The sequence below is a fragment of the Hymenobacter rigui genome, from assembly GCF_003944715.1.
Taxonomy (GTDB): domain Bacteria; phylum Bacteroidota; class Bacteroidia; order Cytophagales; family Hymenobacteraceae; genus Hymenobacter; species Hymenobacter rigui.
In genome coordinates, this window is sequence record NZ_RWIT01000022.1 from 1 (window position 1) to 57,671 (window position 57,671).

The 57,671-nt window shown below is 63.2% G+C and carries 40 protein-coding genes (1 of these 40 running past the window's edge); 21 read left to right on the forward strand and 19 right to left on the reverse strand.

Annotated features, from left to right (window positions below; translation table 11 throughout):
* Window positions 1-392: 392 nt before the first annotated feature.
* From EI291_RS21285 to EI291_RS21295, 3 genes are all read left to right on the forward strand, one after another.
* On the forward strand, window positions 393-1,481 hold the full coding sequence (locus tag EI291_RS21285) for an acyltransferase family protein (RefSeq protein ID WP_125424306.1): 1,089 nt from the start codon (window positions 393-395) through the stop codon (window positions 1,479-1,481).
* 586 nt (window positions 1,482-2,067) lie between these two features.
* Entirely contained in the window at window positions 2,068-4,407 is a 2,340-nt protein-coding gene (locus EI291_RS21290) for a glycosyl hydrolase family 28 protein (RefSeq protein ID WP_125424307.1), read from the forward strand.
* A 184-nt stretch (window positions 4,408-4,591) separates the two neighbouring features.
* A complete protein-coding gene (locus EI291_RS21295) occupies window positions 4,592-6,520 on the forward strand; it encodes a glycoside hydrolase family 88 protein (RefSeq protein ID WP_125424308.1) in 1,929 nt (642 codons plus the stop codon).
* 172 nt (window positions 6,521-6,692) lie between these two features.
* On the opposite strand, the gene EI291_RS21300 is transcribed toward EI291_RS21295, so the two are convergent.
* The gene (locus tag EI291_RS21300; RefSeq protein ID WP_125424309.1) at window positions 6,693-7,721 is read right to left on the reverse strand and encodes a LacI family DNA-binding transcriptional regulator; all 1,029 of its coding nucleotides are present in this window, start codon (window positions 7,719-7,721) and stop codon (window positions 6,693-6,695) included.
* Between the two features lie 433 nt (window positions 7,722-8,154).
* On the opposite strand from EI291_RS21300, the gene EI291_RS21305 reads away from it, so the two are divergent.
* From EI291_RS21305 to EI291_RS21370, 13 genes are all read left to right on the forward strand, one after another.
* Complete coding sequence (locus tag EI291_RS21305) at window positions 8,155-11,406, forward strand: SusC/RagA family TonB-linked outer membrane protein (protein WP_125424310.1); 3,252 nt, start codon at window positions 8,155-8,157, stop codon at window positions 11,404-11,406.
* Between the two features lie 18 nt (window positions 11,407-11,424).
* Entirely contained in the window at window positions 11,425-13,269 is a 1,845-nt protein-coding gene (locus EI291_RS21310; RefSeq protein WP_125424311.1) for a RagB/SusD family nutrient uptake outer membrane protein, read from the forward strand.
* 150 nt (window positions 13,270-13,419) lie between these two features.
* Entirely contained in the window at window positions 13,420-13,728 is a 309-nt protein-coding gene (locus EI291_RS21315; protein WP_240635629.1) for a cupin domain-containing protein, read from the forward strand.
* A gap of 25 nt (window positions 13,729-13,753) precedes the next feature.
* Complete coding sequence (gene pelA / locus EI291_RS23265; protein WP_240635630.1) at window positions 13,754-15,931, forward strand: pectate lyase; 2,178 nt, start codon at window positions 13,754-13,756, stop codon at window positions 15,929-15,931.
* Window positions 15,932-15,942: 11 nt separating this feature from the next.
* Window positions 15,943-17,466: a tagaturonate reductase gene (locus EI291_RS21330; RefSeq protein ID WP_125424313.1), complete on the forward strand. Its 1,524-nt coding sequence runs from the start codon at window positions 15,943-15,945 to the stop codon at window positions 17,464-17,466.
* A 184-nt stretch (window positions 17,467-17,650) separates the two neighbouring features.
* Window positions 17,651-19,306 (forward strand): UxaA family hydrolase, encoded by a 1,656-nt coding sequence (locus tag EI291_RS21335; protein ID WP_125424314.1) that lies wholly within the window; start codon window positions 17,651-17,653, stop codon window positions 19,304-19,306.
* Between the two features lie 130 nt (window positions 19,307-19,436).
* Window positions 19,437-20,873, forward strand: a complete 1,437-nt coding sequence (gene uxaC / locus EI291_RS21340) for a glucuronate isomerase (RefSeq protein ID WP_125424315.1) — start codon at window positions 19,437-19,439, stop codon at window positions 20,871-20,873.
* A 135-nt stretch (window positions 20,874-21,008) separates the two neighbouring features.
* A complete protein-coding gene (locus EI291_RS21345) occupies window positions 21,009-22,019 on the forward strand; it encodes a sugar kinase (protein ID WP_125424316.1) in 1,011 nt (336 codons plus the stop codon).
* 186 nt (window positions 22,020-22,205) lie between these two features.
* Window positions 22,206-22,865, forward strand: a complete 660-nt coding sequence (locus EI291_RS21350) for a beta/alpha barrel domain-containing protein (RefSeq protein ID WP_125424317.1) — start codon at window positions 22,206-22,208, stop codon at window positions 22,863-22,865.
* A gap of 163 nt (window positions 22,866-23,028) precedes the next feature.
* Window positions 23,029-24,399 (forward strand): MFS transporter, encoded by a 1,371-nt coding sequence (locus EI291_RS21355; RefSeq protein WP_125424318.1) that lies wholly within the window; start codon window positions 23,029-23,031, stop codon window positions 24,397-24,399.
* Between the two features lie 29 nt (window positions 24,400-24,428).
* A complete protein-coding gene (locus EI291_RS21360) occupies window positions 24,429-24,905 on the forward strand; it encodes a nuclear transport factor 2 family protein (protein WP_125424319.1) in 477 nt (158 codons plus the stop codon).
* Window positions 24,906-25,046: 141 nt separating this feature from the next.
* A complete protein-coding gene (fbp, locus tag EI291_RS21365) occupies window positions 25,047-26,066 on the forward strand; it encodes a class 1 fructose-bisphosphatase (RefSeq protein ID WP_125424320.1) in 1,020 nt (339 codons plus the stop codon).
* 123 nt (window positions 26,067-26,189) lie between these two features.
* Complete coding sequence (locus EI291_RS21370; protein ID WP_125424321.1) at window positions 26,190-27,731, forward strand: aldehyde dehydrogenase family protein; 1,542 nt, start codon at window positions 26,190-26,192, stop codon at window positions 27,729-27,731.
* Window positions 27,732-27,845: 114 nt separating this feature from the next.
* Here the strand turns inward: EI291_RS21370 and EI291_RS21375 are convergent, their stop codons facing one another.
* From EI291_RS21375 to EI291_RS21390, 4 genes are all read right to left on the reverse strand, one after another.
* Entirely contained in the window at window positions 27,846-29,699 is a 1,854-nt protein-coding gene (locus EI291_RS21375) for a prolipoprotein diacylglyceryl transferase family protein (RefSeq protein ID WP_125424322.1), read from the reverse strand.
* 360 nt (window positions 29,700-30,059) lie between these two features.
* Window positions 30,060-31,568 carry an SDR family oxidoreductase gene (locus EI291_RS21380; RefSeq protein WP_125424323.1) on the reverse strand — a complete coding sequence of 503 codons (1,509 nt, stop codon included), beginning with the start codon at window positions 31,566-31,568 and terminating at the stop codon, window positions 30,060-30,062.
* A 106-nt stretch (window positions 31,569-31,674) separates the two neighbouring features.
* Window positions 31,675-33,729 (reverse strand): T9SS type B sorting domain-containing protein, encoded by a 2,055-nt coding sequence (locus EI291_RS21385; RefSeq protein ID WP_148103436.1) that lies wholly within the window; start codon window positions 33,727-33,729, stop codon window positions 31,675-31,677.
* 177 nt (window positions 33,730-33,906) lie between these two features.
* A complete protein-coding gene (locus EI291_RS21390) occupies window positions 33,907-34,512 on the reverse strand; it encodes a sce7726 family protein (protein WP_125424325.1) in 606 nt (201 codons plus the stop codon).
* A 100-nt stretch (window positions 34,513-34,612) separates the two neighbouring features.
* Here EI291_RS21390 and EI291_RS21395 point away from each other — a divergent pair, with 100 nt between their 5' ends.
* From EI291_RS21395 to EI291_RS21415, 5 genes are all read left to right on the forward strand, one after another.
* The gene (locus EI291_RS21395) at window positions 34,613-36,265 is read left to right on the forward strand and encodes an ArnT family glycosyltransferase (protein ID WP_125424326.1); all 1,653 of its coding nucleotides are present in this window, start codon (window positions 34,613-34,615) and stop codon (window positions 36,263-36,265) included.
* Between the two features lie 112 nt (window positions 36,266-36,377).
* On the forward strand, window positions 36,378-38,225 hold the full coding sequence (locus EI291_RS21400; protein WP_125424327.1) for a 7TM-DISM domain-containing protein: 1,848 nt from the start codon (window positions 36,378-36,380) through the stop codon (window positions 38,223-38,225).
* A 728-nt stretch (window positions 38,226-38,953) separates the two neighbouring features.
* Window positions 38,954-40,717 carry a tail fiber domain-containing protein gene (locus EI291_RS21405; protein WP_125424328.1) on the forward strand — a complete coding sequence of 588 codons (1,764 nt, stop codon included), beginning with the start codon at window positions 38,954-38,956 and terminating at the stop codon, window positions 40,715-40,717.
* Between the two features lie 228 nt (window positions 40,718-40,945).
* Complete coding sequence (locus EI291_RS21410; protein WP_125424329.1) at window positions 40,946-42,610, forward strand: tail fiber domain-containing protein; 1,665 nt, start codon at window positions 40,946-40,948, stop codon at window positions 42,608-42,610.
* A gap of 46 nt (window positions 42,611-42,656) precedes the next feature.
* Window positions 42,657-44,099 carry a T9SS type A sorting domain-containing protein gene (locus EI291_RS21415; protein ID WP_125424330.1) on the forward strand — a complete coding sequence of 481 codons (1,443 nt, stop codon included), beginning with the start codon at window positions 42,657-42,659 and terminating at the stop codon, window positions 44,097-44,099.
* A gap of 349 nt (window positions 44,100-44,448) precedes the next feature.
* Here EI291_RS21415 and lysA read toward each other — a convergent pair whose 3' ends face one another.
* The 14 genes from lysA to EI291_RS21480 all read right to left on the reverse strand — a co-directional run.
* Entirely contained in the window at window positions 44,449-45,591 is a 1,143-nt protein-coding gene (gene lysA, locus EI291_RS21420; protein WP_125424331.1) for a diaminopimelate decarboxylase, read from the reverse strand.
* Window positions 45,592-45,795: 204 nt separating this feature from the next.
* A complete protein-coding gene (locus EI291_RS21425; RefSeq protein ID WP_125424332.1) occupies window positions 45,796-47,121 on the reverse strand; it encodes an aspartate kinase in 1,326 nt (441 codons plus the stop codon).
* 148 nt (window positions 47,122-47,269) lie between these two features.
* On the reverse strand, window positions 47,270-47,422 hold the full coding sequence (locus EI291_RS22960; protein WP_170172755.1) for a hypothetical protein: 153 nt from the start codon (window positions 47,420-47,422) through the stop codon (window positions 47,270-47,272).
* Window positions 47,423-47,511: 89 nt separating this feature from the next.
* The gene (locus EI291_RS21430) at window positions 47,512-48,177 is read right to left on the reverse strand and encodes a hypothetical protein (RefSeq protein ID WP_125424333.1); all 666 of its coding nucleotides are present in this window, start codon (window positions 48,175-48,177) and stop codon (window positions 47,512-47,514) included.
* A gap of 10 nt (window positions 48,178-48,187) precedes the next feature.
* The gene (locus EI291_RS21435) at window positions 48,188-48,697 is read right to left on the reverse strand and encodes a hypothetical protein (protein WP_125424334.1); all 510 of its coding nucleotides are present in this window, start codon (window positions 48,695-48,697) and stop codon (window positions 48,188-48,190) included.
* Window positions 48,698-48,961: 264 nt separating this feature from the next.
* Entirely contained in the window at window positions 48,962-49,729 is a 768-nt protein-coding gene (locus EI291_RS21440) for a slipin family protein (RefSeq protein ID WP_125424349.1), read from the reverse strand.
* A 169-nt stretch (window positions 49,730-49,898) separates the two neighbouring features.
* The gene (locus tag EI291_RS21445; protein ID WP_125424335.1) at window positions 49,899-50,315 is read right to left on the reverse strand and encodes a DUF5958 family protein; all 417 of its coding nucleotides are present in this window, start codon (window positions 50,313-50,315) and stop codon (window positions 49,899-49,901) included.
* 12 nt (window positions 50,316-50,327) lie between these two features.
* The gene (locus EI291_RS21450; protein WP_148103437.1) at window positions 50,328-50,756 is read right to left on the reverse strand and encodes a hypothetical protein; all 429 of its coding nucleotides are present in this window, start codon (window positions 50,754-50,756) and stop codon (window positions 50,328-50,330) included.
* Between the two features lie 465 nt (window positions 50,757-51,221).
* On the reverse strand, window positions 51,222-52,580 hold the full coding sequence (locus EI291_RS21455) for a M28 family metallopeptidase (protein WP_125424337.1): 1,359 nt from the start codon (window positions 52,578-52,580) through the stop codon (window positions 51,222-51,224).
* Window positions 52,581-52,792: 212 nt separating this feature from the next.
* On the reverse strand, window positions 52,793-54,058 hold the full coding sequence (locus EI291_RS21460; protein ID WP_125424338.1) for a beta-ketoacyl synthase N-terminal-like domain-containing protein: 1,266 nt from the start codon (window positions 54,056-54,058) through the stop codon (window positions 52,793-52,795).
* Window positions 54,051-55,382, reverse strand: coding sequence for an adenosylmethionine--8-amino-7-oxononanoate transaminase (bioA, locus tag EI291_RS21465; RefSeq protein ID WP_125424339.1), 1,332 nt, complete (start codon window positions 55,380-55,382; stop codon window positions 54,051-54,053). The genes EI291_RS21460 and bioA overlap by 8 nt, the downstream gene beginning before the upstream one ends.
* 342 nt (window positions 55,383-55,724) lie before the next feature.
* Window positions 55,725-56,345, reverse strand: coding sequence for a dethiobiotin synthase (gene bioD, locus EI291_RS21470; protein ID WP_125424340.1), 621 nt, complete (start codon window positions 56,343-56,345; stop codon window positions 55,725-55,727).
* 115 nt (window positions 56,346-56,460) lie between these two features.
* Complete coding sequence (locus EI291_RS21475; RefSeq protein WP_125424341.1) at window positions 56,461-57,093, reverse strand: class I SAM-dependent methyltransferase; 633 nt, start codon at window positions 57,091-57,093, stop codon at window positions 56,461-56,463.
* A gap of 46 nt (window positions 57,094-57,139) precedes the next feature.
* On the reverse strand, window positions 57,140-57,671 hold the 3' portion of the coding sequence (locus EI291_RS21480) for a class I SAM-dependent methyltransferase (protein WP_125424342.1). It continues 269 nt past the right edge of the window; 532 of the gene's 801 nt are visible here — the last part of the coding sequence; its start codon lies beyond the right edge, outside the window; its stop codon occupies window positions 57,140-57,142.

Consider the following 57,671-nt stretch of genomic DNA (forward strand, 5'->3'; position numbering starts at 1 on the left):
GGAAGCGGCTCTGCACGAGGCCATCGGTTGGATTACTAGCCAAGATGCGCGCAACTGGTTTGACCACTGTGGGTATCACACTCAACCAGCTAAATGAACGGACGAACCGTTCACGAATCCGCTATAGTTCGTCTGTGGCCATTAACTGGGTGTATAGCTGCTGCAAATAATTTGCGCACGCTGGCCGCTGGGCAGCGCATAGCATAATGAGCGTTAAATCTGCTGACTGCGTACAGAGCCAGTCAGGTGATTATTTTACGGATTGGTTTGATTGTAAATGGATTAGGCAGGATAGCGTATTTGGGAAGTGGGCCACTGCCTGGCCGGTGCCGGGACAACCCTGCCAAGCAGTGGTAAATTGCGCGGCCGCTACTCACTTCACCCCCGCCCGCATGACCTCACCTGACCGGCCGGCTTCCGCCACAAACTCCCCCACAGCCCATTTTGCCGTGCTGGATGGCCTGCGCGGCATTGCCGCCCTGGCCGTGGTGGTGTACCACTTCATGGAGATTGTGGTGCCCGACTACGACCAGCTGTTCATTGCCCACGCCTACCTGGCGGTGGACTTCTTCTTCTGCCTTTCGGGCTTCGTGATGGCCTGCGCCTACGATACGCGGCTGGCCAGCCTCGGCATCCTGACGTTTCTGCGGCGCCGGCTGATTCGGCTGCACCCGCTGGTGGTGGTGGGGTCGGTACTGGGGCTGCTCACGTTCTGGCTCGACCCATTCAGCGCGGTGTTTACCACGTACGCGTCGCGGGCGTGGCAGCTGTTTCTGGCGTCCTGCCTGCTGATTCCGTTGCCGGTGATGCCCGAGCGCACGTTCAACCTGTTCCCGCTCAACGCGCCTACCTGGTCGTTGTTCTGGGAGTACCTCGCCAACGTGGCCTATGCCGTGCTGCTGGTGCGGCTGCGGCTTGGCGTGTTGCGCCTACTCACGCTGGGAGCGGCCGGCTGGCTTGTGTATCAGGCCACCCACAACCCCAACCTGAGCATCGGCTGGGATGCCAACACGTTCTGGGGCGGGGCGGCCCGCGTGAGCTTCTCGTTTCTGATGGGCATGGTGCTGTACCGCTCCCGCTGGATCATTCCCAACCGCCTCGGGTTCGTGGGCGTGGGGCTGCTGCTGGCGGCGGGGCTGCTGTTTCCTTACCGCAAAGAGGTGGCCGGGCTGACGGATATGGTGCTGGTGCTTGGGTATTTCCCGCTGCTGGTGGCGCTGGGGGCCGGTACGCAGGTAGCCCCGCGCTTGGCCTCAACGTGTCGGTGGTTCGGGGAGCTTTCCTACCCGCTGTACATGGTGCACTACCCCTTTGTGTGGGTATTCCTGAGCTACATGGCCGCCGAGAAGCCCCCGATGAGCACGCTGGCTTGGCTGGTGCCCAGCGCCACGCTGGCACTGGTGGGGCTGGCGTACGTGGTGCTGGTAACGGTGGATATCCCAGTGCGGCGCTACCTAAGCCGCCGCAACTCGGCCGCCTGATGCTTGGGTGGCAGTAAGAGCCGTTGACGCTTTTGGCTATGCGCGGGGCAGATTGAACGGTGTAGAGACGCAATACTTTGCGTCTCCTCGTTGAACGTCGGCACCTGAACAATTAAGCTGTTTAGGAAGTCGAAAATAATGTCATGCAGAGCCAAAGGCGAAGCATCTCGCGTGCTGACGTTGCAACGCTATCCAGACGTCAGCACGCGAGATGCTACGCTCTGCATGACGTTCTGAGTAATCTGATAACTTCCTAAACAGCTTCATTGTCAGCAACGATTAAACGCAAAGTATTGCGTCTCTACAGCTGTCCGATAACCTCTGAATGCAACTAGCCCCGATGGGCTACGTCGGGCTACGCCGGGGCTGTAGCTTCCTGAAAGCAGAATAGGGCAGAGGCATTACGCCGGACCGGCAACGTGCCCGATAACGTTTGCGCAAAAAATAGCCGGCCGGGGTGCGGTGGGGGCCAACTATTCCGCTAACCTTAACGACTATTCAGGCCAGCGCTGCCCGTCCGGTTTCCCGGAAAACTGCAGTTCCGGGGCTGAATCCCGTTCCACGCGCCTTCCCACTCCCGCCCGAAATGAAGCAACTCTGTGTTCTGCTGCTGGCCGTGCTGCTGCTGGCTTTCCGCCCGCCCGCCGACGACCGTAAGCCCACCATCTTCCTCGTGGGGGATTCTACCATGTCGGATAAGCCGCTGGACAAGGCCGAGCGGGGCTGGGGCATGTACTTCCGCCAGTATTTCGACGGCGGTGTGGCAGTGCAGAATCATGCCATGAACGGCCGCAGCACTCGCAATTTCCGCCACGAAGGCCGCTGGGCCAAGGTGCTGGAGCAGCTCAAGCCCGGCGACTGGGTGTTCATCCAGTTCGGCCACAACGACAGCAAGCAGGAAGACACCGCCCGCTACGCCGCCCCCCAAACCGCCTACCGCCAGAACCTGACCCGCTACGTGCAGGAAGCCCGCGCCAAGGGTGCCAACCCGGTGCTGCTCACGCCCGTGGGCCGGCGCTATTTCGACGAGGCCGGCAAGCGCAAGGACGACCACGGCGAATACCCCGGCGTGGTGCGCGAAGTAGCCAAAGCTCAGAAAGTACCGCTGATTGACTTGCACGAGCTGAGCTGGACGCTGTACTCCCAACTAGGTGACGCGGGCACCAGGCCGTTGTTCTGGAGCTACCAGAACGGAGCCGACGCCCCCAAGCTCGACAACACCCATTTCTCGGCCTACGGCGCCGAGCGGGTGGCCCAGCTGGTGGCCCAGGAGGTGAAAAAGCAGAACCTCGGTATTGCTGTCCACCTGCGGCCGCTGGCCTTCGCCGGCAAGTACGCCTACGAGCTGCCCGTGGTGCTGCAGCCGTATTTCCGCAAGGATACCTTCAACATCACCCGGTACGGGGCGGTGGCCGACGGGCAGCAGCTCAATACCGAGGCATTCCGCAAGGCCATTGATGCCTGCAGCCAGCGGGGCGGGGTGGTGCTGGTGCCGCGCGGCCTCTGGCTAACTGGCCCCATTCAGCTGAAAAGCAACGTGAACCTGCACCTGGCCCAGGGCGCGCTGGTGCAGTTCAGCAACCGGCTTTTTGATTATCAGCTCATCAAAACCAACTGGGAAGGCGAGGACGCCGTGCGTAACCAGTCGCCTATTTCCGGCTACGACCTCGAAAACATTGCCATTACCGGCCCGGGCACCTTCGACGGAGCCGGCGACGCCTGGCGCATGGTGAAGAAGGAAAAGCTCAACCCCGGCCAGTGGCAGCGCCTTGTGAAATCGGGCGGGGTGGTAGACGAGAAGGGCACCACCTGGTACCCTTCGGTCGGCTCGCTCAAAGGCTCCACGCTCAACAAACCCTGGACGCTGATCGCCGGCCAGGAGCCCGACTTCAGCAAGTTTCAGGAGTTCAAGGATTTCCTGCGGCCCAACATGCTCAGCCTGCAGCGCTGCAAGCAGATTCTGCTGGAAGACTTCACCATCCAGAACTCCCCGGCCTGGACCATTCACCCACTGCTCTGCGACAACCTCACCCTGCGCAACGTAACGGCCCGCAACCCCTGGTACGGCCAGAACACTGACGCCCTGGACCTGGAATCCTGCCGCAACGGCCTAGTGGAAGGCTGCACGTTTGACGTAGGCGACGACGGCATATGCATCAAGAGTGGCCGTGACGCGGAAGGCCGCCGGCGCGGCGTGCCGACCGAGAACTTCATCATTCGCGACACGAAAGTGTACCACGCCCACGGCGGCTTCGTGATTGGCTCGGAAATGTCGGGCGGGGCGCGCAACCTGTACGTGAGCAACTGCACCTTCATGGGCACCGACGTGGGCCTGCGCTTCAAAACGGCCCGCGGCCGGGGCGGCGTGGTGGAAAACATCTTCGTGGACGGCGTGGACATGACCGACATTGCCGGCGAGGCCATCCTGTTCGATATGTATTATGCCGCCAAAGACCCCGTGCAAACCAACGGCGAGGCCCAGGGCATCCCCGAAATCAAGGCCGAGCCGCTGAACGAGGGCACCCCGCAGTTCCGCAACTTCCGCATCACCAACGTGACTTGTAAGGGAGCCAACACCGGCATCCTGGTGCGCGGCCTACCTGAAATGGCGGTGCAGAACGTGGAAATAGACAACACGGTGCTGGAGTGCAACAAAGGCCTTGTGTGCCAGGAAGCCGACGGCATCCGCCTGCGCAACGTGACCCTGCTTTCCCAGGAAACCCGGCCCGTGCTGGGAGTGCAGAACAGCCGCAACATCAGCTTCGACAACCTGCGCTACACGCCCGGCGCCGAGCTGCTGCTGCGCGTAACTGGTGCCCGCAGCAAAGCCGTCACCCTGCGCAACACCGACACCAAACCCGCTAAAAAAGGCGTGGAAATAGGGGAGAAGGTGGCCAAGAAAACGGTGACGGTAAGCAAGCTGTAATGAACAAAGCTCCCCTCCTTGGAAAGGAGGGGACGCGGCGGCGCAGCCGACGCTGGGGTGGTTGACCCGCGTGCTGATGTTGTTTACCTGAACGACTTAACTCCCAATTGTTCAACGAATCAACCACCCCTAGCCCCTCCTTTCCAAGGAGGGGAACTGGTTTTCTAGCTCTAGCTTCCCATCCATGTCCTTCCGTCCTTTCCTGCTTTCCGGCTTACTCTCGGCCTCGCTTTCCACCCAGGCCCAGAATACACCCGCGGCGCGGCCAATGTCGCAGCGCATGGCCGATGCGTTTATCAGCTGGCACCCCGATTCCATCCTTATCGGCAGCCGCAAAACCGCCCGCTGGGACTACGAGCAGGGGCTGATGCTGAAGGCGCTGGAACGGGTGTGGCAGCGCACCGGCGACGCCCGCTACTTCATCTACATCCAGAAAGACCTCGACCAGTTCGTGCGCCCTGACGGCAGCATCCGCACCTACAAGCTGGACGACTACAACCTCGACAACCTGACCACCGGCCACGCCCTGCTCACGCTCAGCCAGCTGTCTGTACCGCAGGCCGAAAAGTACCAGAAGGCGGCCCGGCTGCTGCGCCAGCAGCTGGAAACGCAGCCGCGCACCAAGGCCGGTGGCTTCTGGCACAAGAAAGTGTACCCCAACCAGATGTGGCTGGACGGTCTCTACATGGCCGAGCCCTTCTACGCCGAGTACAGCCAGGCATTCAACCAGCCCGCCGGCTTCGACGATATAGCCAAGCAGTTTGCCCTGATTGAAAAGAACCTCACCGACCCGAAAACCGGCCTGAAATACCACGGCTACGACGAAAGCCGGGAGCAGCAGTGGGCTAACAAAACCACCGGTCAATCGGCCAATTTCTGGGACCGGGGCCTGGGCTGGTACGCCATGGCGCTGGTGGATGTGCTCGATTATTTCCCCCAGAACCACCCGCAGCGCCAGCAGCTTATCCAAAACGTGCAGCGCCTCGCGCCGGTGCTGGTGAAGTACCAGGATGCCACCGCCGGCACCTGGGCGCTGGTGATGGACCAGGCCGCCCGCAAGGGCAACTATCAGGAGGCTTCGGGCAGCAGCATGTTCGTGTATTTCCTGCAGAAAGGTGTGCGCATGGGCTACCTCGATAAGAAGTACGCCGCCGCCGCCCGCAAGGGGTATGATGGCCTGCTGAAGCAATTCGTGGCCGAGGAAAACGGCGCGCTGGCCTTCAACGGCACCGTGAGCGTGGGCGGCCTCGGCGGCAAGCCCTACCGCGACGGCAGCTTCGAGTACTACCTAACCGAGCCGCTGCGCAAAAACGACCTGAAAGGCGTGGGCCCGTTCATTCTGGCCAGCGTGGAGATGGAAACCGCCGCCAGCGCCGTGTGCACCGGCAAAACTGTGGCCGTGGACAATTACTTCAACCACGAGCTGCGCAAAAACGCCCTGAGCGGCCAGCCCGAAACCTGGCACTACACCTGGGATGACCGCACCCACGGCGGCTTCTACTTCTGGGGCCAGCAATTCCGCGACCTGGGCGCGCAAACCGCCACCATCCGCACCGCGCCCACAGCCGCCGCGCTCAAAGGCGTGGACGTGTTCATCATCGTGGACCCCGACACCCGCAAGGAAACTCCGCAGCCCAACTTCGTGCAGCCCGCCGACGTGCAGGTGCTCACCAAATGGGTGAAGGACGGCGGTACGCTGGTGCTGATGGCCAACGACACCAGCAACTGCGAAATTCCACGCTTCAACACCCTGACCCGGGCCTTCGGGATAGAGTTTCTACCCCTGAACCTGAACATGGTGAAAGGCAGCGAGTTTGAGCAGGGCCGGGTGAACCTGCCGGCCGGCGGCCCGGTGTTCAAAATCGCCAAATCGGCCTACATCAAAGAGCTGGCCCCGCTGGACGTGAAAGCGCCCGCCACGCCGCTGGTGCAGATGAGCGGGCACACCATCATAGCCACCGCCAAAGTGGGCAAAGGCACGGTGCTGGCCGTGGGCGACCCGTGGCTGTACAACGAGTACGTGGACGGCCGCAAGATTCCCGCCTCGTTCGAGAACTACAACGCCGCCCGCGACCTAGCGACCTGGCTGCTGCAACAGTCCGGCCGCAAATAAAGGACGTGTTTTTGGGCTAGTTGCGTAGGTGAATAAGCAGCTGGCTCGAGTTTCCACGACTGTATCACTGTCATCCTGAGCGCAGCGAAGGACCTTATTACGCCAGAGAAAATCGTTTTGGCGTGATAAGGTCCTTCGCTGCGCTCAGGATGACAGTATTTATTGTTTCAGCTTACTGGTTTACCACCTCCGTACGGGTGGAGCTGCGCACGATGAGCTCGGTGGGGATGCGCACGGTTTCGATGGGCAGGGCGCGATGCTTGCGCTCAATCTGGTCGATGAGGCGCTCGGCGGCCAGCTGGCCGATTTCCTGGGCGGGCTGCACTACGGTGCTCAGGGCCGGGTTCAGCAAATCGGCCACGTTGAGGTTGGTGAAACCTATGAGCGACACGTCTTCCGGAATGTGCAGGTGGCGCTGGCGCAGGGCCTGCAGGCAGCCTACGGCCAGGCGGTCGGAGGCGGTGAAAAATGCGTCGGGCGGCGTATCCAGGCGCATCAGCTCGTCAATCATGGGGCCTACTTCGTCGGGGCCGAAAGTGCCGTAGCGCACCAGGTTTTCGTCGAACTCCACACCGTGCTTTTCCAGGGCGGCGCGGTAGCCGGCCAGGCGCTCCTGCGTGATGCTGAGCCAGGGCTGAATGGTGAGGTGGGCAATGCGGCGGCGGCCTTCCTGCAGCAGGTGCTCGGTGGCGGCAAAGGCCCCGCCGAAGTTATCGGCCACTACTTTCGTCACATTCAGCTCGCTGGAAACCCGGTCGAACAGCACCAGTGGCACGTTCCTGTCCAGCACTTCCTGCAGGTGCTCCACGTCGGCGGTTTCGCTGGAAAGTGACATCAGCAGCCCATCTACTTTCCGCGACATGGCCTGCTGCACGTTGGCTACTTCCCGCTCGTAGCTTTCCTGGCTCTGGAAGATAATCACGTGGTAGCCCCGGTTGTAGGCAATGGCCTCGATGCCGTTGATGGCCTGCGAGAAAAAGTAGTTGGCAATCTGGGGCAGAATAACGCCGATGGCACGGCTGGCGCTGCCTTTCAGGCTGAGGGCAATGGGGTTGGGGCGGTAGTTGAGCCGCTCGGCGCACTCCATTACCCGGCGCTTGGTTTCGGCGTTGATTTCGTAGCTGCCGCGCAGCGCCCTCGACACCGTGGAGGTAGAAATACCCAGTTCCCGGGCAATGTCTTTGATAGTGTAGGTTTCCACGGGAAGAAGCGTTGCTAGGTGATAGAGGCGAAGGTAGGCAGGGGAGTGGGTACTTACTAAAGTACAAGAAGGCGCGGGCGGCCAGAAAGGTGCCGAATGGTCCGAAAAATAGGCATCCTGCCCCAATAACCGGAAACGTGCCCCTGAAAAACAGCCCGGGTGACCGGGTGGTCACGTTCCCGACATCGTTTGCACAAATTAATCAGGTCAATTTCTTCCTTTTCGCGGGGGCTTGCTTTAACCTTAACCAAGCCAAATAGCCGCGGGCAGTTTCCCCAGAGCCGCCTGCTTCTCCGAAAAGTATAGAACGCTCCGGCCGGAGCCGCCTCTGCATCGGACGCGCCTCCCGCACGCACCACGCGCTGAGCCCCGCCCGGGCCGTACTGCCGGGCCCCGCTCGGCTTCCTGTTTCAATTCCCACTCCAACTCCATCATGAAAAGAAAGTTACTGTTGCTGGCCCCCGTGCTGGCCCTGGCCGTGGCCCCCGCCTGGGCCCAGCAGCGCCGCGTGCAGGGGGTGGTTAAGTCGGACAAGGGCGAGGCCCTGCCCGGCGTAACCGTGGTAGTGAAAGGTACCAGCACCGGGGCCACTACCGATGGCGAAGGCCGCTTCAGCCTGGCCGTGCCCGATAATGCCACGCTGCGCTTCAGCTACATTGGCTTTCTGCCCTACGAGGTGGCCGTGGGCAGCAAAACCGACCTCACGGTGGCCCTCAAGGAAGACACCAAAACCCTGGACGACGTGGTGATTATCGGCTACCAGGCCGTGCAGCGCCGCGACGTGACGGGCTCGGTATCGTCGGTGAATTCCCAGCAAATCAAGGACATTCCGGTAAACTCCGCCGCCGAGGCCCTCACGGGGCGGCTGGCCGGGGTGCAGCTCACTTCCTCCGAAGGCACGCCCGGCAACCTGGATGTGCGGGTGCGGGTGCGGGGCGGCGGCTCGGTAACCCAGGACAACTCCCCGCTGTACGTGGTGGACGGCATCCAGATTGAAAACGCGCTGAGCGTGATTGCGCCCCAGGATATTGCCTCGGTGGACGTGCTCAAGGATGCCTCGGCCACGGCCATTTACGGGGCCCGCGGGGCCAACGGCGTGGTCATCATCACCACCAAGAAAGGCATTGAGGGCAAAACCGTTATCAGCTACAACGGCTTTGCTGGCTTCCGCCGTATCAGCAAGAAGCTGGGCGTGCTGGGGCCCGATGACTACCTGAACTACCAGTACGAGCGGGCCCAGCTGGCCGGGGCCACCGGCCAGGGCGGCCTCTCCGCCTACGGCAAGCTGTTCGGCTCGCGTAATTATATGAGCGACACGCTCACACGGGCCCGCCAGGCCCCGTTTGTGGACTGGCAGGATGAGGTGTTCGGGCGCGATGCCTTCCAGCAGACGCATAACCTGTCGGTGTCGGGTGGGGTGAAGGGCACCACGTATTCGCTAAGCCTCACGCGCAACAACGAGGACGGCATCCAGCGCGGCTCCGACTTCACCCGCAACCTGATCAACTTCCGCTTCGACACCAAGCCCATGGACCGCCTGCGGGTGGGCCTGAACATGCGCTTCAACGACCAGACGGTGAACGGGGCGGGCACCTCCACCTCGGGCTCCAACGTAACCTCCCGCCTGCGCAACACCCTGCAGTACATGCCCCTGATGGTGCCCAACTCCTCGGGCCAGGTGCTGGACCCCAACACCTTCGACGACGAGTTCTTCACCAACTCCTCGCTGGTAAACCCGGTGCTCACCATCGACAACGAGTACCGCCGCGACAAGCGCCGCACCTTCAACGTGGGGGCCAACGCGGCCCTCACCCTGGCCAAGGGCCTCACGCTGAGCTCCACGGCGGGTTTCGATATTACGAACTCGGAGCTGGGTACCTTCAACGGGCGGTACTCGCCCACCATCCGGCAGGCGGCCGGCGGCTACCTTAGCCTGCCGTTTGCCACCATCACCACGGCTACCCAGGGCACGCTCAACAACTCCAACACGCTGAGTTACAGCTGGGAGAAGGGCAAGCACCAGGTGGGCGCGCTGATTGGCGAGGAAATCTACCAGCAGCAAACCAAGCAGCAGTACATCCAGACCAACTTTCTGCCCCTGGATATTACCGCCGAGCGGGCCCTGGCTAACATCAACCAGGGCGTGCTGCCCACCGGCGTAACAGCCCAGCCCGTGCTGCCCGGCACCAGCATCCCCACCGATTACCGCCTGCTTTCGGGCTTTGGCCGCCTCACGTATTCGTTCGACGACAAGTACCTGTTCACGGGCACGTTCCGGGGCGACGGGTCTTCGAAGTTCCGGCGGGGCAACCGCTGGGGCTACTTCCCCGGGGCTTCGGTGGCCTGGCGTATTTCCAAGGAGGAATTCTTCAAGGCCGTGCCAGCCGTGTCGGACCTGAAGCTGCGCCTGAGCTACGGCCAGGCCGGCAACAACCGCATCAACGACTTCCTCTACGACCAGCTGTACTCGGCCGGCAGCGCGCCCTACTACCTCAACCACCTGCAGGTGCTGGGGGCCGCCGCTACCACCCTGCCCAACCCCGATCTGAAGTGGGAAGTAACCACCTCGCGCGACCTGGGCGTGGACCTTTCGCTGTGGGATAACCGGGTGCAGTTTACCGGCGACGTGTACTACAACACCACCTCCGATCTGCTCATCAACCAGCCCATTCCGCCGTTTCTGGGCTACACCAGCCAGCTGCGCAACATCGGCAAAACCTCCAACAAGGGCCTGGAGCTGCAGCTGACGGGCACCATCTTTAACAAGCCCAACTTCACCTGGACGGCCACGGCCAACGCCTCGCTCAACCGCGGCAAAATTGAAAGTCTGGGCTCGGGCCTGCAGGAAATTCCGGGTATTGCCTCAGGCTGGGCCGGCACCGCCCTCAACCGCGACTACGTGGCCCGCGTGGGCCAGCCGGTGGGCCAGATGTACGGCTACGTAACGGATGGCTTCCTCACGGCCAACGACTTCGAGAGCTACAACGCCACCACCCAGACCTGGACGCCCAAAGCCGGGCTGGCAAACAACCTGGGCATCATCGGCGAAACGGCCTTCCGCCCCGGCCTCATCAAGCTGAAGGACCTGAACGGCGACGGCGTGATTAACGACCAGGACCAGACGGTTATCGGCAATGCCAACCCCAAAATTGCGGGCGGTCTGAACCAGCAATTCACGTTCAAGAACTTCGACGCCAGCGTGTTCCTGAACTTCGTGCTGGGCAACGACATCTACAACGCCAACAAGATTGAGTTCACCTCCAACACGGCCAACACCGTGTTCAGCAACGTGCTGGACGTGATGAGTGACCGGTACCGGCTGGTGAACTCGGAAGGGGTGCTGGTGACGGATATAAATGCGCTGAACCAGCTCAACCAGAACGCCAGCATCTGGACGCCCACGCGCAACTACTTCCTGCACTCCTGGGCCGTGGAGGACGGCTCGTTCCTGCGCGTGAACAACGTGACCTTTGGCTACACCCTGCCCAAGGCCCTCACTACCCGCGCCCACGTGCAGCAGCTGCGTTTCTACGTGACGCTCAACAACCTGTACACCTTCACCCGGTACTCGGGCTACGACCCGGAGGTGAACACGCGCCGCGCCACCCCGCTCACGCCGGGCGTCGATTACGCCGCTTACCCGCGCAGCCGCGCCTTCCTGTTCGGCCTGAACCTGTCCCTCTAATTCCCACTCCCAGTTGATATGAAATCCGCATTCACTTTTCGGGCCGCACTGGCTGGGCTGGCCTTGGCGGGCAGCGCCGGAGCACTGGTTTCCTGCAAAGATTACCTCGACGTGGAGCCCGTGGCCCTGAACACCACGGCCTACACCTTCAGCACCGTGGCCGGTGCAACGGCCGCCATCATCGGGGCCTACGACCCGCTCTCGGGCGACCAGAGCTACGGCACCCGCGTGAGCATGTACTTCCCCTACGACTCCGATGAGATGATTGGCTCGGTGGGGGCGGCCGACGGGGCCCGGCGCAGCATTGCCCGCTACAAGTCGCTGCCCACCAACACGGAAATCACCAACCCCTGGAACACGCTGTACCAGGGCGTGGAGCGCAGCAACATCTGCATTCAGCAGATTCCGCAAATGGAGCTGTATAACAGCGGCGCCGCCGCCGATACGGCGGCCCTGCACCGCCTGCACGGCGAGGCCCTCACGCTGCGGGCCCAGTACTACTTTGAGCTGATTCGAAACTGGGGGGATGTGCCGGCGCAGTTCACGCCCTCGGTATCGGGTCAGGATTTCAACCTGCCCAACGCCGACCGTAATGCCACGCTCACCAAGCTGATTGCCGATTTGCTGCAGGCCGAGAAGCTGGTGCCCTGGCGCACCAAAGCCGGGGCCGCCAGTGAGCGAATCACGAAGGGCGCGGTGAAGGCGTTACGCGCCCGTCTGGCCTTGTACCGCGGCGGCTACTCGCTGCAGGGCAACCAGATGACGCGCCCTGCCGACTACCTCGATTACTACCGCATTGCCCGCGACGAGTGCGCCTCGCTGCTGACCAACCGCGCGGAGCACACCCTGAATACCAGCTTCCTGGAAGTGTTCAAGAGCATCAACGAGCAGCGCGCCGAATCGGCCAACGAAATTATGTTTCAGGTGGGCATGGGCGGCTCCACGGCCGTGTCGGACAGCAAGCTGGGCTACTATAACGGGCCCCGGTTGAACGCCTCGCCCATCTATGGCTCTACCCAGGGCGCGGTAACGGTGGTGCCCACGTACTTCTACGCCTTCGACTCGCTGGATGCCCGCCGCGACGTGACCATCACCACGTACAGCATTCCGAACACCAACTTTCAGACCGGCGTGGCCCTGGGCGCTATTACCGACGGCAAGTTCCGCCGCGACTGGCACACGCCCGCCATTCCGGGCACCGGCAACTACCTGGGCTACAACTGGCCGCTCATCCGCTTCGCTGATGTGCTGCTGATGTTTGCCGAAGCCGAAAACGAGCTGAACGGTCCCACCACGGCCGCCCAGAATGCTTTGCTGGAAGTGCGCACCCGCGGCTTCGGCGGCAACCGCACCCGCGCCCTGGTAGGCCTCGACCTGACCTCAAAAGCCAGCTTCTTCAACGCCCTGGTAAACGAGCGGTACCTGGAGTTTGGTGGCGAAGGCATCCGCAAGTATGATTTGCTGCGCTGGAACCTGTTTGAGGCCAAGCTGACCGAGGCCAAAGCCAACCTGCTGAAGCTGGCCCTGAACCAGGCCCCGTACCAGACGGTGCCCCAGTACATGTACTTCAAAACGCCCACGGCCATCGGTGCCATTCAGTGGGCCCGGTCGTTCTACCGGCCTTCACCGGCCGCCACGCCCGCTGGCACTACCCGCGTAAACTGGCGCCAGGCCATTGATGCCGCCTACATTGCCAACACCCGGCCCACCGGTACGTCGGCCACCGTGGGTACCACCACGGCCGCCAGCACCGGCACCGGCCTGGCCGCCGAGTACGTGCCCGGCATGGGCAAGGAGCTGCTGCCCTTCCCACAAAGCACCCTGGCCGCCGACCCGGCCCTGAAGCAGAATTTCGGGTACTAAAAGTTAGCTGTTAGCTATCAGCCCGTCATGCTGAGCTTGTCGAAGCATCTCTACCGCTTCGTTGCAGTAGAATAATCCAACGAAGCGGTAGAGATGCTTCGGCAGGCTCAGCATGACGTTCTAATGTTCCTCCACCTCATCCCAACTACCATGAACAACGAAACCTGGCTAACCGTGGGCGAGGGTGTGCAGCGGCAGGTGCTCACCTACGGGCCCGACCTGATGCTGGTGAAAGTGCGCTTTGCCACCGGCGGCGTGGGGGTGCGGCACCAGCATGTGCACGCCCAGATTACCTACGTGGAAAGCGGGGTGTTCCGGTGCACGGTGGGGGAGGAGGCAGTGGTGCTGCGCGCCGGCGAAACCTTCTACGCCGCCCCGCTGGTGTGGCACGGGGTGGAGTGCCTGGAGGCCGGCGTGCTGCTCGATTCGTTCAGCCCCATGCGGGAAGATTTTGTGTAAACGCGGCGGCTGACGCCCACTGCTTATGAAACGAGTACTGATTTTACTGTGCCTGCTGGTCGGGGTTGGGGAAATGGGAACCGTATCGGCCCATGACCGGCAGGTGACGGTGGCCGCGGATGGTTCGGGGCAGTTCCGGACCATCCAGGCGGCCATCAACAGCTTGCCCGACGAGGCCGCCCAGCCGCGCACCATCTACATCAAAAACGGCACCTACCACGAGAAGGTGTACCTGGATAACAAGCAGAACCTGACGCTGAAGGGGCAGAGCGAGCAGGGCGTGGTGCTGACCTACAGCCAGGCCCGCGACGCCTGGCGCTGCGACCCGGCCGGCAGCCCCGACGACTGGGGCGCGGCCACGCTGAACATGCGCAACTCCCCAGACATCACCCTGGAAAACCTGACGGTGCTGAACCCCTACGGCTTCGAGGCCGCCGGCGACGTGCTGCTGCCCTGCCCCCAGGAAGCCAGCGGCCAGCGCAAAGTCAGCAAAACCGGCCACCAGTTTGCCCTGCGCACCATGCCCGGCACCACCCGCCTCACCGTGAAGCACTGCACCTTCCGGGCCCTGGGCGGCGACACCGTGAGCCCCTGGGACGTGGACGCCGGCCTGTACTACTTCCAGGACTGCACCATGGAGGGCGGGGTGGATTTCTACTGCCCCCGGGGCTGGGCCTACGCCGAAAACTGCCGCTTCATCTGCCACAACCCCAACGCCGCCATCTGGCACGATGGCACCGGGGAAGTAGACCAGAAAACGGTGCTGAAAAACTGCCGCTTCGAGGGCGACCCGAACTTCAAGCTGGGCCGCTTCCACCGCGAATCCCAATTCTACATCATAGGCTGCCGCTTCGCCAAGGAAATGGCCGACGCGGATATCTACTGGGCGCAGTCGGGGCCCGGGGCGCAGCAGTGGGGACGCCGCGTGTACTACCAGAACTGCCACCGCGACGGGGGCGACTACGCCTGGCATAAGGACAACCTGAGCACGGCCAAAGGCAGCCCTAAACCCAAGCAAATCACTGCCGACTGGACGTTTGGGGGCCGCTGGTACCCGAAGTCGAAGAAGCCCGCCACGGTGGCCCTGAAGCCGTCCAATCTGAATAAAGACCAGTTCACGGCCCTGCCCCGCCAGACGATTGTGTCGGCCGAAACCAGCACGGCGGCTCCGCTGCCGGTGGTGGCCGCCGGGGCCGTGGCCCCCGCCACACCGGTGCGCGACTCGGTGGCCGACCGCATGCTGGTGTACCAGCGCACGGTGGGCGGCTGGCCCAAAATGGTGAACGACGTGAAGGTGAAATACGACCACCCGCTGACGGCCGCTGAGCGCGCCGCTGCCCGGGCTGCTACTCCGAAGTCGGATGCTACCATTGATAACGAGGCTACCACCCGCGAAATCCGCTACCTGGTGGCCACCTTCCGCAGCACTCAGAACCTGGCTTACCGGGCCGCCGCCGAGAAAGGCATCCGCTACCTGCTGCAGATGCAGTACCCCAACGGCGGCTTCCCGCAGTACTACCCCGACCTGAGCAGCTACCGCCACCAGATTACCTACAACGACGACGCTATGGTACGGGCCCTGCTGGTGCTACGCGACGTGGCCCGCGGTGCCAACGGCTTTTCGGTGGTGGATGCCGCGTTGTTGGAACCCGCCAAACAGGCCGTAGCCCGGGGTATCGACTGCATCCTGAAAACCCAGTACGTGCAGAATGGCCAACTCACGGCTTGGTGCGCCCAGCACGACGAGAAAACCCTGCTGCCGGCCAAGGCCCGGGCCTTCGAGCTGGCCTCGCTGAGCGGCATGGAAACCGTGAACATCGTGCGCTTTCTGATGGACACCGAAAACCCCACGCCCGCCATTAAAAAGTCGATTGAAGCCGCCGTGACTTGGTTGCAGGCCGTGCAGCTCACCGGCTACACTATCAAAGATGTGCCCAACCCCAAGCTGCCCAAGGGCTACGACCGGGTGATTGTGCCCGAGGCCGGCTCCACCATCTGGGCCCGCTTCTACGACCTCACCACCAACCAGCCCCTCTACGTGGGGCGCGACTCCCGGCCGTATCCGGCCCTGGCCGACATCGAGTACGAGCGCCGCACCGGCTACGCCTACGCCGGCACCTGGCCCGAAAAGCTGCTCAGCCGCGACTATCCGCGCTGGCAGCAGAAATGGAACCCTGCGGCCCCTGCTGCACCCAAGCAATAACGGTTTTTCTCATGCCGCAACTATCCACCCAGCTACTCTCCCAGGCGCCCACCGGGAACGTGCAACTTCCCCCTGCTCACCTGCTGGCCCTGCCCGAAAAAGTGCTGCAATTTGGCACCGGCGTGCTGCTGCGCGGCCTGCCCGATTTCCTCATCGACAAAGCCAACCGCCAGGGCATCTTCAACGGCCGCATTGTGGTGGTGAAAAGCACCGACGGCGGCGACATCGACGCCTTCCGCCGCCAGGACGGCCTCTACACCCTCGGCATCCGGGGCATTGAGGACGGCCGGGAAATTTCCGAAAACGTGGTGTGCGGAGCCATCAGCCGGGTGCTGTCGGCCAAAAGCCAGTGGGCCGACATCCTGGCCTGCGCCGCTAACCCCGAGCTGATGGTTGTCATTTCCAACACCACCGAAGTCGGCATTCAGCTGGTTTCTGACGACATCACGCAGTGGCCGCCCCAGTCGTTTCCGGGCAAGCTGCTGGCGTTTCTGCTGGCCCGCTACCGCGCGTTTTCGGGTGATAAAACGAAAGGCCTGGTGATTGTGCCCACCGAACTGATTCCGGACAACGGCACCAAGCTGGAAAGCATTCTGCTGGAGCAGGCCCACCGCAACGGCCTCGACGCCGACTTCATTGACTGGCTGGAAACCGCCAATCAGGTGTGCAACTCCCTGGTGGACCGCATCGTGCCCGGCCACCCCGACGCCGCCACGCAGGCCACCTTGGAAGCCGAACTGGGTTACGAGGATGAGCTGCTGACCATGTCGGAAGTGTACACGCTGTGGGCCATTGAGGGCGATGCGCGGGTGAAAAGCGTGCTGAGCTTCGAACAGGCCGACGCCGGCGTGGTGGTGCAGCCCGACATCAACCTGTTCCGGGAGCTGAAGCTGCGCCTGCTCAACGGCACGCACACGCTCAGCTGCGGCCTGGCTTTCCTGGCGGGCTTACCCACCGTGCGCGCGGCCATGGACGACGCCGACGTGGCCGGCTTCATCCACAACCTGATGCTGGGCGACCTGCTGCCGGGCATCCCATACGCAGTAGACGCCAAAACCGGGCAGCGCTTCGGCATGCAGGTCCTCGACCGGTTCCGCAACCCGGCTATTGAGCACCGCTGGCTGTCCATCAGCATGAACTTCACGGCCAAGCTGCAGATGCGCTGCGTGCCCACGCTGCTGCACTACTACCGCCGCCTGCACGCCGTGCCCCACTACATGGCCCTGGGGTTTGCCGCCTACCTGCGCTTCATGCGCGCCGAGCGCGAGGAGCAGGGCGTGTGGTATGGCGAAGTAAACGGTCAGGAGTACCCGATTCAGGACGAAAAGGCCGGGTACTTCGCCGACCTCTGGCAGCGCGTGACGCCCGCCGAGCTGGTGCGCACCGTGCTGCACAACCAGGCCCTGTGGGGCCACGACCTGCTGGCCCTGCCCGGCCTGGCCGACTGCGTAACCCGCTACATGGAGCAGCTGCTGCACCAGGGCGCCGCCGCCACTGTGGCCCAGGCCCTCAACCGCAAAGCAGTGGCAAGTTGAGCCGTTCCGGTCCGACGCCGCAGGCGTCCGACCGGTTGCCGTCCGCGCCGCCTGAGTAAAGCCGCTCAGATAAGGCCGCAGCAACATCAGCATGAGGCCAACCGGTCAGACGCCTCCGGCGTCGGACCGGGCCGCTTCAATTCCCGATTCTTCCCTCTTTCCTCTAGCTTCTCACTTCTCCAAGATGAAGCATCTGGTAGCCAAAATTCACCCCGACGATAACGTGCTGGTGGCCCTGCAGGACCTGCCGGTGGGCACGCCCGTGACGTGGGACGGCACCACCGTAACCACCACCGAGCGGATACCCGCCAAGCACAAGCTGGCTCTGCACGCCCTGGCCCCCGGCGACCCGGTGCACATGTACGGCGTGCTGGTGGGCAAAGCCGCCGCGGCCATTGGGGTGGGCGGCCTGCTCACCACCGCCAACATGCGCCACGCCACCGACAGCTACGACGAGCACCGCCAACGCCGCCCGGAGTGGCCCGCCCCCGAGGTGAGCCAGTGGCAGACGCGCACCTTCCAGGGCTTTCACCGCCCCGATGGCCGCGTGGGCACCGCCAACTACTGGCTGGTGATTCCGCTGGTGTTCTGCGAGAACCGCAACATTCAGGTGCTGGAAGAAGCTCTGGTGAATGACCTGGGTTACGCCCGCCGCCGCAGCTACCAGCCCCAGACCCAGGAGCTGATTGCGCTGCTGCGGGCCGGCAAAACCGTGGAGGAAATCCTGGCCACCGACCTGCAATCGGCCGAGAACGGCCAGCCCCGGCCCCGTCTGTTCCCGAACGTGGACGGGGTGCGGTTTCTGACCCACGAGGGCGGCTGCGGCGGTATCCGGCAGGATGCCCAGACGCTGTGCGGGCTGCTGGCCGGCTACATCACCCACCCCAACGTGGCGGGTGCTACCGTGCTCAGTCTGGGTTGCCAGAACGCGCAGGTAAGCATGCTGCAGGCCGAAATTGACCGGCGCAGCCCCGGCGGGCTGCAGAAGCCGCTCTACATTCTGGAGCAGCAGAAGCTGGGTACCGAGGAGGCGCTCATCAGCACGGCTCTGCGCCAGACGTTTGCCGGCCTCATGCTGGCCAACCAGGCCACCCGCCAGCCGGCCCCGCTCAGCAAGCTGTGCATCGGGCTGGAGTGCGGCGGCTCCGACGGCTTCTCCGGCATATCGGCCAACCCGGCCGTGGGCCACGTCTCCGATTTGCTGGTGGCCCTGGGCGGCTCGGTTATTCTGGCTGAGTTTCCCGAGCTGTGCGGGGTGGAGCAGGAGCTGGTGGACCGCTCGGTGGATGCGGCCACGGCCGAGCGGTTCAGCGCCCTGATGAAAGCCTACGCCGACTCGGCCGTGGCCGTGGGCTCGGGCTTCGACATGAACCCTTCGCCCGGCAACATCCGCGACGGGCTGATTACCGACGCCATGAAATCGGCCGGGGCGGCCCGCAAGGGCGGTTCCTCGCCGGTAATGGCCGTGCTCGACTACCCCGAGCTGGTCACGCAGCCCGGCCTCAACCTGCTTTGCACCCCCGGCAACGACGTGGAATCGACTACGGCGGAGGTGGGCTCGGGGGCCACGGTGGTGCTGTTTACCACCGGCCTGGGCACGCCCACCGGCAACCCCATTGCCCCGGTGGTCAAAATCAGCAGCAACACGGCCCTGGCCCGCCGCATGCCCGATATCATCGACCTGAACACCGGCACCGTCATCGACGGGGAAGAAACTATTGAGCAGGCCGGCGCCCGCATCCTCGACTACGTGGTGCGCGTGGCCAGCGGCGAGGAAGTAGCCGCCGTCCGCCACGACCAAACCGACTTCATTCCCTGGAAGCGCGGGGTGAGCCTGTAACCTGATACCTATCTGTCATCCTGAGCTTGCGAAGGACCTTATCACGACCGGATTGTGCCTGAGTGAATCGTGCATGAGGGATAAGCTCCTTCGCGCTGCTCAGGATGACAAGAGTATAAAATTCCCACCCATGAAGCCTTTTCTCAACGACGACTTCCTGCTGCAAGCCGCCACGGCCCGCACGCTCTACCACGAGTACGCCCGGCCGATGCCCATCATCGACTACCATAACCACCTGCTGCCCGAGCAGATTGCCGAAGACCGGCAGTTTGACACCATCACCCAGGTGTGGCTCTACGGCGACCATTACAAGTGGCGGGCCATGCGCACCAACGGCGTGCCCGAGCGCTACATTACCGGCGACGCCTCCGACTGGGAGAAGTTTGAGAAATGGGCCGAAACTGTGCCCCAGACGGTGCGCAACCCGCTCTACCACTGGACGCACCTGGAGCTGCAGCGCTACTTCGGCATCACGGAGCTGCTGAGCCCGGCCTCGGCCCGCCGCATCTACGACCAGTGCAACGCCCTGCTGCAAACCCCCGAGTACTCGGTGCGCAACCTGCTGCGCCGCATGAACGTGGAGGCCCTCTGCACCACCGACGACCCGGCCGACTCGCTGGAGTACCACCGCGCCCTGCAGACCGGCGGCTTCGAAATTCAGGTGTTGCCCACCTTCCGCCCCGATAAGGCCATGGCCGTGGAAGACGCCGCCACCTACAACGCCTACCTCGACAAGCTGGGCCAGTCGGCGGCCGTGGACATCCAGACCTACCACGACCTGCACACCGCCCTGCGCCTGCGCCACGACTACTTTGCCGCCCTGGGCTGCCGCCTTTCCGACCACGGCCTGGAGCAGCTCTACGCCGCCGACTACACCGAGGCGGAAATCAACGACCTGTTCCTGAAAGTTCGGGCCGGGCAGGAGCTGAGTCCGGCCGAAGTGGTGCAGTTCAAATCGGCCATGCTGGTGCTGCTGGCCGAAATGGACTGGGAAAAAGGCTGGACCCAGCAGTTCCATTTGGGGGCCCTGCGCAACAACAACTCCCGCATGCTGCGTCAGCTCGGCCCCGATACCGGCTGGGACTCCATCGGCGACTTCTCGCAGGCCCGCGCCCTGGCCCGCTTCCTCGACCGCCTCGACTCGCAGGACAAGCTGGCCAAAACCATCCTCTACAACCTCAACCCCGCCGACAACGAGCTGCTGGCCACTATGGTGGGCAACTTCAACGACGGCTCGGTGGCCGGTAAGGTGCAGTTCGGCTCGGGCTGGTGGTTTCTGGACCAGAAGGACGGCATGGAAAAACAACTCAACGCCCTGAGCAACATGGGCCTGCTGAGCCGCTTCGTGGGCATGCTCACCGATTCGCGCAGCTTCCTCTCGTACCCCCGCCACGAGTATTTCCGCCGGGTGCTCTGCAACCTGCTGGGCCAGGACGTGGAAAACGGCGAGCTGCCTGCTGACATGGACCTGCTGGGCGGCATCGTGCAGAATATTTGCTACCACAACGCGAAAGCCTATTTTGGCTTCGTGAATGCGCCGGCAAACGCCTCATCAGTCGCGGTTTAAGTAAAAAAAGAAGCAAAAACACTGGGCTACTACCTAAAGTCCAAGCATCTTTACCAACTCACCACAATCGATTGTGTAAGCAAAGGCTAATTTCGGAGCCCAAAGTGCTGAAGCAGTTGATAGAAGCCACGGAACATGAAGCAAGTTGTCACCTTTGGTGAGATTATGATGCGGTTGTCGCCCCCGCAGTGCCAACGGTTGTCGCAGGCGGCTTCGCTGGATGTGACCTATGGTGGGGGAGATGCCAACGTGGCCGCCGGGCTGGCCTACCTGGGCGTGCCGGCCGCCCACGCCGGCTGCTTCCCCGATAACGCCGTGGGCCGCGCCGCCGCCCAGCACTTCCAGCACCACGGCGTAGATATGCAGCACTGCGTGTTCCGGGGCCATCGGCTGGGGCTGTACTTCCTGGAAGTAGGGGCCTCGCTGCGGGCCAGCCGCATCGTGTACGACCGGTACGACTCGGCCTTTGCCAACCTGCAACCCGAGTGGTTCAACTGGGACGCGGTATTCCAAAATGCCCAGTGGCTGCATTGGACGGGCATCACGCCTGCCATTTCGGCCACGGCCGCGCAGGCCACCCGCGAGGCCATTGCCGCCGCCCGCCGCCGGGGCCTCACCGTATCGGCCGACGTGAACTACCGCCGCAACCTGTGGCAGTACGGCCAGCGCGCCCAGGACGTGATGCCCGAGCTGGTAGCGGGCTGCGACCTGGTGGTGTGCACCGAAGGCGACGCCGAAGACCTGTTCGGCATCCGGCCCGAAGCCGGGGCCGATAACAGCTTCGTGTCGGTGAGCCGGCAGCTGATGGCGCGGTTTCCGCAGATCAAGCAGGTCATTGCCACCCGCCGCAGCACGCAAAGTGCCTCCCATGAGCGAATTCGGGGCTTGGCGTACAGCGGCGGCGAGTACTTCGAAACCGAGGACTTCGACATCAACCCCGTGGTGGACCGCATCGGCGGGGGCGACTCCTTCATCTCCGGCTTCATCTACGGCCAGCTGACCTACCCCACGGTGCCGCAGGCCCTCACGTTTGCCACCGCCGCCTCGGCCCTCAAGCACACCATCCCCGGCGACATCAACCTGGTATCCGCCGCCGAAGTCGAACACATTGTAGCCGGCAACACCACCGGCCGCCTGCTCAGATAGCGGTGGCGGCCAGGAACGTCATGCTGAGCGCAGCCGAAGCATCTCTACTGCTCCGTTGCACTGGACGTGAACAGCTCTATAGCCCAGGATTTAAACCCCGGGCTAATGTACCAGGCGAAGCGGTAGAGATGCTTCGGCTGCGCTCAGCATGACAAAACCATCCAATTACCCAACCACCCATAACATATGCCCCGCTTTTCCCCCGACCAACTCCTCGAAATCGTGCTGCGCTACCCGGTGGTGCCGGTGTTCTTCCACGCTGATGCAGCTTACGCCAAGCAGATTGTGGAGGTGTGCTACGCCGGTGGGCTGCGGGTGTTTGAATTCACCAACCGCGGGGCCAACGCTTTTGAAGTTTTCACGGAGCTGGTAGCCCACGTGCAGGCTCACTTCCCCGGCATGGTGCTGGGCATCGGCACCGTGTACACGGCTGAGGACGCCGAGCGGTTCATTGAGGCCGGGGCCGATTTTGTGGTGCAGCCCTGCCTCACGGAAGAAGTGGCCGATGTGTGCCGCCGCCGTGGCACGCCCTGGCTGCCCGGAGCCATGACGGTTTCGGAGGTGTACCAGGCTACCCGCCTGGGCGCGGCCGTGGTGAAGATTTTCCCCGGCAACGTACTGGGGCCAGGCTTCATCAAAAGTCTGCGCGGGCCCATGCCCACGGTGCCCCTGATGGTAACCGGTGGGGTAGAGTCCACCGAGGACAGCCTACGCGAGTGGTTTGACGCGGGCGTGAACGTGGTGGGCATGGGCTCCCAGCTGTTCAAAAACGCCGACGATGCCGAAGCCCTGCAGCAGCTGATTGCCCGGCTGCTGGCCTTCACGCACGCTGCCCTGTCATCCTGAGCGGAGCGAAGGACCTTACCTCGCTAGACCCAGCTATGCAATAGCATGGCACACGTGATAAGGTCCTTCGCTCCGCTCAGGATGACAAAACGGAATGTCCTGTCAGTGCTGCCTCCGGGTGGCCTTTCCATCTGAGTACTTCCCACCGAATTTCCCGAACTCGATGCTCCAAACTCCCACTGCTCCTGCTCCCGCCATTACCGCTTCGGCCGCTCCGGCGGTGGGTCGGTACCGCTGGACGATTTGCGCGCTGGTGTTCTTCGCCACCACCATCAACTACCTCGACCGGGCCGTTATTTCCCTGCTCAAACCCACCCTGGAAAAGGTGTTCAGCTGGAATGCCGGCGACTACGCCAACATTGAGCTGGCCTTCAAAGTGGCATACGCCGTGGGCATGATGGGCGTGGGCCGCGTGATTGACCGGCTGGGCACCAAAACCGGCTACGCCCTCTCCACGCTGCTGTGGAGCCTGGCGGCCATGGGCCACGCCCTGGTGAGTAGCACGGTGGGTTTCTCGGTGGCGCGGGCGTTTCTGGGCGTTACGGAGGCCGGCAACTTCCCGGCGGCCATCAAAACTACGGCCGAGTGGTTTCCGCAGCGGGAGCGGGCCCTGGCTACCGGTATTTTCAACTCGGGCTCCAACGTGGGGGCTATTCTGGCCCCGCTCACGGTGCCATTTATTGCCGCCGCCAGCGCCAACGGCTGGAAATGGGCGTTTCTGATTACCGGGGGGCTGGGCTTTATCTGGCTGGCGCTGTGGCTGGTGTATTACGAGGTGCCGGCCCGCCACGCCCGCCTCACCAAAGCCGAGTTCGACTACATCCACAGCGACGTGGACGATATGGCCGCCGTGGCCGTGGAAACCCAGCCCAAGATTTCCTGGGGCCAGCTGCTGCGGGTGCGCCAGACCTACGCCTTCATCTTCGGCAAATTCCTGACCGACCCCATCTGGTGGTTTTACCTGTTCTGGCTGCCCGATTTCCTCAACAAGCAATACGGCCTGCAGAATACCGCCGTAGCCCTGCCCGTGGCCCTGGTGTACATCCTGTCCAGCGCGGGCAGCATTGGCGGCGGCTGGATTCCGCTGCGCCTGATGAAGAGTGGCATGCCGGCCTTCCAGGCCCGCAAGATTTCCATGCTCATTATTGCCTTGTGCGTGTTTCCTATTGTGTTTGCTCAGTACCTGGGGCAGTTGAATATGTGGCTGGCCGTGCTGGTAATTGGTATTGCCGCCGCTGCCCACCAGGCCTGGAGCGCCAACATCTTCTCCACCGCCTCCGATATGTTCCCGAAGCGGGCCGTGGCCTCCGTCACCGGGTTGGGTGGTATGGCCGGCGGGCTGGGCGGCATCCTGCTCACGGCCCTGGTACAGAAGCGCATGTTTGTGTACTACGAAAGCATCGGGCAGCTGAATAAGGCCTATTTCATTATGTTCCTGATTTGTGGCGGGGCTTACCTGCTGGCCTGGGTGCTGATGCAGGTGTTTGCCCCCCGCATGCAAATGATTCGCTTCGACGAACCCGCCGCCAAGTAAACAAGGCGGCCACAAGCAGACTCTCCACCATGAAAAATGTACTGATACTGCTGGTCCTGATGGGGCTGGCCGGGCCGCTGCGTGCCGTTGCGCAGGCTTCCAAAAAAGACCAAACCGCCGCCAAAGAAGTGGAAATGCTGGAACGCCAGCGCTTCGAAGCCCAGGTGAAAAAGGACTATGCCGTGCTGGAACGGGTGTTTGCCGATGACCTGGTATACACGCACTCCAACGGCAAGCAGAACAACAAGCAGGAGTACCTCCAGAGCATCCGGGACGGCAAAAGCCAGTACGACCGGATTGAGGTGGAAGCCCTGAACGTGCGCACTTATAACGACGGCCGCACCGCCGTGGTCAACGGCACCATCACCATCACCCTGCCCAACAAGCCCGATGGCAACCCCAACCTAGCCCACCTCAAGTACGTGGTGGTGCAAATCAAAGACCCCAAAAAAGGCTGGCAGGTGGTGCTCTGGCAAAGCCAGAAACAGCCCGATAAAGGCCTGTAGCGCGAAGCAAAGGCTTCGCGCCTGCCCGGCTACTTGAATAGCCAAAGCCTCAAAATTGCCTGACAATGCGCGAAGCAAAGGCTTCGCGCTACAGGCCTGCCGCCGTATGCTCGCCGGGCATTTTCTGTATTCCCTTTCCGCATGAATATCTCCACCGAAAACACCATTGCCCAGCCGGTGGGCACCACCCTGGAGCGCTACATCATGCGCAAGCAGGCCGAGTTTCCGTTTGCCACCGGTGAGCTAAGCCAGCTGCTGCGCGACATTGCGTTGGCGGGCAAAATCGTGAACCGGGAGGTGAACCGCGCCGGCCTCACCAGCATCATCGGGAGTATGGGGCAGCAGAACGTGCAGGGCGAGGCCCAGCAGCGCCTCGATGTGGAAGCCAACATCCGCTTTATCCGGGCCCTGACCAACGGGGGCGAGGCCTGTGCCGTGCTCAGCGAGGAGGAAGACGACATCATCCACACCGGCAACTGCCAGGGCAAGTACGTGGTGGCCATCGACCCGCTCGACGGTTCCAGCAACATCGACGTGAACATCAGCATCGGCACCATATTCAGCATCTACCGCCGCGTAACGCCGGTGGGGCAGGAGGCTGGTCCTGAGGATTTTTTGCAGGGCGGGCGCACCCAGGTGGCGGCGGGCTACATCCTGTACGGCTCCAGCACCATGCTCGTGTACACCACCGGCCACGGCGTGGCGGGCTTCACCTACGAAAACTCCCTGGGCGAATTTTTCCTCTCGCACCCCGATATCCGGATTCCGGCCACCGGCACCGTGTTTAGCTGCAATGAAGGCTACTGGTTCGACTACCCCGAGTACGTACGCCAGTACCTGACGGAGTGCAAGCGCCAGGGCCAGAGCGGGCGCTATGTGGGCTCCCTGGTGGCCGACTACCACCGCAACCTGCTCACGGGCGGCATCTACCTGTATCCGCCCACCCGCAAGAACCCCCAGGGCAAGCTGCGCCTGCTCTACGAAGGCTTCCCACTGGCCTACCTGATTGAGCAGGCCGGCGGCCGGGCCGAAACCGGCACCGGGCCGGTGCTCGACGTGGAGCCCACCGACTTTCACCAGCGTAGTCCATTATTTGTGGGTTCTCCGGTGCTGGTAGCCAGCCTGTTGGCCGGCGCGGCCGAAGCGGAGGTAAACCCGTAGAAACTCCAGATAGTTTATACTTGTGGTTTAGGCGATTTGCTCGAACCGTGTACCTTGACGCGCAACGCGCCGGCCAAGCCTCCCGCCGCCGGAGCGCACTGCAACCCTACACCTTTCCCCCTCATGGCAAAACTGATTTCTCCGCAGGTTGAGTTTAACTTCCTGCTGCAACAGACCAAAAGTGTAACCCCCGAAATCTTCGCCCCCGACGGCCACGGGTTCCTCAACCTGATGGAAGGCCGCTGGCAGGAGCCCGGCAAACCCCGCGAGTTCATTTCGCCCATTGATGGCACCCAGCTCGGCTGGCTGCCCATGCTCGACCACGCCACCGCCCTGCGCGCCGTGACGGCCGCCAAAAAAGAAGCCGCCGACTGGGCCCGCGTGGACCTGGACGAGCGCAAGCGCCGCGTGCAGGACTGCCTGGGCCAGCTGCGCGACAACGTGGAGCTCATTGGCAAGCTGCTGATGTGGGAAATCGGCAAAACCTACAAACTGGGCTTCACCGACATTGACCGCGCTATTGAAGGCGTGCAGTGGTACGTGGATAACATCGAAGGCATGCTGGGCTCGCGCAAGCCGCTGGGTTTGGTGAGCAACATTGCCTCCTGGAACTACCCCATGTCGGTGCTGCTGCACGCGGTGCTGGTGCAGGCGCTGTGCGGCAACTCGGTTATTGCCAAAACGCCCACTGATGGCGGTTTTATCTCTCTGAGCCTCACCTTTGCCATTGCCCGCCGCTGCGGCCTGCCCGTGACGCTGGTGAGCGGCTCGGGCGGCGAGCTGAGCGACGTGCTGGTGAAAAACGAAGCCGTGGATTGCCTCTCGTTCGTGGGCGGGCGCTACAACGGCCGCAACATTGCCGATGCCCTCTCGCAGGAGCACAAGCGCTACATGCTGGAAATGGAAGGCGTGAACACCTACGGCATCTGGAATTTTAGTGACTGGGACGGCCTTTCCGACCAGCTCAAGAAGGGCTACGACTACGGCAAGCAGCGTTGCACGGCCTACGTGCGCTTCGTGGTGGAGCGCCGCCTGTTCCCGCAGTTCGTGGAAACCTACTGGAACACCATCAAAGGGCTGAAAGTGGGCAACCCCACGCTGGTGGACTCGGCCGACGACAAGCTGCCCGATTTGGCCTTCGGTCCCGTCATCAACCGGGCCCAGGCCGAAGACCTGGACCGCCTCTACGCCGACGCGCTGAAAACCGGCGCCACGCCCATCTACGAAGGCAAGCTCGACGACAGCCTATTCCTGCCCGGCCAGGACCGCTCGGCCTACCGCGCCCCGCGGGCCCTGGTAAACCTGCCGCGTCAGAGCGAACTGTACTTCAAAGAGCCCTTCGGCCCCATCGACAGCATTGTGCTGGTGGATCGGGTGGAGGAGCTGGTGGGCGAAATGAACATCAGCAACGGTGCCCTGGTAGGCGCCCTGGCTTCCGACGACGAGAAGTGGGCGGCCCGCACGGCCAAAGAGGTGCGCGCCTTTAAAATGGGCATCAACAAGCTCCGCAGCCGCGGCGACCGGGAGGAAGTATTCGGCGGCCTGGGTGAATCCTGGAAAGGGGCTTTCGTGGGCGGGGCCCTGCTGGTGGAAGCCGTGACCGAAGGCGAAAAGCCAATTCTGGGCAACTTCAACGAATCCACGCTGCTGCCGGAGAAAATCTAGGCGTAGCGTTCCGCAAGTAAAGGCGCTAAACACGAAGTGAGACTTTCGTTCCTGAGGCATGATGCCGGAACGGAAGTCTCACTTCGTGTTTATAGTCTGCGTACCGTCGGCTTATCAGCGGCGGGTGCTTTTGCCAGGCAATCGGTAGCCGAACCGGAGACCGATCTGCTGCTGGTTGGGGTTGCCCAGCGTGAGGAAACTGCTGGCCTGCCATTGCGGTGTAAGGGTGCCTCGGGCTTCCACAAACCCCGACCACCGGCTCTGGCCTTCAGCAATGTTGTAATCTTTGGCCCGGGCCGCGCCGCCTATTACCTGCCAGCGCGTACCGCCAAAGCCAGTGCCTAGGCCCAGCCGGTGTTGGGGATTCGCCGAGCCGTAGCCCAGAAAGTTGTAGTCGGCAATGGCAAACAGTTGAGGACGGGACCCTACCCGCAACGATGCCTGGACATCCAGAACGCTTTGTTTGTCGCCGTAATAAATCCGGTGAAACCCCAGGTTGCCAGCCATCAGGCCTATGCCCACGCCCAGCCATTGGCGGTCCAGCTGCACGTAGGGGTTAATGGCTATGAGTAAGTTGTCTGGCTGGTTGTAAGCTTGATAGAAGGAGCTGTCGGAAGTAGGCTTCAGGTGGTCGGAGCCGGCATGCAGCCGAACGCCCCAGGTGGCCTCGGCCTTGTGGATGCGGCCATCCACATCGGTGCCTGGGAGGCGGGTGTGGGCGTAGTCGAACGTGCCGGTGGCGTAGCGGTGGCGGTATTCCACCAGCGGCGAAGCCCCACCGCAGCCCCCGCCGGTATTCTGCTGCCGCTGAAACGAGCCGGCGCTGAAGCCGCCACTCACGGTATTGTAGGATTCGAGCCCCCGCCGCACCGAATCGGCCGGCACTTGGCTCGTCAGCACGAATACCACGGTAGCCAAACCCAGCGGCAGGGCCACCCGCAAGGGCTGTAGTTGGCCGGCGGCCCCCAGCAGCAGCGCGCCGCCTTCCAGCACCAGCACGCCCAGCAGCAGAGCTTTAACCACCAGTACCTCAGGGAGGGTAAGAGCCTGCTGGCCCAGCCAGGCCGTGAGCAGCAGCAGACCCGCCACGGCCAGCAGATTGCGCACCGGGTTTTGGGTGGGCAGACGCTCGGGGGCTGGGGCTTGCCGCAGCCGCCAGGCCCACAGACCCAGCACGGCCGGTCCCAGCAGCAGTAGCGCCCATTGTACCTGCTTCAGAGCCACACCCAAGTGTACGTGCGTGGTGGCGCCCACCTGCTCGCCGGCCGGGTCGCGCCAGAACTCAATCAGCAGCCGGCCCGTGAGCAGCAGCCCTAGGTGCAACAGCCGCCGGCTGCCGCCGGGCCAGGACTTGTGGCGGGTGAGCACCAGCACCAAAGCCACGCCCGCGCACAGCAGCAAAGAGTACAGCTGCGTAGGATGCACCGGCAACGACTGCGCCGCCCCAACCGGAATAGCGCCCCGCACCACCTGCACCAAATAGGGCAGCGTATCGGGCGGATAGGTGAGGCCCCAGCCGCCGGGCGTAACCTCGCCGAAGCAGCAGCCCGTAAGCACGCAGCCCACGCACTGCACCACCAGGGCCGCGCACATGGGCAGCGTAAAGGCATCGAACACATGCCAGCTGAACCCGAACGGCCGCCGCAGCGCCAGCAGCGTAATCGTGCCGGCCAGCGCCCCGCCCAGTACCGTGCGGGCCTCCGAGCCGGGCCAGCGGCCGGTACCCAGCAGGCTGCGCCATTCCGGGCCGCTGAGGGCCAGTAGCTTGGTGCCCAGGATAAAGGCCAGCGTGGTGCAGGCCAACAGTACCAGCCAGGGGCGCAGGGCATAGCCCCGGCGGTGGCCTTCCCACACCAGCAGCCCCAAGTTCAGGGCAAAGGCCAGCACGTAGAAAATCGAGTAGAAATCATAGCCGGCATCGGCCGGTACGGCCCACGTGTAGGATGCAGTAAGTAACAGAAAACTCATAGGTATGGGAAAAGTAAACCGGTTTTCCAGCCGTGCTGGGGCACTAAAAAGGCCGCCTCCGCTTCCTCAAACCAAGGTAACAGAAGGCGGCCGGGATGCGCCAATAAAAACCAGTCAGCTAAGCGGGGGCGGTGTGACCCGACACGGAGGAATAGGAAGGATGAATAACTGCTGGAAAGGTAGTTTCTATCCATCCGGTCATAGCAACCAATTTATGGTTTTATCAGACTTTGCAAACAGGATTAGTTTGTTATATATGATTGAATTTGAATGGCTTAATTGGCTATAAAAAGGATTTTATATAACCGTGTAGTCTTTGCGAAGCATCTGCGCCCTCCAGTCCGGGGCCAATCGTTTCCGTTACTGCGGTCCGAGAGCTTCGGCGGCAGCGCTGGAACCAGGGGCGGGCAGGGGCACAGTTTCGCCGTACTGCACAATGTTCTCAATCATGCCCTTGAAAATGATAAAGTGAAACGGCACCAGCGAGTACCAGTACAGCCGGCCCAGCAGGCCGTGGGGTCGGAAAGCGGCCAACTGCTCCAGGGTGTGGGATCCATCCTCATTGGGCAGGATGCGGAACTGCAGCCAGGCCTCGCCGGGCAGCTTCATTTCGGCGTAGAGCAGCAGGCGGCGGCCGGCGCGGTCGGCTACCAGCACCCGCCAGAAGTCGAGCGGGTCGCCGGCGCGCAGGTCGGTGGGGGAGCGGCGGCCCCGGCGCAGGCCCACGCCGCCCACCAGCTTGTCCAGCAGCCCCCGAATGCGCCACAGCCAATCTACCTTGTACCAGCCCCGCTCGCCCCCAATGCTCCACACGTTTTGCAGCACCTCCCGGGGCGGGCGGGTGAAGCGCAGCGTCTGGCGGTCCTGCAGTAGGCCGTGCTGCGGAATCTGGATGTGGTCCATGTAGTTACGGGGCATCACGCCGCTGCTCAGCGCGTCGCTCCAACTGCTTACTACTTCGTTCTGCTCAATGCGCTGGAAGGCCAGCTCCACGGCGGCCCGGTAGGGCATGCAGGCGTGCGGCACGGCCTGGGCAATGCTGCGGCGCGGGTCGGCCACGGTATCGTTGCGCAGGCTTTCCACCAGGCTTTGGGCCAGGGAAAATGTGGTGCTGGTAACCAGATACAGCCACCACGACGACAGCCGGGGCGTGAGCACCGGTACCGTGATGATGTACCGTTTGAGCCCGCGTGCGGCGGCCAGCTTCAGCAGCATTTCACGGTAGGTCAGTACATCGGGGCCGCCAATATCAAACGACTGACCCAGGCAGGCGGGGTTGTTGAGCACGTGGGTGAGGTAGTGCATCACGTCGCGGATACCGATGGGCTGGCAGCGCGAGTTCAGCCAGCGCGGCGTCACCATCACCGGCAGCTTCTCTACCAGGTCCCGGATAATCTCAAACGACGCCGAGCCCGACCCGATGATGATGCTGGCCCGCAGCACCGTGAGTTGGGCGTGGGTGGCTTTGCGCAGTACTTTTTCCACGGCTTTACGGGAGCGAAGGTGCACGCTCAGGGCCCGGTCGTTGGCGATGCCCGAGAGGTAGATGACCTGCCGGCAGCCGGAACGGTTAAGGTACTCCGTGAAGTTGCGGGCCGACTCCTGCTCCAGCCGGAAAAAGTCCTTGTCGTGGCCGCTCATGGAGTGCACCAGGTAGTAGGCCGCGTCCACGTCCAGGGGCAAATCAGCCAGCGAATCGGGCTTGAGCAGGTCGCCCTCGGCCACGGTGATGCGGCTGCGCAAGCCCGGCGGTAGCTCGAAGCGGCGGGCGTCGCGCACGAGGCAGGTAACGTGGTGGCCGGCCTCCACCAGCAGCGGCAGTAGGCGCTGGCCAATGTAGCCATTGGCCCCTGTGAGCAGAATGTTCATGGCAGCATCCAGACGGTGTACTTCTGTCTAACTGCTCAGGCAGCAAGGAGGTTGTGCCCAGTGCCCCAAGTTACAGTGCGAGGTTGCTGGCGCTGGCTGCCGTTGCTTACCGAATTACTTCAACCCAGCCCCGTAGCTGTTGATGAGTGGCAGGGTTGCGCAGCAAATAGTAATACGTCCCGGCCGGCTGACCAACGGCTGCCCAAGAATTGGTGTAGCTCGTTTGCTCATACACGGGCTGACCCCAGCGGGAGTAAATGGTAATGTCCCAGTCCGAGGCAGTAAGTCCCTGCAGTACAAAAAAGTCGTTGCGCTGGTCGTTGTTGGGGGTGATGATGTTGGGAATCGTGACGGTCGGGCAATTTCCGGGGGCAGCGTTTTGGATGACTACTGAGTCGCGGGTAGTGCAGCCGGCCTGGTTGCGCACTTCCAGCCAGTACACGCCCGGCTGCCGGGCAGTATATTCTGCAGTAGTGGCCCCATCCTGCCACTGATAGGTGCTGCCGGCTGGTTGAGCAGTAGCCCGCAGCACCACCGACTGCCAGCCACCGCAGAGCGTGGTGTCGCGGCCGAGGCGGACCACCGGAGCATCGGCCGCCAGTACCTCTACGGAGTCATGGGCAGTGCAACCCTGGAGCGAAGTAAGCTGCAGACTGTACCGGCCGGGAGTGCGCACTATGTAAGTAGGTGAGGTGCTACCATCCTGCCAGCGGAAAGTAGTACCTGCCGGTACCGTACCGGCACTCAGCGTCAGGGTCTGGCCGTGGCAAAGCAACTGCTGGCGTGGCCCCAGACTAAAACCAGGGGCATCGGGCACTGTGATGGTACGTTGGGTTGACTCGAATATCGGGCCGGGGGCCGTGAGCGTCAGCGTAATCGTGTAGGTGCCGCCTTTGGTGTAGCGGTGCGTGGCCGTGGGCCCGGTGGCATTGTTGGCTGCCCCCGAGGCCGGATCATCGAATATCCAGGTAAAAATGCCCCCGGCGGGCGGCACAGTGGAGGTACTGAACTCAACCACGCTGCCGGGGCAACCTGCCGCAACCGGGTTGATGAGCAACGCCGGGGCAAACGCATTGGGAAAGTTTGGCAGACCACCCGTAACCCGCCCCGTGCTGAGCGTGAAGCCCTTGGCATCCAGCGCGCAGGCCGGGCCGGCAGTGTTGGGCTGCTGAATAACTCCCAGCAGTGGCGTGCCGGCCAGCGCCACGTAAATGCGGCTATCGGGGCCCCGCTGCAGGGCATACACCCGGTTGCTGGGTATGGGCAGGGTGCTGATGAACAGATTATTGGTAATATCTACCTGATGAATCAGACGGTCATCCCCGATGTAGAGCTTGCTATTATCCGCCGAAAATTCCAGCCCGTAGGGACTTGCTCCCACAGGGGGCAGATTGCGCATAGCCACTACCTGCCCGGTAGTGGGGTTAAAATCAAACAGCTCCACACCACCCGGCCGCATCTGGGCCGAGGCCAGCCGCCGGCTGTTGGGCGAGGCCCGCAGGTAGCCCAAGGCACTAAGCGGCCCACCCGCCATGCTGTGCACCGAGCCAATAGCCGAGACAACCGGCGTAGTAGAAATACCCTGTCCGTTGAGTAAATAGGCGTAAAAGGAGTTGTTGTTCCAGCCGTGCACCACAATCCAATAGTCACGGTTGTTGGCGTGGCGGATGGCCGTGAGCTTCTCGGCAACCAGCCCGTTGCCCGGCACCGGCAGCGGCCGGGAGTTGGTAGCCTGCACGTCGCCCAGGCCTCCGCGCAGGCTCATATCCACAATAGAATAGCGTAGTCCGCCGCTTAGGTTGTTTTCCAACGCGTCCACCGTAAACAGGTAGTACCATCTAGCCTGCCCCGGACCCCGCACCAGCAATACACCTTGAGTAGCCGAGGAGTGGCTGCCCATCAGGCGGCCATTGGGCATAATGGTTCCGTTTCGGTCCCATACGGTTTCTGTGTTGGCGTAACATTGCAATACGCCCTCGGCGTCGGAGATGCTGGCACAACCCTCATAGGTGCCCATTGCTCCCGGCGACATAACCGGCCCCGCACCCGCCGGAAACCGAATACCCGATTGCTCGCCAAATTTCCAGTTGTAGGCTTCCGGCTGGGCCCAGGCCCTGGTCGTTATTCCCAATAAGAGCACACTGACCAATAGGCCAGCCACAACAGCGGATAGTAGTTTTCTCACAAATACAGCTAGCTAAATACAGGAAAGGTAGGGCGAAACTCCGCCGGGCGCGCTCTGCACAAAAGTCGGGCCCGGAGTATCTAGTGTCGATATAAATTCCGGAATGGAAATAAGTCTATGTATAATATTGCGGGTTAACGCTTTATCTGCCTGTTAATTACCTGCGGGGTGTTTTTTTCGGCGTATCCGGGCCAGCCGCTCCCGCTCGGCTTTGCGCTCGGCCCGCATCAGCAGCCGCTCGTCCATGCGGCCCATCAACTGCCGCCGGACGTAGTGGGCCAGGTCGGAGAGGGGCACCAAGCGGGTGGTACGCAGAAAGCTGAGGATGTCGCGGCGACGCAGGGTGCTCACGCCGGGCAGGCCCCGGGCCAATAGGTATTGCTTGATTTCCTCCACCCGCAGCAAGCTCGCCACGGCGGGGCGCTCCACGGTGGCATTGTAGAGGGCGGGGCGGTGCAGATGCAGGTTGCCCGGCGAAGCCACCACTACGCCCACCCACTCGGGCACTTGGGTAAGGAGCTTAGGCAGGTGTTTCTCAGTGACAACGAACGTGACGAAATCGTAGCAGCCAGCGTAGCAGGGCAGCTGCCGGGCCACCCGCTGCAGCGTGTCCTGGTCGCCCTTCAGCTCGTAGCCGTGCATGAACTGCTCCGTAATGTGTACCACATCGGCGCGGGTGGTGCCGGTGGGCAGCTCATCCACGTACACCCCGCCCTGCAGCATAGGGTACAATAACGTTCGGATTTCGGGATCGTTCATAGGGGCAAAGGTCGATAGGAAACGGGTGCGATAGGGCGGGCGAGCAGGCTTTGTGGCTACCTTCGCAGCAGTTTTTCACTCTGCCGCTGATTTCTGCCCTATGCCGTTTCCCATGACTTCGCGCCGCTGGCTCTGGATTTTTGTATTGGTGCTGGGCGTGGCCTTCGGTACGCAGCTGGGCAGCTGGGGGCCGCTGGAAAGCAGCGAAGCCCGCTACGCCGAAATCGGCCGTGAAATGCTCACGGGCCAGGACTGGCTGCACCCGCAGCTACTGGGTATCTACCATTTTCACAAGCCCCCGCTCACGTACTGGCTCACGGCCGCCGGGCTGGGCCTGTTCGGGACTGATACGTGGGGCGTGCGGGTGCTGCCGGTGCTGGCAGTGCTGCTGCAGGTAGTGCTGGTGTACGGGCTGGGGCTGCTGCTGTTCCAGCAGGACAGAGCCCGCGCGCTGGCCGCCGCGGTTATCTACGGCACGCTGCCGGTGGTGCTCATTTCGGCCCTGAATGTTACTACCGATGCGTATCTGGCCACGCTGGAACTGGCCGCCACCTACGGCATACTGCGCTACTATCATGGAGGTGGGGCACGGTGGCTGTATCTGTTCTGGGTAGGGCTGGGGCTGGCCTTTCTGACGAAGGGGCCGGTGGGCTTCGTGCTGCCACTGATGGCGGTTATCGGGTATTATTTCCAGCAGAAGCAAACCCGGCGGCCTTTCACCGTGCATCATTGGCTGGGCTTCGGGCTGTTTGTGCTGGTGGGGCTGAGCTGGTACCTGTACCTGATGGCCGAAAACCCCGCCTTCGTACGGTATTTCCTGGTTGAGCACACCGTGGAGCGGTTTGCCAATGCGGCTACCTTTAACCGCAGCAAGCCGTGGTGGTTTTACCTGGTGCTGGCCCCGGCTACCAGTCTGCCCTGGGCGGTGGCTTTGGTGGTGCGGGCCGTGCGCACGCCCTGGAGCTCGGTGCCGCGGGAGTGGCGCAACGTGCTTATCTTCTGGGTGCTGGTGCCGCTGCTGTTCTTCTCCCTGTCCAAGTCAAAGCTGCTGCTGTACGTGCTGCCCATCTTCCCGGGCATTGTGCTGCTCACGGTGTACTACCTGGGCCGTTGCACCGAGGCCGTGCTGCTGCGCTGGTACGTGGGCATCGTGGCGTTTTTCGGGTTGCTGCTGGGGGCCTTGTGCCTACTTCCCATTTTCGCTACGGTATTGCCGCTGGGTCTGGAGGTGAAGCCGCTCACGGCTATCTGGCCGGCGGCCGGGGTTATTACGCTGGTGCTCACGCTCACGCTCTGGAACCAGGTACGTATTGCCCCGCGGCTGCTGGTGGCTACAACGTTGTTCACGGCGTTTCTGCTGCTCTCGGCCAAGCCCATCATGCGGCAAAACGAGCTGACTTTTAACGGCAGCCGCCCGCTGGCCGAGTTTATCAAAAGCAAGCAGCTCACGAACCGGCCAGTGCTGGTATACAACGAGCTGCTGCCGTCCCTGGCATTCGAGCTGGGCCAGGTGCCGGTTTCCCTGAACGACGGTAATACCAGCCTTAACCGGGAAACCCAGTTTCAAACCAACGATGCCTGGCGGCGGCAGCTCATTTACCTCCAGGACCCGCAGCAGGAGCCCACGCTGGGTGCGCTGCTGCTGCAACATCCGGTGCTGCTGGCCAAAGGCGAGCTAAAGCCTGAGCGGCGCTGGATGCTGCGCTATTTCCGCCAGCAGCGGCAATTGGGTAAGTGGACCATCTGGTGGTAGCAGGCCGAGGCTGAAAAGCACCTTCCCCGGATAAACGGGATATTTGCGGGACCTAATTACCGTTGACTTATTGTGCCCGGGGCCTGCTGCTGCGGTCCGCACAACCATCTCTATGCCCCTGCTTCTCGCTCTCGTCGCTTTCCTTTCTCTGCTGGCGCTACCTGCCCGAGGTGCCGCGCCCGCTCCTGAGGTAATAGCCGTGGGCGTTCTGCCCGACCATAACTACGCTTGGCCTCAGATCCGGACCGATACCACCCTGGCGTTCCGGTCCGCCGACTCGCTGCGGACGGCGCAGGCCCGCCGCTTCTGGCTGCGGCTGACGGTGCGCAACCCCAGCCGCTACCCCGCCTCCACCCGGCTCACGGTACTGCCCAACCTCGCCAACACTCTCTTCTACTTCGACGAGGATTCCCGCGCCTGGCAAACCCAGCCCCTGAGCGTAACCCGGGTGAGCTGGCAGCCGCTGCAACTGCCGGGTTATGCCTCTACCATCTGCTACGTGCGGATAGATTTGCCGGCTGGGGCAGCGCTGCCCCATGCCATTGAGCTGCGGGTGCTGCTGGAGCCGGCCGAAGCCGCGCAGGCCACCGACCGATTTTACGACGCAGCCTGGGCCGTGTCACTGGCGGTGCTGCTGCTGCTGGGGCTGGCCAGTCTGCACGCGTATGGACGCTGGCGCGACCGTGCCACTTGGTACTACCTGTGGACACAGGTGGGGGCGGCACTGTACGTCACGGCGCTTCAGGGGTACTTCAAGGAGCTGCTTGTGGCCCCTGTGTTCAGCCGGCTGGCGCGGCCCGACGGCTACGGTTACGCCTACACTCTCAACAACGTGGTCATGCACCTGAGTGTGGTAGTGCTGCTGCTAGGCATCGGGCAGATGACGCGGGCCTACTTCAGTACCCCCCGGTGGCTGCCCCGCTTGGATGCGGCTTTGCGCTACGCGCTGGGGGTTTACTGTGCGTTTACGATAATGGTCGTACTGGTCAACTGCGGCGGTTTCTACTTGGAGTATTACAGCCTGCCTTTTCACAACCTGCTGGCTCTGGGGGTGGTGGGGCTGCTGCTGACCATTGCCCTGGTAGCCTATCGCCGCCGCCTACCCTCAGCCCGGATTTACCTGCTGGCCAACTCGCTGCCGCTGCTGGCCATCCTGCTGGTGGCGGGCTACAACGTGGTATTCGGCTCTGATGCCGCCGCTGGTAACCTGCGGCTGCTGCCCAACCTGGCGGTAGTGGCCCACGCGCTATGCTTCGCCGCCGCCCTCAGTATCCGGCTGCAGCAGTTGCAGCGCACCTTGCTTACCACCGAGCGGGAAGCCCAGTCTCTGGCCCTGGATATTCAGCAGAAGGAGCTGCGCAACCGGGAAATCGTGCTCAAAAACAGCCACATCCAGACGGCCCTGCTGGCGATGCGACGGCGGCAGCAGGCCCACGACGAGCAGGCCCACCAGTTGCACGCTGACCACCAGCAGCAGCAAGCCACCAACCAGGAGCTGCAGGAGCAACTGGAAGCCAACCAGCGCGAGCTGGCCTCCACCTCCCTCTACGTGCAGCAGAAAAACGCTTTGCTGGCCGAGCTGAAGCAGCAGATCCGGGAGCTGAACACCCAGAGCCCTGCGACGCAAAGCGAGCTGTCGGGCATCAAATCCATTCTGCAAACCAACCTCTACCTGGATGAGGACTGGGGACGGTTCAAGCTCCACTTCGAGCAGGTGCATCCGCGCTTTTTCGAGGACTTGCAGGCCCGCTACCCGGCCCTCACCAAGCACGAGCAGCGGCTCTACTGCTATTTCCACATCAACCTCGCCACCAAGGAAATTGCCGCCCTCCTGAACATCGACCCGGCCAGCGTGCGGCGGGCCAAAACCCGGCTCTACAAGAAGATAGCCGCCGCCGACAACGGCCAGCAGCCTCCGGCCCCGGAAGCCCCGAAGCCGGAGCCGCCCGCCGGGGAATAACCCCCACCCTTGGACCCCATGCCCGGTCTGAAGCAAGGAAAACGACCGGGAAAACCGGGTACGGCTGTGGCTGTCTACGCTTTGTCTATGCCTCCGGTGAGGGAAACTACCAAGCCCCGATGGACTTTTGTGGTGTGGGAATGAGCCAGGCTTGCCAGGACCGTTGCCGCCGCCAGCTGCCCCGTGCGGTCGGCGCTACTGGCACCCCGTAGTCTGAGGTCAGCCCTCGGCTGCGGGGTGGCTACCAGGGAGCCGCTCCCCCCGGCGGCTCGACCTTTGTTCACTTCTCCCTCGCAGTTCGTATGCCTACTTCGCTTCCTCCGGCCCACCCGGCGGCTCGGCCCGCCCCGCGGCTTCCCAGAAAAAGCGTCGCCCGGTTTGATGTGCCGCCCCTTGCCTGCTGCTACTCCCCAGGCTGCCCTTGCCGGCCCGCCGCGCGGCAGTAAGTACTAGTTCATAAGTAACCGTATGAACGTCATGCTTCATCTGGCATCTGCTTGCCGAAGCATGACCGTTTCGGCGTTTTCAGACACCGTCTAGCATGCTCCGGCGCGGGCCGAGTGCCCGCGGGGGATGAGGTTGAAAGTCAGATGTTTATGAAAGCTGTCTACACTTTGTCTACGCGCCCTATTAGGCGGCCGGGCGGGGAGAAGGATACTTTTGTGGGGTGCTGCTCCGGCCGGTATCCTGTATGCCCCGTTTCTTTCTGCTCCTTCCTGTTGCTTCCGATGCTCCACCGCTACCTGCTGGCCGCCGCGCTTTTGCTGGCCGCCGCCCCCCGCTTCGCCCATGCCCAGACCACCGGCTCCGTCGGCATCGGCACCACCGCCCCCGATGCCTCGGCCGCCCTGGACATTGTGAGTAGCAGCAAGGGGCTGCTGCTGCCCCGCGTGGCCGCCGCCACCGGCATTGCCAGCCCCGCCCCCGGCCTGCTGGTGTACCAGACCGGCGCGCCGGCCGGCTTCTACTACAACGCCGGCACGGCCACCACCCCCAGCTGGCAGCAACTGGCCACCACCGGCAGCACCGGCGGCGGGGATAACCTGGGCAACCACACCGCCACCCAGAACCTCAACCTGAACGGCCAGAAGCTGGTGGGCGGCACCACCGCCCGCGCCGTGCGCGGGGGCCTGGGCCTCGACGGCAACGGCCTACTGGCGGTGGGTGCCGCCCGCCCTGGCACCGACTCCGTTACCACCTTTGGCGCGCGTCTGCTCAACTTCGACCAGGATTTCGTGCTTACGTCGAAAGGCTTTTTCGTGCCCGGCTTAACCAAAACTCTTCCCGTGACGGGGGTGGGCGACCGGGTGATGTGGCTTTCCTATTACAGCGCTTTCCGGGCCGGCGGGGTGTCGGGCAACGGCACTCTCAACGTCGGCAGCCCACCCACGAGCAACCAGTGGGACAGCCAAAACATAGGCCAGTATTCGGTGGCCTTCGGCCTCGACAATCTGACTCGGGACCGATTCAGCACGGCCTTCGGGAACAACCATTCCATCCGGGCGGGGGAGGGCACCTTCGTTACGGGCACGAGCAACCGGGCCGTGCAGACCTTCCAGGGCGTGATGATGGGCAGCGAAAACCAGATGAGGGGCCGCAACGGCCTGGTGGGCGGCTACCAGAGCAAGGTGCAGACCAGCATCACCCAGGAAGCCCCCTCGCTGGCCTTCGGCTACCGCGCCCAGGCCCGCAGCAGCCAGGCAAACTGCTACGCCCTGGGCTACTACGCCCGTACCGGCGGCTGGGAGGGCTGCTTTACGCTGGCCGACTATTCGCCCTTCCGGACGGATTATGTCAACGACTCGCTGGTAAGCACGACCCGCAACCAGTTCTCGGCCCGCTTTGCCGGGGGCTACCGGCTGTTTACCACCACGGCCACCAACGGCAACAATAACGGCCAGGTGCAGACGCCCATTTGGGCCGAGCTTGCCCCCGGCAGCAACTCCTGGTCGATGATGTCGGACTCTACCCTGAAGGAGCGCCGCGTGCTGGCCGATGGCAACCTGTTTCTGGCCCGCATCAACCGCATGCGCCTGGGCTCCTGGAACTACCGGGGCCAGAGCCCCGACACCATGCGCCACTACGGCCCCATGGCCCAGGATTTCTACGCTGCTTTCGGCCACGACGGGGTGGGCCGTAGCGGCAAAAAGACCACCATCAACCAGGCCGACTTCGATGGGGTGAACCTGATTGCCATTCAGGCCCTGTACCGCCGCGTGCTGCTGCTGGAAGCCGAAAACGCCCGCCAGCAGCAGCTTATCCGGCAGCTTCAGGTAACTACTACTACGGCCGCGCCCGCGCCAGTACAGCAGCCGGTGACGGAAGTGGAGGAACTGCGCCGCCAAAACGCCGCGCTGCAAGCCCGCGCCGCCTTGGCCGAAACCACGGCCGCCCGGGCCACGGCCACGCTGGATGCCTTCGAGGCCCGGCTGCGGCGGCTGGAGGCGGCTACCGGCGGCGCGCCCGCACCGGCCGCGCAGGTCCGCAAGTAGCCCCTGCGGGTGGGCCTGCGCCGTCGCAAGAGGATATATTTCTGTTAGACTGCCGATGGGCGGAAGATTGGCAGGAATTTGCCCTTTGGTCGGGGGGGGCGGCCTGCCCTTACGCCGGCACCCGGCGCGGCCCGCGCCGGGTGCCATGTTTCTTTTCTCAGTGCGGCCCGTTTGTGCTGGCCGGCCCGTTCGAGCCGTGTACCTTCGTTCTTTCCTTTCTTCTTTCCTATGCATCAGACGCTTACCCCAATTGCCCGCCCCACCCACCGCCTGCGCGGGGTGCTGGCCGCCGCCGCCCTGCTATTGCCGGGCACCTACCAGGCCCAGGCCCAGACCGGCTCGGTGGGCATCGGCACCACCAACCCCGCGTCCTCGGCGGCGCTGGAAGTGCGCAGTACCACCCAGGGGCTGCTGCTGCCCCGCCTCACCCTGGCCCAGCGCGACGCCCTCACGGCCAGCACCACGGCCCCGCCCGTGCCGGGCCTGCTCATCTACCTCACCGACAGCACCCCCGGCCTGTATGCCTACGACGGCACCACCTGGGTGCGCCTGGGGGCCGACAACCTGGGTAACCACACCGCCACCCAAACCCTGGACCTGAACGCGCAGCGCCTGCTGGGTACCCTCGGCAACTCCCTGGGCGACTCCACGGCCCAGGTAGAGCTGAACGCCAGCGTGGGCACCCAGAGCGCCGCGCTTATTACGCGCAGCAACTTCGGGGCCCGCTACTCGCGCGTCATCCTCTCCGGCTACGGCAAGCTGCCCGAGGGCACCTCCACGGCCAACGACTACGGCATCTGGGCCACGGCCTACCGGGGCGGCGGCTGGGCCGGCTTCTTTACGGCGGCGGGCTACGGGGCCAATAGAGAGCCTCTGCGCTGGGTGGGCATCTGCCAGAACCCGGGCTACAACGGCACTGGCTCGGCTATCCGCATCGTGGATGGCACGCAGGGGGCGGGCAAGGTGCTGACCTCGGATGGCATCGGCTACGGCCGGTGGCAGGCCATCACGGCGGCCGGGGGCGACTTCAACCTGGGTTCTTACTCCCTGGTGGGCAATGGCGGCACCACGGGCATTGACATTACCAGCGCGGGCCGGGTGGGCATTAATACCGCCACACCCTACTCGCAGCTGGCCAATACCGCCACCAACATCATCGGCAGCGAAGGTACCGGGGGCAACCCCGGCTCCCTGGCCTGGGCCGCCAATCAGTCGGGCTACGCCGGCATGTTTTATAACGCCAATACGGCCACCAATGCCACCGGCCTGGCCGTTAAGATAGCCGCCACGGGTACCACCGCCGCCTTCGACGTGAGCCAGGGCACCACCCAGGACGCGGCGGGCGCCACCCTGCTGCGGGTGCAGGGCAACGGCAACGTGGGCATCGGGGTGGCTACGGCGAACTACAAGCTGGACGTAAACGGTCAGGTGCGGGCCAACAACGTAGCCGTGACTTCTGACCAGCGCTTCAAGACCAACGTGCAGCCCATTAGCAGCGCTCTGGCCTCGGTGCTGGCCCTGCGCGGGGTGCGCTACGAGTGGAACGCGCTGGGCATACGCCACGGCGGCACGGCCGGAGCCCGGCAGGTAGGCCTGCTGGCCCAGGAGGTGGAGAAAATCTATCCCGAGCTGGTGAGCACCGATGCCGAAGGCTACAAAGCCGTGAACTACGCCCAGCTGACGCCCGTGCTTATTGAGGCCCTCAAGGAGCAACAGGCCCAAATTGCGGCCCTGCAGGCCCGCGCCGCCACGGCGGAGGCCGCTGCCGCCCGAGCCACCAGCGCCGCCGGCGCAGCCCAGGCCCAGGCGGCCCAAGCCACGGCCACGCTCGAAACCTTCGAGGCCCGGCTGCGGCGGCTGGAGGCGGCCACCAGCGTTCAGGCGCAGCGCTAGTTCGCTCACCTGCCTCCTCTCCTTCGGCGCTTACGCTCTTCGTTATATGAAACACGCTTTACCCCTTGCCCTGCTGCTGACGCTGCCCGCAGCGGCCGCCCAGGCCCAGAACCTGACCAACAACGGCGCGACCATCAGCCTCACCAACGGGGCGGTGCTGTGGGTGGGCAGTACGCTGCAAAACACCAGCGGCACCCTGGATCTGAGCAGCGGCAGCAACCAGTTGTACGTGGGCGGCAGCCTGACCAACGCTGCCGGGGCCACCCTGCAAGCCGGCACCGCCAGCACCGTAACCCTGAACGGCGCGGCCACCCAGCAGCTGGATCTACAGGGCGGCCAATTAGCCAACCTCACCATCAACAATACCAACGGCGGCGTAAACGTACCCGCCAGCAGCAACGCCGAGGTGACAGGCCAACTGCTACTGAGCAGTGGGATGGTTACAATTAACCCTGGCTCCGTACTGCGCCTGCTCACGGGGGCTACACTTGTGGGTGAGCAAGGCGGGCGGTATGTGCGGGGGCCATTAGCCGCGGTAAAGGCCAGTGTGCCGGCCGGCTCAGCCACTGAGTTTCCCAACGGTTTCACCCTGACACCCACCACAGCCCTAAGCAACCTAAGCGTAATCCGCCGGGCAGGCCTGAACTCGGCTCAGATCAGCTACGGCACCAATGCCAGCGCTACCAACCGGGGCGTCGACCGAATTTGGGCTACCTCCACCGGCGTAACCGGCACGGTGCAACTGAGTTGGCTACCCGATAACGACAATGGCCTAACTAATTTCAGCCAAGCACAGGCCTGGGCTCGTACCGCCGCGCCCGTAGCCGGCTCCGACTGGTCGCGCATCAGCTCTAGCCAGGATGCCACCGGCACCCGCACGGTCACGGGTACCATTCCATCGAATACCAGCTTCTCCTTCTTCACGGTCAGCACCGCCGACTCGCCGCTGGGCAGCGCCCCGCTCCCCGTGACGCTGACGAACTTCACCGCCGCCGCCCAGGGGCCCGACGTGCTACTGCGCTGGACCACGGCCTCGGAAATCAATAACGACCGATTCGAGGTGGAAGTCAGCCCCGACGGGCGCACGTTCCAGCGCATCGGGCAGGTAGTGGGCCAGGGCAGCACCAGCCAGCCCCACGCGTATCAGCTGCTGGACCCGGCCGTGGCCCGCTACGCCACCAGCCTCGTGTACTACCGCCTGCGCCAGGTTGACCGGGACGGCACCGCCAGCTACTCGGCCGTGCGTACGGTGACCGTCAGCGCCCAGCCCGGCCTGGCCTTGTTCCCGAACCCGACCACCCAAGCTACCACGCTCACGGGGGCGCAGCCCGGCACTGTGGTAACGGTATTTGATGCCGTGGGCCGGCAGGTGCTGCGCGCCACGGCCGATGCCGCCGGGACGGCCACGCTAGTGCTGCCGGCCGGACACGCCACCGGGGTGTACGTGGTGCGGGTGGCAGCTACGGCTCTGCGCCTGACGGTGGAGTAAGCAGGAGTAAGCGTCTCGCAAACCGGTCATGCTGCCCGGCACCGTGGTCTATTATCGTACCGGCTGCTCAGCCGGACCACCAAGGGATGAAAACAGAAAAGCCGCTGCCAGAGGCAGCGGCTTTTTCTCAACGGGGTTGCGGTGCGCAATCTTACTAATATCCACCCTATTCCTGCGTCAACCGCAACGCTTCACTGCGAAAGATGTTCCTTTCCAATTCATCTTCCCAGCGCCGTATGATATTGAAACAAATATAGGGGAGCCACCTGCTGCCGTGCCGGAAGTTTTGCCCAACAGGTGCTCCTGCCAAGCCAATGCCACTTTTCAACCGGCGAAGGGTGGCGGCCACTTACCGGTACACGGCCGCGGCCTTCTCGCGCAGGTTGTAGCCCGATGCCATAACTTCCCCATAGGCCCCCGCCGAGCGGATGGCCACTAGGTCGCCGCGCCGGGTTTCGGGTAGCAGCATGCCCTTAGCGAAGGTGTCCGACGACTCGCAGATGGGGCCTACTACGTCGTAGGGCAGGAATTCGCCCTGGCTGCTCAGGTTCTGAATGTGGTGGTGGCTGCCGTAGAGGGCGGGTCGGATCAGCTCCGTCATGCCCGCATCCAGAATGGCGAAGCGCACCTGCTGGCTTTCCTTCACGTACAGCACCCGGCTTACCAGCGTGCCGCATTGCGCCACCACAGCCCGGCCCAGCTCTACGTGCACCTGCTGGTTTGGCCGCCGCATTAGGTGCTGCTCAAACATGCCGAAGTAGGCCGCAAAGTCCGGAATCAGATGCCCATCGGGGTCCTGGTAGTTGATGCCCAGGCCGCCGCCCACGTTGAGGTGGGGCAACTGGTGGCCCCGGCCTTCCAGCCAGGTCTGTAGCTCGTTAAGTTTGCGGCTGAGGTCGGCAAATACTGCCAGGTTGGTAATCTGGGAGCCGATGTGGGCGTGCAACCCAATCAGTTCCACATTCGGCAGGCTGTCGAGGCTGTCGATGACGCTGCCCAGATCCTGCAAGCTGATTCCGAACTTATTGGCTTCCAGGCCGGTGGTGATATAGGCGTGCGTGTGCGCATCTACGTTGGGATTGATGCGCAACGCCACCCGGGCGGTGCGGCCCTGGGAGGCGGCCAGCTCATTCAGCACCCGCAGCTCCGGCACCGATTCGGCATTGAAGCAGAAAATATCGGCGGCCAGGGCCCGGTTAATTTCCGCGTCCGACTTACCTACGCCGGCAAATACCACGTGGTCGGCGGCAAAACCGGCCTCCAGGGCCCGCTGCACCTCGCCGCCGCTCACGCAGTCGGCCCCCAGCCCGGCGGCCTGGATGCGCTGCAGCACGGGTAGGTTGGAATTGGCTTTGAGGGCGTAGTGGACCTGAAAGTTGCCGGGCCGGGCCGCGGCCGTCAGGGCCGCCAGCGTCTGGTCCAGCAGCTGCAGGTCGTAGAAGTAAAAAGGCGTCGGCTGTTGCGTCAGCTCGGCCGGAAGTTGAAAAGGCATGGCAGATAATCAGGGAGAAAGAGCTAGAGCTAGACAACTAGCTCCCCTCCTTGGAAAGGAGGGGCTGGGGGTGGTTGATAACGTGTAAACGATAACTAGAGCTAGTTTTTAGTGGCTGTTCAACAAATCAACCACCCCCAGCCCCTCCTTTCCAAGGAGGGGAGCTAGTTGTCTAGCTCTAGTGCTTGGGCCAGTAACTGCCCGCTATTGCCGAAATAACCCCGCATTCAGGGCTTGCAACGCGCGGGTTTTGTCATCGGTGCTCACCAAGATGCTGATGTTGTTGGGCGAGCCGCCGTAGCTGATCATGCGCACCGGAATGTCCTTCAGGGCCGCAAAGGCGCGGTTGGCCGCCCCGTGCGAATCCTGCTCCAGGTTGCCCACCAGGCAGATGATGCTCTGGTTTTCATCCACGGCCACCGAGCCGAAGCGGCCTAGCTCCGCCAGAATCTGGGGCAGGCGGGTGGCATCGTCGATGGTCAATGACACGGCCACCTCGGAGGTGGTAATCATGTCGATGGAAGTACGGTACCGCTCGAAAATCTCGAAGAGGCTGCGCAGGAAACCGTGGGCCAGCAGCATCCGGCTCGATTTCACGTTGATGGCCGTAATGCCGTCCTTGGCCGCTACGGCCTTGATGGCCTCGGCCCCGGTACGGCTGGAAATGATGGTGCCGGGTGCCTCGGGCTGCATGGTATTGAGCAGGCGCACCGGAATACCGTGCTTGGCCGCCGGCAAAATGGAGCTGGGGTGCAGAATCTTCGCCCCGAAATACGCCAGCTCCGCCGCTTCGTCAAACGACAGCTCCCGGATGGGGTAGGTGCCCTGCACCACGCGCGGGTCGTTGTTATGCAGCCCGTCAATATCGGTCCAGATCTGGATTTCCTCAGCCCGCACGGCGGCCCCAATCAGCGAGGCCGAGTAGTCGGAGCCGCCGCGCTTGAGGTTGTCGATGGAGCCTTGGGCGCTGCGGCAGATGTAGCCCTGCGTGATGAACAGCTGCTGAGCCGCATGTGGGGCCAAAGTGGCGGCCAGGTGCTCCTGGATGTAGGCAGCATCAGGCTCCTCGTCCACGTCGAGGCGCATAAAGTCCAGGGCGGGCAGCAGCACGGCCGGGCGGCCCAGCACCTGCGTTACGTAGCGGTGCACCAGCAAGGTGCTCAGCAACTCGCCCTGGGCCAGAATTACCCGCTCCCCGTCGCCGGACAAAGGGGCGGTGGTGAGGCTCAGCAGCGTGTCGAAGTGTTGGTTGAGGTCCTGAATGGCCTGCTCGGCCACGGCTGGCTCGGGCAGCAGCTCGCGGGCCACCTCGTGATAGCGCTGGCGCAGGGCCTCAATGCGGGCCGTGGCGGTGTTGGCATCACCGGCGTACAATAGCTGGCCGATTTCCACTAAGGCGTTGGTGGTGCCGCTCATGGCCGACAGCACCACGATACGCCGCTGCAGGTGGGGTGCGTGGATGAGCTCGGCTACTTCGCGCATCCGCTGCGCCGACCCGACGGACGTACCGCCAAACTTGAGAACTTTCATAGTGCAGGAAACCGAATCGGAGAGTCGGGAAATGCGCCCGCCAGGTTGCGGGCAAGGTGAAACATCAGGCCAAAAAAGAAGCGCCGACCCTGGGGAGGACCGGCGCTTGGAAGTTCAGTGGTAGAGGTACGACGAACGGTTGCGACGGTCAGGTCGGGTTACGTTTCTTCGATTTCTTGTCCATCATCAGGCCCAGGGTCAGGCCGGCTTGTTTGCAGCCCTTGGGCATGCGGCACGCCACCCCCGTACCAGCCGAAGCCAGCGAAGCAGAAGAAGTGTACGAAATAGCCGAAAGCAGCATAGCAGATGAAGTCAGCAGCGGGTAGCTAGAAGGACGGAACCCGTGTTGCGGCCGCAAGTACGGATGCGAATCAGAATAATCCAAACACATTACGTTCGCTCCAACGAATATATCAGGTTGCTTATGTCATCAATTATCCACTTCCCGTCTTTTGTTTGACTTACTTTAAACGACAAACCTTCTTGACGAGAGCCGCCATCTGCATCGTGCGGATGACCGGTGATTTCTACCAATGCATGTGTTGCATCAGTGAGCTTAGAGGAACTGTTGCCGGCCTGTAGTTCCTGCAGTGTTGCCTCCGAGTCCTGCGAATACAGGATGAAATCATACTCGAAGCCTGCCGGTGGGCCGTCGTTCTGCGGGTGGATGCGCAGGGTATCCGCCTGCCGTCGGAAGTAGGTGCGCCACGAGTTTCGATAGGTATCGGAGAAATAGCCCGATGCCTTCAGCGCAGTCAGCCACGCCTCGGTACCAGGGAAGTTTACGGCATAAAACGTGGTTGAATCCGCCGCGTCAGCATTCAGTACGAAGTCAACCGGGAGCTTTCCCATGTTGCGAGCATACCACCGAAGCATGTTACGCACTACTGCTTCAGCAGCCGGGGCGGCATGCTGAACCGATGTCGGTTTCGTTGTTGCTTCCGTACTATCAGACAGCGCCGGCGCAGTAGGTTGGGTATTGGTGGATTTCTCCTGAGTACAGCCCGTGAGATACAAGGCAAGCAGTAGGAGGCTGCAGTAGAAGCATAATTTCATCCTCGTCAAGTTAGCCGGCCAGCTGCTTTTTCACCCAGGCCGGCAGTGTACCGGCGGCTTCCAGCTTCTGCAGCTCTCCCAGCTGCTTGTTTTTCTTGTAGCCGCCGGCCTGGTAGGCACGCAACATGGTGCGGATGCCCTCGGTGTTGAGCTGCACGGGGTCTTTTACCTCGGGGTGCTGGAGCTGGTAACGGGCCCAGCCGCCCATAAACAGCATCAGCAGCTCCGACTCCTGGCCCGCAAGGTCGGCCACGTATTTCTGCAGCTGCACCGATACCGCCGAGCTGCCGCTGATCCACTGGAACAGAAATTGATCGGCCTGCTTGCGCACGTCGGGCTGCTGGCCCAGCGGGGTGTGCTCCAGCCAGTTCACGGTGGCAATTACCTGGGGCTCGTATTCGGCGTAGTCGTCGGGGCTTTGCAGGGAGAAGCCGGTGGGAGCCTTGTAGCTGGTTTGGGCCCGGGCTGCCGAAGCCGTGGTCAGCAGCAGGATAGCCGAGAATAGGAGTAGTTTTTTCATCGGAAGCAACGGGATAAACGAGTAACGATACGGTGGTTGACTGACGCCCCCGGTCCGATGGCGCAGCCGTCCGACCGGTTGTCAGCCGCGCCGCTGCCTTCGTTGGACGTCAGCACACGGCAACCGGTCGGACGGCTGCGCCGTCGGACCGGGGGTGTATAAACCTATCGAAAAATCCGTCGGCTTGTGCGCCGCAATCCACACAAAAAAACACCGATCTGGTGCAATGCCGGATCGGTGTTTCCAGGGCAGGAAAGTAGCTGCTTAAGAAACTGTGGTGGCCGACTGCCCCTGAGCGAAGCCGCGGGCCAGGTTGGTAAACTCCGAGGGGATGAGCACCACGGTGGTCGTATTGTTGTCGATGCCGATTTCGGAGAGCATCTGCATGCGGCGCAGTTCCAGAGCCATGGGGCTTTCTTCCATCTGCTTAGCCCCCTGGGTAAGTTTCAGCGACGCTTCCAGCTCGGCTTCGGCCTTGATGATGCGGGCCCGTTTCTCGCGGATGGCCTCGGCCTCGCGGGCCATAGCGCGCTGCATGGATTCGGGAATCTCCACGTCCTTGATTTCCACCATCTCAATTTTTACGCCCCAGGTTTCGGTGGCCGCATCCACCAGCTGCTGCAAAGTGGCGTTGATCTGCTGACGCTCCTTGAGCACCTCATCCAGTTGGTGCTGCCCGATGATGTTGCGCAGCGCCGTAACGGAGAGCTGGTACACGGCTTGGTTGAAGTTGGCCACTTTGATAATGGCATCCTCGGGGTTCACCACCCGGAACCACAGCACCGCGTTTACCTTGATGGTTACCGAGTCCTTGGTGATGGTTTCCTGCTGCTCCAGGTCCACGGTTTTGGTGCGGATGTCCACGGTGGTGCGGCGCTCAATGAACGGGATAATCCAGTACAGCCCCGGCCCGCGCCGCCCGGCGTAGCGCCCCAGCCGAAACACAATGGCCCGCTCGTACTCCTGGGCCACGCACAGGCCCATAAACAGTAAAATCAATCCAAAACCCAGTAAAACAACCAGCGTCGTCATGGTAACAGTGGCCTCCGGCCGCAATAAGTGAAACAGATATAGAAACGGGAGCACAGGCCGTGCCAGGCGGTCAAGTTAGTTCGATGAGGTGCCTCTGCGGCCATTTACGGGCTGTTTTGACACAGAAGCCAGTGCCTCCGGTGCCCGGCACCATACCATTCTGGTAGGGTCAGGCGGTCAGAACGGTAGGGGGCAGGGGTGGCAGATTATGCCACTCGTGCGAGCAGCCGTGCTGGCACTGGGTACGGCGGCGGTGGTCATCAGCTACGCGAAATACGCTCAGCAGCGCCCGAAATGCGTTGGGGTATTCGGTGGCCGGTAGCTGCTGAATGCGGGTGAAAGCCTGCGGGAGCGGGTGCACCCGCAGCAGCACCAGCGGAGTGGCCGTCGGCTTCACGGGGGCTTCGGCCACAGCCTGCTGCACCAGTGCCGGGGTGGGGTGCGCCTGCTGAATGTAGCTCGCCAGTTCCGTCAACCGGGCCAATTGCGCCGCCGCGGGCAACGCGGCAAACCACGCCCAGGCCCATTCCCACGGCAGCTGTTGCTGCGCTAGGCGGTTGAGCAGATGGCCGGGTAAGGGCTGCATAGCGGGTGGAGTTTATCGGTAAGATGCCGGGCGCGGCGGAGCCTGGAAGGGCACTGGGCGGCCCGTTGGCCGGCTGCGGTTGCCGGCGGCATCTATGGCTTCAAACAGCACGGTGCATTCTTCCCCAAAGGCAAATTGAAAGTTGCCGCCGCAGGTAAACCAGCCAATGCCTAGCTGGTTCTGCCAAGGAATAAGGTAGCTCACCACCGGAGCAGCCAGCCGCGCCGACTGTATGGTGGCCCGCACCAGCACCGGCGAGGCGTCCTCTAATGGGTTGGAGAAGAATACGTAATTGTTGATTCCTTCACTGTTTTCGGAATATTCCTGGTGGACCACGGCAGGTGTAGCCGTCCAGTGCGGAGCTTCAGTATCAGTCTTGGCAGCCACACGCCAGCGGTACACGGATACCAGTTGCTTGCTGCTGGGCCGGGCCCGTTGCATTCGAAATGGGTCATAGACTAAAGAACTGGTAGCATAGTGCAGTCTATACACAGTATCTGCCAGCAAGGGTCGTACAGGTTGTAATATCAGCTGAGAAGTACTACTTACAGGATTAATAGGGCGTTCCAGTATGCGAAGTGGTACCGAGTCATGTGTTGACCGTAGATAGAGTGGAATCTGGCTACCCAACTTCAGAAAATTCTCTATACTACCACTTGAAGCATCCTCCGATAATAAAAATACCTGCAGAGGCTGGATAGTAGCCGCCCGTTCATCGGGCCACACAGTTATCCAAGGTGTCCCTATACACTGACCACGTGCTGGGCGATGGTCCAGCAGCTGAAATAAGAGGAAAAGACAGTAGAAAGGATACGCTGAATTACGCCACATACAATTGCAAAGTACACGTAAAAGCCCACCATGCAACGCACAGCGGGCTTTCGTTGAACTCATATTCTAAAAGCTTTACCGCACCGGCTTCGGAATGACGGGCAGGCTCTCATGGCCCTCGGCGTCCACCGAAACTACCCCGAAGATGTAGTTGTCCTTGCTGTGGGGCAGGTCGGCTTTAAGGTCGGTTACGAAGAACTTCTGCTGCCACTCCGGGGCGCTGGTTTCGCGCATGAGCACGTAGTAGCCGGCCGGCCGCTCGCCGGTTTTGGGGGCTTCCCACTTCAGCTGGGTGCGGTTGGTGAGCTCGGCCGTGAGCACGCCCACGTTTTCGGGGGCGGCGGGGGCCAGGGCCAGGGCGGCCAGGGTAGCCAGGTTCACGCCGGTGTTTTTGCGCAGGTAGGCGAAGTCCATAAACTTGGGATAGTCGCCGTACTCGGTACCGTTGTCGGTGCGCAGGTCCTGGTGCTGGTGGCGGAAATCCTCGTTCATCTCCGAAAAGCGCACCGCCGTGAAGCCCTGCTGGTTGAAGGGCGTGTGGTCGCCGCCGCGCAGGAACCGGTCGGGGCGGTACTCCAGCACCACCTCGTGGCCGGGTACGTACTGCTGGCAGGCCACGCGGGTATAGCGGGCCAGGTTGCGACTGGGCGAGTCGTTTTCCGACGACAGCGTGCGGCGCACCCGGGCTTCATCGGCAGTTTCGGTGGCGGGCACGCCCTCGCTGAACACGCGCAGGCGCTTGTCGTCCCGGATTTCCGGGTCGTGGCCCACGGAGCTGCCCATGATGTCGTTGTTGAGCATGGCTACCAAGTTCCAGCCCTCCTGTTTGGCGCGCTTGGCCAGGTGGGTGGAGCCGTAGAGGCCCTGTTCCTCACCCTGCACTGCCACGAAGATGATGGTGGCCGGAAACTGCTGCTGCGACATCACGCGGGCCAGCTCCATCACGGCCACCGTGCCCGAGCCGTCGTCGTTGGCTCCGGGGGCGTCGGCGGTGGCGTTCATCACGTCAGTCACCCGCGAGTCGATATGGCCGCTCACGATGAACACGCGCTTGTCGGTGGGGTCGGTGCCGGGCAGGGTGGCCATCACGTTGGCCATCACCACGGGCCGGTCGATGCGGCGGCCGTCGGGCTTGATGGTGAACGTGTCCTGCTCCACTTTCAGCCGGCCGCCGCTGGCCTTGCTGTACTTGCGAAACTCGCCTTCCACCCAATTGCGGGCCGCCCCGATGCCGCGCTTCTTGCTTTTGGTGTCGCTGAGGGTGTGGCGGGTACCAAAGCTCACGAGCTTGTCAATGTCCTCACGCAGGTTCTTCTCCGATACCTCCTGCACCATGCGGGTGATGAGCGGATCGGGGGTGGTAGCGGGCTTGGTTTGGGCAAAAGCCGGCGCGGACATACCGAGGGCCAGCAGCAACGGGGAAAAACGACGCATAGGTTGGTTGTGGTTGGGAAGGCTATAGACGCAGGATTTCGGCCAGCGTTGCGGAAAGCGGTGTCATTGCGAGGCGCAGCCGAAGCAATCCTTCCTTTTCAAGGCGCGAATCCCTGATGAACGCAACGCCTTGGGGGGCGGGGCGTTGGAATAGGTCTGAGCTTTGTGCTGTAATCAAGGAAGGATTGCTTCGGCTGCGCCTCGCAATGACGTTACCGCAGCTCCACCACGGCGCTGGCCGCGTTGCCGCCAAAACCCGCCGCATTCACCAGAATCCGCCGGATGGGTTTGTCAGCTGCCGTAGCCAGGTCGGTGGTGAAGGGGGCGGGCGGCCATTGTTGAGTTTCCAGCACGTGGCAGGCGAAATCGAGGCTGAGTGCGGCGGAGGCCCCCAGGGTGTGGCCCACCAGCCATTTATTGGACAGCAGCGCGGGCAGCGCAGGGCCGAACACGGCGCGCAGGGCGGCCCGCTCGGCCGCGTCGCCGGCGGGGGTGCCGGGGCTGTGCAGCACCACCGCATCAATGTCGGCGGGAGTGAGGCTGGCCTGGGCCAGGGCCTCGCGCATAGCCTGCTGGAAGTGCTGGCCGTCGGGTGAGAGGCCGGTTTTGCTGCCGATGGCCTCGAACCCGAAGCCCACTCCGGCCAGCACCAGCAGCGGCCCGGTTTCGGCCGCGGCCTGGGCGGCGGAAAGCTGCTCCAGGGCAAACACGGCCGCGCCTTCGCCCAGCACAAACGAGGAAGGCCGGCCCGCGCCCGGCCGGCAGGGCCAGTCAGCGGCGGCCAAAGGCGAGTAGATGCCGATGGCGCGCATCTGAGCCAACGTGAAATCGGTGAGCGGGGCCTCGGTGCCGCCGGCCAGAAACCGGGTGGCCATACCGGCTTTCAGCCAGGCCCGGGCGTTGCCCAGAGCCTGAAATGCGCTGCTGCAGGTGCTGGAGTGGCTCAGGGCCGCCCCGCCGTGCTGACCGGCGTCGTAGGCCACCCAACTGGCCACGTTGCCCAGCGTGGTCAGCGGCGAAGCTGCCACCGGCACGCTGCCTTCGGCCAGAAACCCGGCGTGAAATTCCTCCAGCCGCCCCGTCGCCCCCCGGCTGCTGCCGATGCTCACGGCCAGCGGTGAAACGGTGAGTTGGTGAGTTGGTGAATTGGTAAGGTGACGTTCTTGACCATCACTCACCAATTCACCACTCACCATTTCACCATTTCCCCACCCGGCCTGGGCGGTGGCCTGGCGGGCGGCCAGCAGGGCCAGTAGCACGGTGCGGTCGAGCTGGCGGTAGCTGGGGTGACGGCGCAGCTCGGCTACGGCCGCTTCGGCGGGGGCGGGCAGGGTGGCTACGGGTACGCCGGTGGGGTGGGTGGTGAAGGGGGAGGCGGGGGCGGCGCCGGAGGGTGGCAGCGCCAGGCCCAGCGCCGATACCCGGCCCCGGCCCCGGATAACGGTCACGGCCTCGGCCTCGGTGCGGGAGTTAATCATGCAGGATTTCGGGCAGGTTGGGGGCGGGGGTGAAGTCGAGTACCAGCTCACGCATGCGGCGGAGCACGTCGTAGAGCAGGCCCAGCTCCGCGTTGGTGGTGCAGTAGGGCGGCAGCAGGTATACCACGTTGCCGAGGGGGCGCAGCACCACGCGGTGGTCGAGGGCGAGCTGGTAGAAGGCGTCGCGCAGGCGGCTGAAGTAGCTGGTGCCCTCGCCGGGGTCGTACTCCACGGCCAGGATGGTGCCCCGGTGCCGCACCGCCCGGATGCCCGACTGGTCCTCGATTTCCTGCCGGAACGCGGCGTGGGCGGCCTCGATACGCTGGCGCTGCTGAGTGCACTCGTCAGCCCGCGTGAGTTCCAGACTGGCCAGGGCGGCGGCGCAGGCCACGGGATTAGCCGTGTAGGAGTGGCCGTGGAACAGGGCCCGCATCTTGTCGTGGCTCAGAAACGCTTCGTACACCGGCGCGGCGCAGGTGGTCAGGCCCATGGCCAGGGTGCCGCCGGTGAGGCCCTTGGAGAAGCACATGATATCGGGCTGCTCCGTGAGTAGCTCGGAGGCAAACAGCGGCCCGGTGCGACCGAAGCCGGTCATCACCTCATCCGAAATGCAGAGCACCCCGGCCTGGTGGCAGCGGCGCAGCAGCTCGCTCAGCACTTCGGGCTCGTACATCACCATACCCGCCGTGCCCAGCACCAGCGGCTCGAAGATGAAGCCGGCCACATCGGGGCGGAGCAGCAGCGCGTCGAGCTGGGCCAGCGTCTCGGCCTCGTGGCCCGGTACCGGCACGTCGAGGAATTCCACGTCGAACAGCAGGGGCCAGAAGGGCTCAGTGAAGGCCCCGCGGGCACTCACGGCCATGGCCCCGAAGGTGTCGCCGTGGTAGGAATTGCGGAAGCAGAGGAAGGTGCGGCGCGCGGGCTGGCCCTGGTTGTGGAAGTACTGCAGCACCATTTTCAGGGCCACTTCCACGGCCGTCGAGCCGTTGTCAGAGTAGAACACGCGGGCCTGATTGGCAGGCAGCAGGGCCAGCAGCTGCTCGGCCAGTTCCACGGCCGCGGGGTGGGTGAAGCCGGCAAACAGCACGTGCTCCAGGGTGCGCAGCTGCTCGCTCACGCGCTCGGCAATAGCGGGGTGACTGTGGCCGTGCAGGTTCACCCACCACGAGGAAATGGCGTCGAGGTAGCGGGTGCCGTCTTCGGCAATCAGCCAGCTGCCTTCGCCCCGCACCACGGGGATGGGCAGCGGGGCGGTTTGCATCTGGGTATAAGGGTGCCACAGCACGGCGGCGTCGCGGAGGGCAAGGGAAGTAGGTTGAGGCATTACGGGTGGGGCCGGAGGTACCAGCCGCTACAAAGCTACAAACGCCCGCGCTGGCGGCGGTTTGAGGCAGAGTGGACGGGGTGTAGAGACGCAACATCTTGCGTCTCGTCGTTGCTGATGTTGCACCTGGCCAGAAGGTCCATAGCCACCCGTCATGCTGAGCGAAGTCGAAACATCTCTACCGCTTCGTTGGGCTGGCATTGCAACGAAGCGGTAGAGATGCTTCGGCAAGCTCAGCATGACGGGCTTTCAAGCGCTGGTTACTGCGTGAAATTGTCAGTATGCAGGACGTTCAACGACGAGACGCAAGATATTGCGTCTCTACCCTGTTAGCTGGCTTTTCTACAACCCAAACCATGCCCGGAATTCGGCGGCGTAGCGGCTCACCACGGCGGGGGTTACTTCCGGCTCCTGCAGCACGCGGGGCATAATGGGTACGCCGGTGTGCGCGGTGATGAACTCCTCGGTGGCGGGCGTGGGCTCCCCGTTGAACACGAGGCCGCGCACGCGCAGGCCGCGGGCCTGCAGGGCTTCCAGCGTGAGCAGGGTGTGGTTGATGCTGCCCAGGTAGTTGCGCGACACCACCACCACATCGAGGGCCAACTGTTGAGCCAGGTCGGCAATGAGGAAGCCGGGGGCCAGGGGCACCAGCAGGCCGCCTGCGCCTTCTACCAGCAGGTGGTTGTTGGTGGCGGGCAGCTGGAAATCGGTGGGGCGCAGGGTGATGCCCTCGGCAGCGGCGGCGGCGTGGGGCGAGGCCGGCAGCTGCAGCCGGTACCGCTCGGGCCAGAAGTGGCTGACGGGGTTCTGCACCAGCTCGCGCACGGTGGCCGCATCGGTGGTGGGGGTGAGGCCGGCCTGCACAGGCTTCCAGTAATCGGCCTGCAGGGCTTCGGTGAGAATGGCCGAGACGAAGGTCTTACCCACGTCGGTGCCAATGCCGGTAATGAAGAGTCGTTCCAAAGAGACGAAAGCGTTAATTAAAGCCCACAAAACGGGCAATTCAGCAGCTAAGACAAGCAAATGGCCCATAAGTTGGCGACAAGCTACCAACTACCGCTCGGCTGTCCGTCCACACTCAGGGTTTTCGGGCCAGCAGCAGCAGGTCCTGGTCGGGTGGGGCGTCGGGTCGGTGGAAGGTCTGGCGGTGCAGCGCAATCAGCGCAAACCCTTGTGCCGAGAGGAGTTCCAGCAGTATCGGCGCGGGGTAGTATTGCGTGTACACCCGGTGGCCGCTGCTGGAAGTCTGCCAGCCGGAACGGGCCCGCTCGCCTTCCATTGTACTCACATATACCACCCCGCCCGGAGCCAGCAGCTGCCAGGCGTGGCGGAACAGGGCGGCTGCTTCCGGCTGATCCAGATACGGCAGACAGAAGGAGCACAACACGCCATTAAACGGCCCCGACAGCTGATTGATGTTCCGGCAATCCAGCGACCGAAGCGTGGCTGTGGGGCAGTTGTGGCGGGCCAGGGCCAGCATGTTCGGGGCCAGATCAACGCCCGTAAACTGCAAATCAGGCCGTTTGTCGGTGAGGTAACGCATGACGTTGCCCGGTCCGCAGCCCACGTCGAGGACCCGGGCCGGGCCCGCCGGCAGCGCGGCGCAAAACTGGTCGAGTGCGGGGGCGTAGGCCGTTACGTCCATGTAACGGGTCTGGTACTGCTCCGCGCACTGGTCGAATGTCGTCACCGAAACCTGTGTTGGGTCCATGAGTAAACGGATTGGCGAAAATTCGGAGTAATGTTGGGGGAGTAGCCTATACCTGGGGCAACCCCGACTTGCGGCAGCGCAGGTGCAGGAAGTACGGCACCACCCGGGCCTTGCGCAGAAACGGGTGCGCCGCCAGCTGCTCGTCGGTGGGGCAGGGCTCCTGCAGGCCTTCCAGCACGAAGCCCGCCGCTACCACGGCCGCCACCCACTGGCTCAGGGTGAGGTTGAACACCGGCACCCGGAACGGGGCGTGGCGGGCCTGCTCCCGGAACGGGGCGGCCCCAAAAATCCACTCCTCGGGCTGGCCGTGCTGATAGTCGAAGTAGCCGCCCACCTCCACGGCGTAGGGCCGGCCTTGGGCGTCGCGCAGGTTCTGGCGGTGGGGTGTGGTGAAGCAGGGGTGACTGATGGAGAACTGCAGAAACCCGTCCGGCCGCAGCACCCGGAAGGTCTCGCGCAACGCCAACGCCGGGTCGGGCACGTCCATCAGGCACATGAAGGAGGTAGCAAAATCAAACGTTTCGGCCGCAAACGGCAACGCGGCGGCGCTGCCCACCAGGTACCGGATATCCAGCGGC

Excerpts from the sequence above, each read along its gene's own strand:
- EI291_RS21285 (WP_125424306.1), top strand. The coding sequence starts at position 393 with ATGACCTCACCTGACCGGCCGGCTTCCGCCACAAACTCCCCCACAGCC.
- EI291_RS21290 (WP_125424307.1), top strand. The coding sequence starts at position 2,068 with ATGAAGCAACTCTGTGTTCTGCTGCTGGCCGTGCTGCTGCTGGCTTTC.
- EI291_RS21295 (WP_125424308.1), top strand. The coding sequence starts at position 4,592 with ATGTCCTTCCGTCCTTTCCTGCTTTCCGGCTTACTCTCGGCCTCGCTT.
- EI291_RS21305 (WP_125424310.1), top strand. The coding sequence starts at position 8,155 with ATGAAAAGAAAGTTACTGTTGCTGGCCCCCGTGCTGGCCCTGGCCGTG.
- EI291_RS21310 (WP_125424311.1), top strand. The coding sequence starts at position 11,425 with ATGAAATCCGCATTCACTTTTCGGGCCGCACTGGCTGGGCTGGCCTTG.
- EI291_RS21315 (WP_240635629.1), top strand. The coding sequence starts at position 13,420 with ATGAACAACGAAACCTGGCTAACCGTGGGCGAGGGTGTGCAGCGGCAG.
- pelA (WP_240635630.1), top strand. The coding sequence starts at position 13,754 with ATGAAACGAGTACTGATTTTACTGTGCCTGCTGGTCGGGGTTGGGGAA.
- EI291_RS21330 (WP_125424313.1), top strand. The coding sequence starts at position 15,943 with ATGCCGCAACTATCCACCCAGCTACTCTCCCAGGCGCCCACCGGGAAC.
- EI291_RS21335 (WP_125424314.1), top strand. The coding sequence starts at position 17,651 with ATGAAGCATCTGGTAGCCAAAATTCACCCCGACGATAACGTGCTGGTG.
- uxaC (WP_125424315.1), top strand. The coding sequence starts at position 19,437 with ATGAAGCCTTTTCTCAACGACGACTTCCTGCTGCAAGCCGCCACGGCC.
- EI291_RS21345 (WP_125424316.1), top strand. The coding sequence starts at position 21,009 with ATGAAGCAAGTTGTCACCTTTGGTGAGATTATGATGCGGTTGTCGCCC.
- EI291_RS21350 (WP_125424317.1), top strand. The coding sequence starts at position 22,206 with ATGCCCCGCTTTTCCCCCGACCAACTCCTCGAAATCGTGCTGCGCTAC.
- EI291_RS21355 (WP_125424318.1), top strand. The coding sequence starts at position 23,029 with ATGCTCCAAACTCCCACTGCTCCTGCTCCCGCCATTACCGCTTCGGCC.
- EI291_RS21360 (WP_125424319.1), top strand. The coding sequence starts at position 24,429 with ATGAAAAATGTACTGATACTGCTGGTCCTGATGGGGCTGGCCGGGCCG.
- fbp (WP_125424320.1), top strand. The coding sequence starts at position 25,047 with ATGAATATCTCCACCGAAAACACCATTGCCCAGCCGGTGGGCACCACC.
- EI291_RS21370 (WP_125424321.1), top strand. The coding sequence starts at position 26,190 with ATGGCAAAACTGATTTCTCCGCAGGTTGAGTTTAACTTCCTGCTGCAA.
- EI291_RS21375 (WP_125424322.1), bottom strand. The coding sequence starts at position 29,699 with ATGAGTTTTCTGTTACTTACTGCATCCTACACGTGGGCCGTACCGGCC.
- EI291_RS21380 (WP_125424323.1), bottom strand. The coding sequence starts at position 31,568 with ATGAACATTCTGCTCACAGGGGCCAATGGCTACATTGGCCAGCGCCTA.
- EI291_RS21390 (WP_125424325.1), bottom strand. The coding sequence starts at position 34,512 with ATGAACGATCCCGAAATCCGAACGTTATTGTACCCTATGCTGCAGGGC.
- EI291_RS21395 (WP_125424326.1), top strand. The coding sequence starts at position 34,613 with ATGCCGTTTCCCATGACTTCGCGCCGCTGGCTCTGGATTTTTGTATTG.
- EI291_RS21400 (WP_125424327.1), top strand. The coding sequence starts at position 36,378 with ATGCCCCTGCTTCTCGCTCTCGTCGCTTTCCTTTCTCTGCTGGCGCTA.
- EI291_RS21405 (WP_125424328.1), top strand. The coding sequence starts at position 38,954 with ATGCTCCACCGCTACCTGCTGGCCGCCGCGCTTTTGCTGGCCGCCGCC.
- EI291_RS21410 (WP_125424329.1), top strand. The coding sequence starts at position 40,946 with ATGCATCAGACGCTTACCCCAATTGCCCGCCCCACCCACCGCCTGCGC.
- EI291_RS21415 (WP_125424330.1), top strand. The coding sequence starts at position 42,657 with ATGAAACACGCTTTACCCCTTGCCCTGCTGCTGACGCTGCCCGCAGCG.
- lysA (WP_125424331.1), bottom strand. The coding sequence starts at position 45,591 with ATGCCTTTTCAACTTCCGGCCGAGCTGACGCAACAGCCGACGCCTTTT.
- EI291_RS21425 (WP_125424332.1), bottom strand. The coding sequence starts at position 47,121 with ATGAAAGTTCTCAAGTTTGGCGGTACGTCCGTCGGGTCGGCGCAGCGG.
- EI291_RS22960 (WP_170172755.1), bottom strand. The coding sequence starts at position 47,422 with ATGCTGCTTTCGGCTATTTCGTACACTTCTTCTGCTTCGCTGGCTTCG.
- EI291_RS21430 (WP_125424333.1), bottom strand. The coding sequence starts at position 48,177 with ATGAAATTATGCTTCTACTGCAGCCTCCTACTGCTTGCCTTGTATCTC.
- EI291_RS21435 (WP_125424334.1), bottom strand. The coding sequence starts at position 48,697 with ATGAAAAAACTACTCCTATTCTCGGCTATCCTGCTGCTGACCACGGCT.
- EI291_RS21440 (WP_125424349.1), bottom strand. The coding sequence starts at position 49,729 with ATGACGACGCTGGTTGTTTTACTGGGTTTTGGATTGATTTTACTGTTT.
- EI291_RS21445 (WP_125424335.1), bottom strand. The coding sequence starts at position 50,315 with ATGCAGCCCTTACCCGGCCATCTGCTCAACCGCCTAGCGCAGCAACAG.
- EI291_RS21450 (WP_148103437.1), bottom strand. The coding sequence starts at position 50,756 with ATGCAACGGGCCCGGCCCAGCAGCAAGCAACTGGTATCCGTGTACCGC.
- EI291_RS21455 (WP_125424337.1), bottom strand. The coding sequence starts at position 52,580 with ATGCGTCGTTTTTCCCCGTTGCTGCTGGCCCTCGGTATGTCCGCGCCG.
- EI291_RS21460 (WP_125424338.1), bottom strand. The coding sequence starts at position 54,058 with ATGATTAACTCCCGCACCGAGGCCGAGGCCGTGACCGTTATCCGGGGC.
- bioA (WP_125424339.1), bottom strand. The coding sequence starts at position 55,382 with ATGCCTCAACCTACTTCCCTTGCCCTCCGCGACGCCGCCGTGCTGTGG.
- EI291_RS21475 (WP_125424341.1), bottom strand. The coding sequence starts at position 57,093 with ATGGACCCAACACAGGTTTCGGTGACGACATTCGACCAGTGCGCGGAG.